This window comes from Arthrobacter sp. NPDC055138 (assembly GCF_053607305.1).
The window spans coordinates 439,480-492,837 of sequence record NZ_JBSGTH010000001.1 but is presented as its reverse complement, the minus strand read 5'-3'; the positions used below and the strand labels follow the sequence as shown (position 1 = coordinate 492,837).

58 protein-coding genes and 2 tRNA genes (1 of these 60 only partly in view) are annotated in these 53,358 nt (G+C 65.7%); 16 read left to right on the top strand and 44 right to left on the bottom strand.

What is annotated here, in order from left to right:
* The coding region (locus ACWF5H_RS02375; RefSeq protein WP_452034587.1) for a hypothetical protein at positions 1–279 on the top strand (279 nt) is incomplete at its 5' end.
* A 72-nt stretch (positions 280–351) separates the two neighbouring features.
* On the opposite strand, the gene ACWF5H_RS02370 is transcribed toward ACWF5H_RS02375, so the two are convergent.
* The 3 genes from ACWF5H_RS02370 to ACWF5H_RS02360 all read right to left on the bottom strand — a co-directional run bounded on the left by ACWF5H_RS02370 (position 352) and on the right by ACWF5H_RS02360 (position 3,445).
* On the bottom strand, positions 352–1,326 hold the full coding sequence (locus ACWF5H_RS02370; protein WP_452034586.1) for a GmrSD restriction endonuclease domain-containing protein: 975 nt from the start codon (positions 1,324–1,326) through the stop codon (positions 352–354).
* A 240-nt stretch (positions 1,327–1,566) separates the two neighbouring features.
* Positions 1,567–1,764, bottom strand: a complete 198-nt coding sequence (locus ACWF5H_RS02365; RefSeq protein WP_452034585.1) for a hypothetical protein — start codon at positions 1,762–1,764, stop codon at positions 1,567–1,569.
* Between the two features lie 130 nt (positions 1,765–1,894).
* Positions 1,895–3,445 (bottom strand): hypothetical protein, encoded by a 1,551-nt coding sequence (locus ACWF5H_RS02360; RefSeq protein WP_452034583.1) that lies wholly within the window; start codon positions 3,443–3,445, stop codon positions 1,895–1,897.
* 205 nt (positions 3,446–3,650) lie between these two features.
* Here ACWF5H_RS02360 and ACWF5H_RS02355 point away from each other — a divergent pair, with 205 nt between their 5' ends.
* Positions 3,651–4,124 carry a VOC family protein gene (locus tag ACWF5H_RS02355; protein ID WP_364649380.1) on the top strand — a complete coding sequence of 158 codons (474 nt, stop codon included), beginning with the start codon at positions 3,651–3,653 and terminating at the stop codon, positions 4,122–4,124.
* A 419-nt stretch (positions 4,125–4,543) separates the two neighbouring features.
* The gene (locus tag ACWF5H_RS02350) at positions 4,544–4,960 is read left to right on the top strand and encodes a hypothetical protein (protein ID WP_452034582.1); all 417 of its coding nucleotides are present in this window, start codon (positions 4,544–4,546) and stop codon (positions 4,958–4,960) included.
* 336 nt (positions 4,961–5,296) lie between these two features.
* On the opposite strand, the gene ACWF5H_RS02345 is transcribed toward ACWF5H_RS02350, so the two are convergent.
* A tRNA-Ala gene (locus ACWF5H_RS02345) sits at positions 5,297–5,369 on the bottom strand.
* Positions 5,370–5,565: 196 nt separating this feature from the next.
* On the opposite strand from ACWF5H_RS02345, the gene ACWF5H_RS02340 reads away from it, so the two are divergent.
* The gene (locus tag ACWF5H_RS02340; protein ID WP_452034581.1) at positions 5,566–6,096 is read left to right on the top strand and encodes a hypothetical protein; all 531 of its coding nucleotides are present in this window, start codon (positions 5,566–5,568) and stop codon (positions 6,094–6,096) included.
* Positions 6,097–6,383: 287 nt separating this feature from the next.
* Positions 6,384–6,854: an Lrp/AsnC family transcriptional regulator gene (locus ACWF5H_RS02335; protein WP_452035326.1), complete on the top strand. Its 471-nt coding sequence runs from the start codon at positions 6,384–6,386 to the stop codon at positions 6,852–6,854.
* Positions 6,855–6,857: 3 nt separating this feature from the next.
* Here ACWF5H_RS02335 and ACWF5H_RS02330 read toward each other — a convergent pair whose 3' ends face one another.
* Entirely contained in the window at positions 6,858–7,352 is a 495-nt protein-coding gene (locus tag ACWF5H_RS02330) for a DUF456 domain-containing protein (protein WP_452034579.1), read from the bottom strand.
* A gap of 232 nt (positions 7,353–7,584) precedes the next feature.
* Here ACWF5H_RS02330 and ACWF5H_RS02325 point away from each other — a divergent pair, with 232 nt between their 5' ends.
* Complete coding sequence (locus ACWF5H_RS02325; protein ID WP_452034577.1) at positions 7,585–8,097, top strand: SHOCT domain-containing protein; 513 nt, start codon at positions 7,585–7,587, stop codon at positions 8,095–8,097.
* A 23-nt stretch (positions 8,098–8,120) separates the two neighbouring features.
* Here ACWF5H_RS02325 and ACWF5H_RS02320 read toward each other — a convergent pair whose 3' ends face one another.
* The 16 genes from ACWF5H_RS02320 to gluQRS form a co-directional block, all read right to left on the bottom strand.
* Positions 8,121–8,762, bottom strand: a complete 642-nt coding sequence (locus ACWF5H_RS02320; protein WP_452034576.1) for a potassium channel family protein — start codon at positions 8,760–8,762, stop codon at positions 8,121–8,123.
* Between the two features lie 151 nt (positions 8,763–8,913).
* Positions 8,914–9,519: a DedA family protein gene (locus ACWF5H_RS02315; RefSeq protein ID WP_452034574.1), complete on the bottom strand. Its 606-nt coding sequence runs from the start codon at positions 9,517–9,519 to the stop codon at positions 8,914–8,916.
* Between the two features lie 232 nt (positions 9,520–9,751).
* Positions 9,752–10,504 (bottom strand): SDR family oxidoreductase, encoded by a 753-nt coding sequence (locus ACWF5H_RS02310; protein WP_452034573.1) that lies wholly within the window; start codon positions 10,502–10,504, stop codon positions 9,752–9,754.
* Positions 10,505–10,524: 20 nt separating this feature from the next.
* Positions 10,525–11,304 (bottom strand): SDR family NAD(P)-dependent oxidoreductase, encoded by a 780-nt coding sequence (locus ACWF5H_RS02305; RefSeq protein WP_364649344.1) that lies wholly within the window; start codon positions 11,302–11,304, stop codon positions 10,525–10,527.
* Positions 11,305–11,350: 46 nt separating this feature from the next.
* Positions 11,351–12,688 (bottom strand): MFS transporter, encoded by a 1,338-nt coding sequence (locus ACWF5H_RS02300; RefSeq protein WP_452034572.1) that lies wholly within the window; start codon positions 12,686–12,688, stop codon positions 11,351–11,353.
* 27 nt (positions 12,689–12,715) lie between these two features.
* Entirely contained in the window at positions 12,716–13,603 is an 888-nt protein-coding gene (locus ACWF5H_RS02295) for a polysaccharide deacetylase family protein (protein WP_364649338.1), read from the bottom strand.
* Between the two features lie 29 nt (positions 13,604–13,632).
* Positions 13,633–14,601, bottom strand: a complete 969-nt coding sequence (locus tag ACWF5H_RS02290) for an asparaginase (RefSeq protein ID WP_452034571.1) — start codon at positions 14,599–14,601, stop codon at positions 13,633–13,635.
* A gap of 260 nt (positions 14,602–14,861) precedes the next feature.
* Positions 14,862–15,047, bottom strand: coding sequence for a hypothetical protein (locus ACWF5H_RS02285; RefSeq protein WP_452034570.1), 186 nt, complete (start codon positions 15,045–15,047; stop codon positions 14,862–14,864).
* 96 nt (positions 15,048–15,143) lie between these two features.
* Positions 15,144–16,319: a zinc-dependent alcohol dehydrogenase gene (locus ACWF5H_RS02280; RefSeq protein ID WP_452034568.1), complete on the bottom strand. Its 1,176-nt coding sequence runs from the start codon at positions 16,317–16,319 to the stop codon at positions 15,144–15,146.
* 398 nt (positions 16,320–16,717) lie between these two features.
* Positions 16,718–17,332, bottom strand: coding sequence for a TetR/AcrR family transcriptional regulator (locus tag ACWF5H_RS02275; protein ID WP_452034566.1), 615 nt, complete (start codon positions 17,330–17,332; stop codon positions 16,718–16,720).
* Positions 17,333–17,418: 86 nt separating this feature from the next.
* Positions 17,419–18,603 carry an NAD(P)/FAD-dependent oxidoreductase gene (locus ACWF5H_RS02270; RefSeq protein ID WP_452034564.1) on the bottom strand — a complete coding sequence of 395 codons (1,185 nt, stop codon included), beginning with the start codon at positions 18,601–18,603 and terminating at the stop codon, positions 17,419–17,421.
* Positions 18,600–18,794: a ferredoxin gene (locus ACWF5H_RS02265; protein WP_452034563.1), complete on the bottom strand. Its 195-nt coding sequence runs from the start codon at positions 18,792–18,794 to the stop codon at positions 18,600–18,602. The genes ACWF5H_RS02270 and ACWF5H_RS02265 overlap by 4 nt, the downstream gene beginning before the upstream one ends.
* Complete coding sequence (locus ACWF5H_RS02260; RefSeq protein ID WP_452034561.1) at positions 18,791–19,963, bottom strand: cytochrome P450; 1,173 nt, start codon at positions 19,961–19,963, stop codon at positions 18,791–18,793. Before ACWF5H_RS02260 ends, ACWF5H_RS02265 begins: the two co-directional genes overlap by 4 nt.
* A 410-nt stretch (positions 19,964–20,373) precedes the next feature.
* The gene (locus tag ACWF5H_RS02255) at positions 20,374–21,645 is read right to left on the bottom strand and encodes an MFS transporter (protein WP_452034560.1); all 1,272 of its coding nucleotides are present in this window, start codon (positions 21,643–21,645) and stop codon (positions 20,374–20,376) included.
* Positions 21,646–21,798: 153 nt separating this feature from the next.
* The gene (locus ACWF5H_RS02250; protein ID WP_452034559.1) at positions 21,799–22,605 is read right to left on the bottom strand and encodes an SGNH/GDSL hydrolase family protein; all 807 of its coding nucleotides are present in this window, start codon (positions 22,603–22,605) and stop codon (positions 21,799–21,801) included.
* 67 nt (positions 22,606–22,672) lie between these two features.
* A complete protein-coding gene (gene gluQRS, locus ACWF5H_RS02245; protein ID WP_452034557.1) occupies positions 22,673–23,605 on the bottom strand; it encodes a tRNA glutamyl-Q(34) synthetase GluQRS in 933 nt (310 codons plus the stop codon).
* 136 nt (positions 23,606–23,741) lie between these two features.
* Here gluQRS and ACWF5H_RS02240 point away from each other — a divergent pair, with 136 nt between their 5' ends.
* Positions 23,742–24,602, top strand: coding sequence for an SDR family oxidoreductase (locus ACWF5H_RS02240; RefSeq protein ID WP_452034555.1), 861 nt, complete (start codon positions 23,742–23,744; stop codon positions 24,600–24,602).
* Between the two features lie 94 nt (positions 24,603–24,696).
* Here the strand turns inward: ACWF5H_RS02240 and ACWF5H_RS02235 are convergent, their stop codons facing one another.
* A complete protein-coding gene (locus ACWF5H_RS02235) occupies positions 24,697–25,542 on the bottom strand; it encodes an HpcH/HpaI aldolase/citrate lyase family protein (RefSeq protein WP_364649302.1) in 846 nt (281 codons plus the stop codon).
* 97 nt (positions 25,543–25,639) lie between these two features.
* Positions 25,640–26,239, bottom strand: coding sequence for a DedA family protein (locus ACWF5H_RS02230; protein WP_452034553.1), 600 nt, complete (start codon positions 26,237–26,239; stop codon positions 25,640–25,642).
* A 189-nt stretch (positions 26,240–26,428) separates the two neighbouring features.
* On the opposite strand from ACWF5H_RS02230, the gene ACWF5H_RS02225 reads away from it, so the two are divergent.
* Positions 26,429–26,863, top strand: a complete 435-nt coding sequence (locus ACWF5H_RS02225; protein ID WP_452034552.1) for a helix-turn-helix domain-containing protein — start codon at positions 26,429–26,431, stop codon at positions 26,861–26,863.
* Between the two features lie 131 nt (positions 26,864–26,994).
* A complete protein-coding gene (locus ACWF5H_RS02220; RefSeq protein WP_452034551.1) occupies positions 26,995–27,828 on the top strand; it encodes an aldo/keto reductase in 834 nt (277 codons plus the stop codon).
* A 112-nt stretch (positions 27,829–27,940) separates the two neighbouring features.
* Here the strand turns inward: ACWF5H_RS02220 and ACWF5H_RS02215 are convergent, their stop codons facing one another.
* Positions 27,941–29,317 carry an MFS transporter gene (locus ACWF5H_RS02215; RefSeq protein WP_452034550.1) on the bottom strand — a complete coding sequence of 459 codons (1,377 nt, stop codon included), beginning with the start codon at positions 29,315–29,317 and terminating at the stop codon, positions 27,941–27,943.
* Between the two features lie 192 nt (positions 29,318–29,509).
* On the opposite strand from ACWF5H_RS02215, the gene ACWF5H_RS02210 reads away from it, so the two are divergent.
* Positions 29,510–29,995 carry a MarR family winged helix-turn-helix transcriptional regulator gene (locus tag ACWF5H_RS02210; RefSeq protein WP_452034549.1) on the top strand — a complete coding sequence of 162 codons (486 nt, stop codon included), beginning with the start codon at positions 29,510–29,512 and terminating at the stop codon, positions 29,993–29,995.
* A complete protein-coding gene (locus ACWF5H_RS02205) occupies positions 29,988–30,479 on the top strand; it encodes a hypothetical protein (protein WP_452034548.1) in 492 nt (163 codons plus the stop codon). Before ACWF5H_RS02210 ends, ACWF5H_RS02205 begins: the two co-directional genes overlap by 8 nt.
* A 110-nt stretch (positions 30,480–30,589) precedes the next feature.
* On the opposite strand, the gene ACWF5H_RS02200 is transcribed toward ACWF5H_RS02205, so the two are convergent.
* Complete coding sequence (locus ACWF5H_RS02200; protein ID WP_364649278.1) at positions 30,590–30,778, bottom strand: hypothetical protein; 189 nt, start codon at positions 30,776–30,778, stop codon at positions 30,590–30,592.
* Positions 30,775–31,746, bottom strand: coding sequence for a lantibiotic dehydratase C-terminal domain-containing protein (locus tag ACWF5H_RS02195; RefSeq protein ID WP_364649275.1), 972 nt, complete (start codon positions 31,744–31,746; stop codon positions 30,775–30,777). Before ACWF5H_RS02195 ends, ACWF5H_RS02200 begins: the two co-directional genes overlap by 4 nt.
* A gap of 655 nt (positions 31,747–32,401) precedes the next feature.
* On the opposite strand from ACWF5H_RS02195, the gene ACWF5H_RS02190 reads away from it, so the two are divergent.
* Positions 32,402–33,376 carry a LuxR C-terminal-related transcriptional regulator gene (locus tag ACWF5H_RS02190; protein WP_452034547.1) on the top strand — a complete coding sequence of 325 codons (975 nt, stop codon included), beginning with the start codon at positions 32,402–32,404 and terminating at the stop codon, positions 33,374–33,376.
* A gap of 66 nt (positions 33,377–33,442) precedes the next feature.
* Positions 33,443–34,732, top strand: coding sequence for an aminotransferase-like domain-containing protein (locus tag ACWF5H_RS02185; protein WP_452034545.1), 1,290 nt, complete (start codon positions 33,443–33,445; stop codon positions 34,730–34,732).
* Here the strand turns inward: ACWF5H_RS02185 and ACWF5H_RS02180 are convergent.
* The 7 genes from ACWF5H_RS02180 to ACWF5H_RS02150 all read right to left on the bottom strand — a co-directional run bounded on the left by ACWF5H_RS02180 (position 34,710) and on the right by ACWF5H_RS02150 (position 41,657).
* Complete coding sequence (locus ACWF5H_RS02180) at positions 34,710–34,937, bottom strand: hypothetical protein (RefSeq protein WP_452034544.1); 228 nt, start codon at positions 34,935–34,937, stop codon at positions 34,710–34,712. The two genes, ACWF5H_RS02185 and ACWF5H_RS02180, sit on opposite strands and share 23 nt — an antisense overlap.
* A 44-nt stretch (positions 34,938–34,981) precedes the next feature.
* On the bottom strand, positions 34,982–36,022 hold the full coding sequence (locus ACWF5H_RS02175) for a serine hydrolase domain-containing protein (RefSeq protein WP_452034542.1): 1,041 nt from the start codon (positions 36,020–36,022) through the stop codon (positions 34,982–34,984).
* A gap of 20 nt (positions 36,023–36,042) precedes the next feature.
* Positions 36,043–36,558, bottom strand: a complete 516-nt coding sequence (rraA, locus tag ACWF5H_RS02170) for a ribonuclease E activity regulator RraA (RefSeq protein ID WP_452034541.1) — start codon at positions 36,556–36,558, stop codon at positions 36,043–36,045.
* 100 nt (positions 36,559–36,658) lie between these two features.
* Positions 36,659–38,188, bottom strand: coding sequence for a 2-oxo acid dehydrogenase subunit E2 (locus tag ACWF5H_RS02165; RefSeq protein WP_452034539.1), 1,530 nt, complete (start codon positions 38,186–38,188; stop codon positions 36,659–36,661).
* 13 nt (positions 38,189–38,201) lie between these two features.
* Positions 38,202–39,176 carry an alpha-ketoacid dehydrogenase subunit beta gene (locus ACWF5H_RS02160; RefSeq protein WP_452034537.1) on the bottom strand — a complete coding sequence of 325 codons (975 nt, stop codon included), beginning with the start codon at positions 39,174–39,176 and terminating at the stop codon, positions 38,202–38,204.
* Complete coding sequence (gene pdhA, locus ACWF5H_RS02155) at positions 39,176–40,357, bottom strand: pyruvate dehydrogenase (acetyl-transferring) E1 component subunit alpha (RefSeq protein ID WP_364649248.1); 1,182 nt, start codon at positions 40,355–40,357, stop codon at positions 39,176–39,178. The genes ACWF5H_RS02160 and pdhA overlap by 1 nt, the downstream gene beginning before the upstream one ends.
* Positions 40,358–40,505: 148 nt before the next feature.
* Positions 40,506–41,657, bottom strand: coding sequence for a histidinol-phosphate transaminase (locus ACWF5H_RS02150; protein ID WP_452034534.1), 1,152 nt, complete (start codon positions 41,655–41,657; stop codon positions 40,506–40,508).
* A gap of 73 nt (positions 41,658–41,730) precedes the next feature.
* Here ACWF5H_RS02150 and ACWF5H_RS02145 point away from each other — a divergent pair, with 73 nt between their 5' ends.
* Positions 41,731–42,132: a phage holin family protein gene (locus tag ACWF5H_RS02145; RefSeq protein ID WP_364649242.1), complete on the top strand. Its 402-nt coding sequence runs from the start codon at positions 41,731–41,733 to the stop codon at positions 42,130–42,132.
* 1 nt (position 42,133) lies between these two features.
* Here ACWF5H_RS02145 and ACWF5H_RS02140 read toward each other — a convergent pair whose 3' ends face one another.
* Together ACWF5H_RS02140 and ACWF5H_RS02135 are read right to left on the bottom strand one after the other, a co-directional pair.
* The gene (locus ACWF5H_RS02140; protein WP_452034533.1) at positions 42,134–43,651 is read right to left on the bottom strand and encodes a hypothetical protein; all 1,518 of its coding nucleotides are present in this window, start codon (positions 43,649–43,651) and stop codon (positions 42,134–42,136) included.
* 33 nt (positions 43,652–43,684) lie between these two features.
* Positions 43,685–43,987 carry a hypothetical protein gene (locus tag ACWF5H_RS02135; RefSeq protein ID WP_452034532.1) on the bottom strand — a complete coding sequence of 101 codons (303 nt, stop codon included), beginning with the start codon at positions 43,985–43,987 and terminating at the stop codon, positions 43,685–43,687.
* A 156-nt stretch (positions 43,988–44,143) separates the two neighbouring features.
* Between ACWF5H_RS02135 and purB the strand changes: the two genes are divergently transcribed.
* Positions 44,144–45,556, top strand: coding sequence for an adenylosuccinate lyase (purB, locus tag ACWF5H_RS02130; RefSeq protein ID WP_452034531.1), 1,413 nt, complete (start codon positions 44,144–44,146; stop codon positions 45,554–45,556).
* Positions 45,557–45,714: 158 nt separating this feature from the next.
* Positions 45,715–45,788: transfer RNA gene (locus ACWF5H_RS02125), tRNA-Met, on the top strand.
* Positions 45,789–46,140: 352 nt separating this feature from the next.
* Here ACWF5H_RS02125 and ACWF5H_RS02120 read toward each other — a convergent pair.
* The 9 genes in view from ACWF5H_RS02120 to ACWF5H_RS02080 are tightly spaced (at most 42 nt apart) and all read right to left on the bottom strand, a layout consistent with a single transcriptional unit that may run on beyond the window.
* The gene (locus ACWF5H_RS02120) at positions 46,141–46,503 is read right to left on the bottom strand and encodes a RidA family protein (RefSeq protein WP_452034529.1); all 363 of its coding nucleotides are present in this window, start codon (positions 46,501–46,503) and stop codon (positions 46,141–46,143) included.
* Positions 46,504–46,526: 23 nt separating this feature from the next.
* Positions 46,527–47,429 carry a hypothetical protein gene (locus ACWF5H_RS02115; protein ID WP_452034528.1) on the bottom strand — a complete coding sequence of 301 codons (903 nt, stop codon included), beginning with the start codon at positions 47,427–47,429 and terminating at the stop codon, positions 46,527–46,529.
* Positions 47,426–48,211: an amino acid ABC transporter ATP-binding protein gene (locus tag ACWF5H_RS02110; RefSeq protein WP_452034526.1), complete on the bottom strand. Its 786-nt coding sequence runs from the start codon at positions 48,209–48,211 to the stop codon at positions 47,426–47,428. The genes ACWF5H_RS02115 and ACWF5H_RS02110 overlap by 4 nt, the downstream gene beginning before the upstream one ends.
* On the bottom strand, positions 48,211–49,182 hold the full coding sequence (locus ACWF5H_RS02105; protein ID WP_452034525.1) for an amino acid ABC transporter permease: 972 nt from the start codon (positions 49,180–49,182) through the stop codon (positions 48,211–48,213). The genes ACWF5H_RS02110 and ACWF5H_RS02105 overlap by 1 nt, the downstream gene beginning before the upstream one ends.
* 42 nt (positions 49,183–49,224) lie before the next feature.
* Entirely contained in the window at positions 49,225–50,136 is a 912-nt protein-coding gene (locus ACWF5H_RS02100; protein ID WP_452034523.1) for an ABC transporter substrate-binding protein, read from the bottom strand.
* On the bottom strand, positions 50,133–50,834 hold the full coding sequence (locus ACWF5H_RS02095; RefSeq protein ID WP_452034521.1) for a cysteine hydrolase family protein: 702 nt from the start codon (positions 50,832–50,834) through the stop codon (positions 50,133–50,135). The genes ACWF5H_RS02100 and ACWF5H_RS02095 overlap by 4 nt, the downstream gene beginning before the upstream one ends.
* A gap of 11 nt (positions 50,835–50,845) precedes the next feature.
* The gene (locus tag ACWF5H_RS02090) at positions 50,846–52,327 is read right to left on the bottom strand and encodes an aldehyde dehydrogenase family protein (protein WP_452034519.1); all 1,482 of its coding nucleotides are present in this window, start codon (positions 52,325–52,327) and stop codon (positions 50,846–50,848) included.
* Positions 52,328–52,346: 19 nt separating this feature from the next.
* Positions 52,347–52,784, bottom strand: a complete 438-nt coding sequence (locus tag ACWF5H_RS02085) for a carboxymuconolactone decarboxylase family protein (RefSeq protein WP_452034517.1) — start codon at positions 52,782–52,784, stop codon at positions 52,347–52,349.
* A protein-coding gene (locus tag ACWF5H_RS02080) for an alpha/beta fold hydrolase (protein ID WP_452034515.1) crosses the window boundary here: on the bottom strand, positions 52,781–53,358 show its 3' portion. 223 nt of this gene lie beyond the right edge of the window; only the last 578 of its 801 coding nucleotides appear in the window; its start codon lies off the right edge, out of view — the gene reads right to left on this strand; its stop codon occupies positions 52,781–52,783. The genes ACWF5H_RS02085 and ACWF5H_RS02080 overlap by 4 nt, the downstream gene beginning before the upstream one ends.

Below are 53,358 nucleotides of genomic sequence, written 5' to 3'. Positions count from 1 at the left end.
TCGGCTGAAGAGGCACCCGCCGACGAAGCACCGGCTGAAGAGGCACCCGCCGACGAAGCACCGGCTGAAGAGGCACCCGCCGACGAAGCACCGGCTGAAGAGGCACCCGCCGACGAAGCACCGGCTCTTGGCTGGAAGGCTGTCAAGGCTCAGGCGGATGCTGATTGGAAGGCCGCCAAGGCCCAGGGACAGGCTGATTGGAAGGAAATCAAGGCCGAAGGCAAGGCCGATTGGAAGGCTGCTAAGGCCTCCGAGAAGGCTGCCCTGCAGGGCAACTAACCTCGGTCATACCGCCAGGGGCGGCCTCCCATCCAGGGAGGCCGCCCCTTTCGTCATGAGTTACCCACCTCGTCAGGACTCACAGCCGACCCCGTCGCCGTCGCGGTCAAACTTGGTGTCCCAGCCCGGATCACCGGCCTTGATAGGTGCCGCGCCGGCCTGCTTTACGGCGGTGCAGTTTTGGTAGAAGACGTTGCCGCCGGCCGGGGCCTTTGCAGGAGCCTCCTTGACCGTGGCGGGCTTTGGAGCCGGGGCTGGAGCTACTGCGGCCGGCACGGCCGCTCCCCCGCCGGCCGGGACCGGCTGGTCCGGACACGAAGTGCTGAGGATGCTCATGATCGCGTCCCGCTCCGCCTTGGTCATCCACAATCCGTACTTGGCTTTCACCGCAGTCTGCAGTGCCACGTACTCGCAGCGGAACGCCTTGTTCGGCGGCAGCCAGGTGGCCGCGTCGCTGTCAGACTTGGCCCCGTTGGTAGGCCCGTCGACGGCCAACAGGTTCAGCGGGTCGTTGGCGAACGCTTCACGCTGGTTCGGGGCCAACTGCTGCGCACCCTTCTGCCATCCGTCCGACAGTGCCACGATGTGGTCGATCTGAACAGCGCTGCTGGTGGTGTTGCCGCGGACGAACTCGATGGTCGCCGCGGTGAACGGATCGGCCAGCAATCCGGAGGTCACCACGCAGCCGCCTGCCTTGAGCACAGCGTGGTCCAGATCGCGTTGAAGGACGTCGTTACGCGCGTCGCAGCCGTTGCGGTCAGGATCCTTCCAGCCCTTGCCGAACTGTTCCCGGGAGTACCCGGTCTTCGGCGCCCGGCCCTTAACCTCAATGGTGGCCAACTGCTCCAGTGCCGTCCCGGCCGCGGGTCCCTGTTCAGCTTTGGGCTCGGGCGCCTCCGACTTCGCTTGGGCACTGGTCTCCGGCGCCGCCGACGACGCGGTGGCAGAGGGCGATTCGGTGACAACGGGTGCTTCAAGGACCGGGGCGCTGCAGGCAGTCAGTCCGGCTAGCAGCACAGCGGCGGGGGCAAGGCGGATGCGTTTCATATCCCTTCATGTCTACGGCAAGTCCCGGGCCCGTTGATGGCGGACACACCGTCGTGCCGCCCACATACCAGCGGCGCTGGCCCTCCCTGCCCTGCAGCTCAACGCGGCGGCTGTGGGCCCTATTTGCTGCCGAGATCGTTTCCGCAACGAGATCGGAGCTAGTGCGCTCCTCGCCTTGCCCGCACCGTCCACGCTTTGGGCTGTCGAGCTCTGAGTGTGCGCGGCCAAGGCGCGTCAGGGTTATCTAGCTGTGGGGGACTCATCGCTATCGACTGTGGGTGAAGGCCGATGCCAGAGGAACAGCAGCACACCGACAACGAGGAGGACGACTGCGCCCACGTTTTGCCAAACGAACCCTTCGATGCGCACGTTGCGGCTGAGCTGCAGGACGAGACCGAGCGCCAGAAAGAACCAGCCGCCTTGGATGAACCTGCGCATGTCGAGCCCTCCTTGCTAACTGCCGGAACACGTTGGTTGGTCAACGCCCGGACCCCAGCGCCAACGCTTCCATCAGAGATTACTTCTGTCGATTGAGCTACTTCGCTCCGGCGTCTCAGGCCCGCGGGGGCTATGAGCCGAGTTTCAGACCGTTCCAACCGCCTATCCCCACGGTGACGCGCTTCTGAATCTTCTTTGAGGAGACCGGGTAGAAGTGCAGGTTGCCCTTCTTGTCGCGGGCCAGAATGCCGGGCTGGCCGGCTACCAGATGCCCTTCGGCCGCGGATAGGTGCGTCATGCCGTTCCAGTTTGAACCGCTGACCATCTTGCGGGTCTCTTTGATGAGCCGGCCCTTGCCGTTGGAGCGATATAGCTTCAACTGCCCGGCAGCATTGCGGGCGACCAGATCCATCTTGGTGTCGCCGTCGAAGTCCATGGCCATTACTTGCTGGCCTTTCCACTTGCCGGAGCTGAGCAGCTTCCGCGGCCCTGGCTTGGCGCCATCATTGTTGACGTACGAGTACAGCTTGCCGTCGCGGTTCTTGGCGATGATGCTTGGGAACTTGTCCGCGGTCTTCCACTGGGCGACGAGAATGGTGTTGCGCTGCCAGCCGCTCGTGCCCAGCGTGGAGCGTTTGAAGCCACCGTTCTTTAGCCCGTAGTCGACGGTAAGCCGGCCATCCTTCCAGTTGGCGATCAGGTCTTGGATGCCGTCTGCATTCCAGTCGGCGATCTCCACGTTCAGGGATGTTCCCCAGCCAGCGGAAACGTAGCGGCGCTTGTTCAGGTCCCTCCCCCTGGCTGACGGGTAGACATAAAGCTTGCCGGCAGAGTCCACGGCGACGACATCCCCTAGTTTGGCCTTGGGCGGGGCCAAGGCGGCCGGCATGGCTTTCAGGTCGTTGGCCAGCAGTTTCGGCATGTTGTAGGTGTAATGCGTGACATCCGGCAGGACAGTCATCTTCGTGCTGGTGAACCCGAGGGCCTTGTATTTTTTCTCTGCCCGCTTGGCGGTGTCCAGAGCAGACCAGGTCTTCAGACTGGTGCCGCCCTTGCCGTCGAGGCTGCCGCTGATCCAGTGCAGCCTCGTTTTCTTCACGGCAGCGGTGGGTGCTGTCTGCATACCGTCGTATCCGCCGCCGCCAACGATGGTGGCCCCGCCGCCCTTGATCCATTGCTGGCGGTCTGCGAGGAGTTCATAGGTGATGAACTCCGCGCCGCCTGAGTAGCCGTGGAGCCAGATGCGGCGGGAATCGAGTTTGTATTGAGCGATCAAGGTCGTCGCCAAAGAGCGGAACCAGTCCCCGTTACGGTCGGCGTTCTCCCACCAAGTGATGCCGCCCTTCTTATCGGGGGTGATGACGGGAACCATGATCATGTTCTTCTTGGCGGCCTCTGCCGCCATCTTCTTCATAACGGAGCCCTTGGGGTGGTGGACATAGGACTGGTCCGGGCGGGAGTAGTCTCCGTGGAAGACGAACAGGACCCCGATGGTCTTCTTCGTATCGATGCCGTCGGCGTAGATGTGGTACTGGCTGCTGACGCCGTTGGGGGCGGTGTAGCTCTGGTAGGTCGCACTGAGCGGTGCCGCGGCCTGGGCCGGGGTGCTGACAACGAGTGCTGACGCGAGCAGGGACGATCCGAGGGCTGCTCCGAGGAGTGCGCGGATGAGGGACTTCATCAAACTGGATCCGTTCGTTGTGCTCCCGGCTGCGGGAATGCGGCCACAGGTGCTAACGGTTGCAATCGGACGGAAGGGGCGCCTGCGTAAGGCAATCTCCGGAAAACGTCGCAAGTCTGGGTAGCTGGACTGCTTTAGCAGGACGTCATGGGCGGCGTGCAACTACCAGGGAACGAGGCCTGTGCGTGGTACTAACATCGAGGTCATGACAAGCGCACCCTTCGGCGCCCGGTTTGGCCACATCAACGTCATTGCCACCGATTGGCGACGACTTGCCGATTTTTATGGGCGCGTCTTTGGCTGCGAACTCGTACCACCCGAACGCGATTACGCCGGTTCCGATCTGGAACGCGGCACGGCTGTACCCGGGGCAAACCTGCGCGGCGTCCACATGCGATTACCCGGCCACGGTGATGCCGGGCCAACCCTCGAGATCTACACCTACGGCGAGAATATGGCGGGCGGTACACCCGCGGCCAATCGCACCGGATGGGGCCACATCGCCTTCGTGGTTGACGACGTCGTTGCTGCCCGGGAAGCTGTCCGTGAAAACGGCGGGGCGGACGTCGGCGAAATCGTCACGCTCCAGACAGCCGACGGACGACAGGTCACGTGGTGCTACGTGAGCGATCCTGAGGGCAACTTTATCGAGCTGCAAAGCTGGTCCGACCCCAGCTAGCCTCCGAGCTTTCTCCGCGAGGGCGGCAGGCCACCAGGTCGGTGCACGCGGTCATCGAATCTGGAAACAATACGATGCAACAGGCACAAGCCACTACAGACCAGCAAGAATGACTGGTGCGTAGTGTGTTTGGGACATCCCTATAAAACCCGCAGCCACTATCGAAGGCTCGTTGCAGGGGCGTGACAGAGCAGCCCGAATGATGAAGTTGTCTTGGCCAATGCAGTCCCCGTCCTGAAGAGATAAAACTCTATTTCAATTGGGCGCAAGCCTAGTTCCAAGCCGTGGCCGGGGATCTCGCCCAGCAGGCGGCGCAGGCATGTGCAGGAAGTGCTGTATGGCGCACTCTGCCGTAGTCTGACGATGATAATCGTCGCCGCCGCTCTCACATCGGCGGGTCCTGATGTTGGGGGTTCAGCTTGAAGAGACCATCGGTCGGACTGACCACTGTTTTACTGTTGACGGCAGGAATGGTTGTGGGCGCGGGCTCGCTTTTCAGCGGGTCCTTCTCCTCCGACTCGATCAGTCCAGCGGCTTCCACCGCCTCGTTGCCAGCCACGGAGCCGGCAGCAGCGGCCGGCACTGCCCCGGGCGCGGAAGCAAGGTTCGCTGCGTGCTCCCCTGACTATGCCACCGGTCCTGGTGCCGACCTGGATAAGCGGAACATGATCGGCGCGGAGAACAGTATCGTGGTCTCCCCGGCAGAAATGCGCGCGATGGGCATGCCCGAAAGCGCGATCAGGACGCAGACCGAAGTCTGGAACAAGCTCTCCCCTGAGGAACGGCAGGAGCAGCTTTGCCGGGCAGCGCAACAGGGCACCGCCATCGGTCAGTAACCTGGTTCCCGGCTGCCCAGCCTACCGGCCCAATTCCGCCGGCCCTCCAGCACCTACCCTCCCCAGAACTCCGGGCGGCGACCCTGATTGCACTGTGAACCGGCAGCTGTCGTCACTCGTCGTCCACGCCCACTCCTCAATTGAATCCCCTACATCCCCAGTGCTGGTAAGGCTTAACCGAGTTCCAGAGGTGACGAAAAGTGACGATGATGTGGAGAGGCGGCGGGAAGATAGGGGAATCGTCAAGACAGAGACGATGTCAAGGATGAGATTCCAAGACATGCGAAAGGCCCCTGCTTCCCTTTGTTTAAAAGGAAGTAGGGGCCATTCGGGTAGTGGAGCTTAGGGGAATCGAACCCCTGACCTTTTCATTGCGAACGAAACGCTCTACCAACTGAGCTAAAGCCCCGTGCCACTGCCGTTCGATCATAAGTCCGCGGCGCGCCGATCGCCAAGCTGAAAGGATGCAGTGTTGCGAGCCAGACATGCCTCACTGGCATCCGGCACAACCAAAGGCCTATAGGGTTTACCCATTCTGATAACGAATGTGCAGCGTTCGCTGGCGCCGACACCGGCAGTACAAGACCGCGCCATAGACTCACGCCATGGACAACAAAGTTCTCAAGGCCGTCTACACGGTCTTCTTGGGGGTCATCATCGCGCTCTTCGTCGGGCTGGGCATCCGCACGTTTTATGCACCGCCGGAGATGCCGCAGTTCCCGCAGGAGCAGGTCTTCCAGAAGTCAGACCCAACGGCCGAAGAGCTGGCGCAGCAGCAGGAACTGCAGCAGCAGTACGACGCCGCCTACCGCGCATACGAGGATGCGTCCGAAATCTACAACCGCAACGTCACCACGGTGGCGCTGATTGGATCCGTCGCCCTGCTGGGCCTGAGTCTTCTCGTCGAGAAGCGCAACCGGGTGTTGGCCAACGGTGTCATGCTCGGCAGCCTGTTCACACTGATCTACAGCATCACACGCAGCTTCATGTCCGGGAACACCACGCTCTCGTTCATTGTGGTGACCGTGGGTCTGGCCATCGTCCTGTTCCTGGGCTCCAAACGCTTCTTCCAGCCAAAGGAGAAACGGAACACTCTCCCGCCCAACCAGGGCAGCACTCCGGCGGACGCCGCCTAGCCTGCATTGAAAAGCCTGCGCAGCAGACCCCTTAACCAGCGAGACCCCTGGCGGTCCGGAATCCGGACTGGCAGGGGTCTTCGGCTGTGTGAACAACAAGGTCCGGGCTTCGCGGGCCCGCAAACACTGCCTCGGCGTCGTGAGCTGGGACTGTGCACCTCAGCGGGCTGCGGCTTGTGGCTTCGCCCGATCTGATGACTATTCCAGCAGCACGGCTACAATCCGTGCAAGAGGCTGCTCTATACTTGATCAGACTGTTCAAGAACTCGGCCAGCAATCGACAGGAAGTGGTCACATTGCAGCAACTGGACGCCACCGACCGGCGGATCCTGCTGGCGCTGGACGAGGACCCTCGGGTCCCGGTGATGATGCTGGCGCAGCGGCTCGGCCTGGCGCGCGGCACCGTTCACTCCCGACTGGAACGCCTCGCAGCCTCGGGCTCTCTGCGCACCCACTCGGCCCGGGTGCTTCCGCAGGCGCTGGACCGCGGGGTGATGGCGTTGGTGAGCGCCGAACTGGACCAGAGCAAGCTCAATGATGCAGTGGAAGCCCTGCGGAAGATCCCCGAAGTGCTTGAATGCCATGCCCCGGCCGGCGATACCGACCTGCTGATCCGGGTGGTGGCACACAGCCCGGACGACCTGTACCGGGTGAGCGAGGAGATCCGGTTCTGCCCCGGCATCACTCGCACGTCCACGCAGATGTTCCTGCGCGAGGTCATCCCCTACCGGACCACAGGACTGCTCAAGCAGGACTGATTTCTAGACGAACTGCACCAGCACGCCGACAACCCAGACGGCCCCGGCGGCGAACGCGCAGCCTAGCTCCACCAGCATGCCGAGGCCCACGGCCTTGAGCGCCGCCCAACTGGCTTCGACCGCCTGGCCGAAGTGCCGCCGTCGGGCATATTCGCTGAGCAGCAGGCCGGCCGCAAAGCCGATGAACAGCCCCACCACGGGAATCACGAACATCCCCACCACGCCCGTCAGCACAGCGACCATGATGGACCAATTGGGCACCTGCCGCTGCTTCAACCGCCGGCCGGTCAGCACCAGGCTGGCCAGCATGCCGGCGGCCACGAAGACCATGCCGACGGCGAAGACCACCCAGCCCACCGTGTTCTGCAGGGCAATGGCCCAGACCAGCAGGCTGATGCCGATGGTGATGGTGCCGGGCAAAACGGGCACGACGATGCCGGCGATGCCGACGGCGATGAGCAGACCGGAGACGACTGTCGCAAGAATCTGTGGTTCCACCCACCCCACACTAATCGGGATCGCCCCGGTTTTCCGCGGTCGGGTGGTGGCTTGGCACCGCAGGGACCGGACGCAGACGGGCCGGACGCACGGGGCTCCGGCGGCTAAAACCTGCGTCCCGCACGCCGGGGTCTTGACGGTCCTGCCCGGCGAGGTTGTAGACTGCGCCCACGTTCTGGAAGGGCTCTAGGCTATCCGGTGCGGCGGTGCCGGGAAATCGGAGGTAGGTGCCATGAACTTTGGGGAATCGTTTTGGGACACAATCTGGTGGTTCTTTTGGGCGTTCGCTTTCATCGCCTACCTCTTCGTACTGTTCGGAATCATCACCGACCTGTTCCGTGACAAATCGCTGAACGGGTGGCTGAAGGCAGTGTGGCTGATCTTCCTGCTTTTCCTGCCCTTCCTGACCTCGCTGATCTATCTGATCGCGCGCGGCAGGGGCATGGCCGAGCGCAGCCACGAAGCATCGCAGGCGATGCGCACGGATACCGAGTCGTACATCCGCGGTGTGGCTGGCGCTAGCCCCACTGCGGAGATAGCAAAAGCCAAGGAACTGCTAGACTCCGGCGCGATCAACCAGCAAGAGTTCGAACACGTCAAGGCGCGGGCCCTCAGGTTTGAGCAGCCGAGTTCGTCTGGCGCAGCAACGGGCGCGATGCCTGGCGCAACCCCAGGCGCGACGCCGGGGACAACCCCGGGCGCAACCCCGGGCACAGCGCCAACGAATCCCGGTGCTGACTGGTAGCTCTGGCCTGTCCAGCCTGTCGTCTACCGGCCGGCGGGGCCGCTGTCAGCGGTTCCGCCGTTGCCGGATTCAGGCTTGTCAGCCTGGGTGTGCTCGCCGTCCTCCTGGTCTGGGGCTGGCCCGTCGGGCTCCGTTTTGCCGGCAGGTTTGGCCTGGGCGTTCCTGAGGCCGACTTCCACGGCGCCCAAAAACATCTTGATCACCAGACCCAGAAGCACCAAGCCGGTGACCATTTGCACCGTGACAACAACTCGGGCGGTCTCCGACACCGGGACGATATCGCCAAATCCCACCGTAGCCAACGTGGTGATGGTGAAGTACAAGGCGTCGGTTCGGTCCAGCGACTCCGAGAAGGCATCCGGGTCCCAAGAGGACATGGTCGCGTGGGAGATGGCAAACAAGACAATGTAAAGCGGGATCGATGTCGCCAACGACTCTGCGGCGCGCAGCCGCGGTGACGGCGATGTGGTCACCGCCCGTATTTGCCAGGCGACCAGCGCGGTCAGCGCGCCGAGGCCGATCAAAAGCACAGGGATGGAGCCTTGCCGATTAAGCGGCATGGTGAAATAAACCACCACCAGGGCGATGCCGGTCAATGCCGGACGCAGCAGCGCCCACATGCGCTGCCCACGCCGCGGAGCGGAAGGATGGTGCACCGTGCTCATCGCGCACCATTATCCTCCGCGCACACCGTCGGGCCATCGCCCGCAGCGGATGACACTTGCGGCGGGATCCACCGGCTCGGCGTGTGCAGCGGGCGGAGTCGCAATGTTCGCGCCCGCGGGGCGAGGACGTTGCGGTGACCCCAGCACGCGGTCACCGTCGGCGGGCGGGGCCCCTTTCGCGCGCCGGAGCGTGAGGGTCTCTCGGTCGATCGAGAAGACGGTCGGCGACGGCCTGCAACCGCTCCACGGGATGTTCCCGCCCAACCAGAGCACCGCCGTCGTCCGCCCCCTGATGGCGCTGGGCGCGCTGCCTCCGCCTCACCAACAACAGTACGACGACGGCGATGGCCACCGCTGCGCCTGCCGCAGCCCACGGGGACGCGAGGATGAGGGCGAACCAGGCCGCGATCGCGGCCAACCCGACCGTGGCGTAGACGACGGCCCAGAGCAGGCTGCCGGCGATGACTGCGGGCAGGAAGCGGCGCAGCGGCATGCGCGCGATGCCGGAGCTGCCGATCACGGCGGTCTGCAGACCGACGGTCAGGAAGCACAGCGTCACGGCGAACGGGCCAAACTTGGCCATCATCGCCTCCGCCCGGCGCATCAGCGGACCGTCCAGATGCTTCTCCAGCCGGGTGTGGCGGCAGCCAGCGGCAACACCGCGGCCCAGCCAGTACGTGGCGTTGGACCGGATCATCGCACCGCCGAAGAGCGCGGCAATCGCCCAGCCCAGCGGCAGCCCGAGGAAGAAGTCCATGACCGTCCTTTCTCTGGCGAGCGGACCGGACACATCAATTCTACGCTCCGTAGAAACCTTGGAGGTTGTGCCGAAGCATCTCTTGTCTCCGCATAACCACCGCCGAGTCCGGGATCATCCCGCGCCGACACTAGGAATTGGCCGCCGCAGTTGCGACCGATGTGTTGGCGAGAAAGACCCCGTTGATGTCTTTACGCAGGGCACGCTCGCCGCCCCACGACCTTGGACTCGGTTACGGCATCACGTCCCCGCTGTTCGGGCCCAGCGTCTGCCCGGTATAGAGGTCTCCACCGGGCGAGGAAGCCAGCAGCAAGGCCGTGGGCGCTACCTCGTGGACGTGTCCGAAGCGGCCGATCGGAAGCTCCGCCTGCTTGGCGGCCTTCCACTCCTCGGAGAGTCCTTCGATCAACGGAGTGAAGATGGGGCCCGGGGCGATCGCATTGACGAGGATGTTGTGCCCGGCCAACTCCAGTGCCATGGCTTTGGTCATGCCGATCACCCCTGCCTTGGCGGCCACGTAGTGGGTCAAGCCGACGCCGCCTTTGAGCCCGAGCTGCGAAGCTATGTTGATGATCCGGCCGCCGCCGCGTTCCACCATGTGGGGGGCGGCCCAACGCGCGGCTAAGAACACGCCTTTGAGGTCCACGGCGAGCGTCTTGTCGAAGGTCGCTTCGCTCATTTCCAGCAGCGGTGTCTCGTCGAGAATGCCGGCGGCGCTGACCAGGATATCGATGCCGCCGAACGTTGCTGCGACGTCATCCATCACCCGCCGCATGGCGTCGCCGTTGGTGACGTCCACCGCTAGGGCCGCGCTGCGGCCGCCGAAGCTGCCGGCTTCGGCGGCTACGGCCGCGGCGCTTTGTTCGTCCCGGTCCAGCAGCGCCACATCGGCGCCCTCCTGGGCAAAGAGCAGGGCGATGGCCGCACCGATCCCGCTGCCTCCGCCGGATATGACGGCTACCTTGTCGGCCAGCTGTTTTTCCATCTGAACTCACTCTCCAGCGCTCAACTCGGCCAGCGGACGGTCAGCCCGCCGTCGACAATGAGCTGTTGTCCCGTGATGTAGGCCGAGTCGTCGCTGGTGAGGAACCGGATTGCGCGGGCGGCCTCGTCGACGTTGCCTACCCGGCCCCACGGGATGATGGAGCCGGCGGCGTCGAGGCCTTCCCGTCCCAGCGAGTTCACCGGGTCCAGCGACTGCGGGCTCTCGATGAGCCCCGGGATAATGGCGTTGACCCGGATCCGGCGCGGGGCCAACTCCACTGCCAAAGACCGGCACAGTCCAAGCAGGCCGGACTTTGCTGCGGCGTAATGGCTGTGCTCTTCCCAACCGTAAACGCCGCCCGCTATCGAGGACGTGGCAACCATCGCCCCGCCGCGGTCCATCCGTGTGCTGCAGGAGCGAAAGACCCGCAGGACGCCGGAAAGGTCAACGGCCATCATGTCGTCCCATGCCTGGTCGGTCATGTCCGCCAATGGCGCCCGTCGCAGAATGCCGGCCGCGGCCACCGCGATGTCCAGCCGGCCGAACTCGTCCAGCGCGGCTTGGGCCAGCTTCTCCGTGTCGTCGAAACGGCGCACATCCATCGCGACGGCGGCGCAGCGGCCGGCGGCAGCTTCGACGGCACGGACCGTGTCCGTCGCGTCGTGGGGATCGGACGGGAGGTAGCCGATCACGCTGTGGGCGCCGGCCCGGGCGTAGGCGACGGCGAGCGCCCGGCCGATCCCGCTGCCACCGCCGGAGATAACGGCCACCTTGCCCTCGAGTCCGTCGTCGCGGTTCACGCCGCCACCGTCCTTCTGTTGTTCTTGCGGTCGGTGTCGTTGGTGGTCATGCGATCACCGTCGTCTTCTGATGGGCATCGCGGATGGTGCGCGTGCCGGCCATGCACAGGGCCGAAATGAACAGCCCACCGGTGCCGGTGATGATCGCCGCCCAGCCGGTATCCACTCCGGCGGCGAGCAGGATGGATAGCAGACCGGAGCCGGCGATGCCGCCGACCGGCGCCATCACGTGTGCCACGTTGGTGCCCATGCCCCGCACATGGGCGGGGAAGGACTCGCCCATGTAGAACAGCAGCGCCGCGTAGGGGCCGGTGAGGAAGAAGAGGGTCAGCGCGTACAGCGGGATGATGATTCCCGGGATGCCCGGGCCCAGCAGCATGATCAGGCTGACGATGCCGCCCGCCAGCCAGCCGAGGACGACGGTGCGCTTCCGGGTGATTTTGTCGCCGAGCCAGCCGTGGAAGACGTAGCCGACGAAGCCCACCGCGTTGGCCAGGACCAGAATGACCAGGGCGTTGTCGAAGGAGACCCCCTTGGCATCGACCAGGATCGTGGTGCCGAGGACCGAGAAGATCATGATGGAGACCCAGTTGAAGAACCACGACAGGGACAGAAGGATGGTGTGCCAGCGCAACTCGGGGGTAAAGACATCCTTTACACCGGTGGCATGGTGGGCTGCCTCCTCGAGGTCGTGTTCATCCGCCAGCCGGTGGGCGCCGTCGACGTCGCCGCTGGCACGGCGGCGCTTGACCTCCTGCATGGCGGCGAAGGTGGGCGATTCGGGCAACCGCAAGGCCATGGCCACCACGACCAGGGACAGGACGGCGGCCACCACGAAGGTCCAGCGCCAGCCGATGATCGGCAGCAGCAGCGCCGAGAGGCCCGCAGAAATGAGGGCTCCGACCGGCCAGCCGCCCTGGACCAACGAGTACATCAGGCCACGGCTTTTGGCCTCCTTGTAGATCTCGTTCAGGTAGACCGCGTTGACGACCTCCTCGGACATGGAGAACCCGGTGAAGGAGCGGATGATGATCAGGCTGACGGCGCCGGCCGCGAGGCCTGTCAGGCCGGAAGCCACCGCCCCGCCGAGCATGAGGATGATGAGGGCTCGTTTGCGGCCCATCCGGTCGAGGATGGTGCCGACGAGCAGGGAGACGATGAAAACGCCGATCGTTGCGAAGGTGTTGATGGCAGTCGATTGAGCGGTTGACCAGCCGAACTCCTCCGCGATGACCGGCAGCAGGGTGCCGAACAGGGTGTAGTCATAGACCGAGGCGACCCAGGCAATAAAGCAGACGACTGAGACCTGCGTGATGGTCTTCTTGGTGATGGGGACATTCCACGGCTCGACGGAGCGGCCGCCGGGGGAACGAAGCGATGACATGGCAGTTGCTTTCCGTGACGCAAGGACTCAGGAGTCCTTTCGGGGGTGGCGGGCGGCGAAGTCCCGCGCGAGGTCTTCCATGAAGGCGAACTCGACGCCGTCATGCTGTTGGATGTGGTCGAACAGCCGCTCCAGCATGAGCAGGTTCTGCGGCTTGCCCGAGACATCGGGGTGGATGGTGATGGGGAAGACGGCGTAATCCATCTCGCGGTACACCCAGTCAAACTGGTCTTGCCAGAGCTGCTCGATGTCCCGGGGATTGACGAAGCCGTGGCTATTGGGGCTGGACTTGATGAACATCATCGGCGGCAGGTCATCGAGATACCACGACGCCGCCACTTCAATGAGATCGGTCTCCCGGCCGCGCACCAGCGGCTTCATCCATTCCCGGGCCGACTCGGCTTCGTAGTCGATTTTGGTCCAGCTGTCCCCAACCCGCACGTAGTACGGGGTGAAGTCGTTGTGCATCAACGAGTGGTCATAGAGGAACCCGCGCTCGAGCAGGATCTCATTGGTGACCGGAGAGAACTCCCACCAGGGCGCCACGTAGCCCACTGGCCTGCGCCCTGAACGCTGCTCGATGAGGTCGGTGCAGTAGTCAAGGACCTCGGTCTCCTGCTTTCGGGTCATGGCGATGGGGTTTTCATGGCTATAGCCGTGCACCCCGATCTCGTGCCCGGCAGCAACGACGGCGTCGAACTGCTCCGGAAATGTCTCGACGGAGTGCCCCGGCCAAAACCAGGTCACGGGCATCTCACGACGCTGGGCGAGCTGAAGCAGCCGCGGCACACCGACCTCGCCGGCGAACAGCCCGCGGGAGATGTCGCCCGGGGAGTCCTCTCCCCCGTAGGAACCCAACCAGCCGCCGACGGCGTCGACGTCGATACCGACCGAGACGTAGATTTTCTTGGACATAATGTCTCCTCTGGTGGCGGTGATTGTTCTTAGAGGTAGGTTCCGAACACTGCCGGGAATTCATCTCGCGGTTTGCCGTAGGAAAGCAGGACGGCGGTGAGGATGCGCGCCTGGAAGGGGTTGAGGTCCATCGAGGGGATGGCCCCGGCTTCGACCAAATCGATACCGCCGCCATCTCCATAGGTCGGGACTACGGGTCCCCACGGAGCGCGAGTGCTGAGCACGACGATGCAGCCATCCCCCGTCGCCCGCTTGACGGCCTCGGCGAACCCCGGCCCGGCGTTGCCGACCCCCGTACCGGCCAGCACGACGGCGCGGCTCCCAAGCTGCACGGCGTAGTCCAACAGGTCCGGCGTCGCGCCGGGGTAGGCGGTGATGATCTCCACCCGGGTGTCATCGAACCCGGTCGAAGGCATCGGCAACGGAGGGTAGCGGCGGGGCGTGGCTGTCACTACCAGTTGGCCGCCTGCCATGTGCGCCACTTCCGTGCCGCCGCCGAATGCGCTGCCGGCCGTGGTGTGTACCTTGCGGGCACCCCGTGCGGAGCGGACTGTTCCGTTAAAGCAGACGAGCGCTCCGGCCCCGCGCAAATGCTCGTCGGCTGCTGCACGGACCGCCTCGGCGACGTTGCGTGGTCCATCGGCGTCTGGACTATCCGCAGTCCGTTGGGCACCGGTGACCACCACCGGCTTGGGCGAAGCATGCACGAGGTCGAGCAGGAACGCCGTTTCCTCCAGTGTGTCCGTTCCATGGGTGACGACCACGCCGTCGGTATCTGGATCCGCGAGGGCCTGCCCGACCGCATCGGCGATCCGGCGCAGGTCTGCCAGATCCAGCCGGTAGCTGCCGATGGTTAGTACGTCGCTGGCGCGGACGGAGTTGTCGCCGTACTGCGTATCGGCCAGCGCGGACGAGGCGTCGCTAGCGACAGCTCCACGCGCGCCTTGGCTGCGCGAGGCGATAGTACCGCCGGTGCCCAGCAATTGGATATGAGCCACCGCGCGCCTCCTTCTTGAGCGAGGGGCCGGCTCCGAAGGGTCGGGCTATCTTTCAAAAGCAAGCTGCAACGGCTCCAGAATATGACTCCCATGACACCAAGAAAAGACAAAGGGGCATTCAAAGCGGCGGATCCGGGTTCACCACCGGTCTGCTACAGCATCGGAACCCTGCTCTTCGGGCGGTCACAGCGTCAACCTCGGACACGATTGAAGCCCCGCAGGGTGACCGCGGGGCTTCAATCGTTAATCAAGGTACTCGGCTACAACGTCCGGTCGCTGGCCGGTTCGTCGGCTGGGGACTGATCCAGGAAAGCCTTCACTTCGGAGTCATCGGACTTCGTCCAGGTCTCGCCCTTGGCGTCCTGGTCTTCCCGGCGGGTCTCCGGAGCGCGCTCGTTTTCCTTCCTGAAGCGCCAACCGAAATCCCTGTTCGAGGAGTAGCACATCACAAACCTCCTTCACCTCGACCTTTTAATCGTCCTCCGGTCAGTGGCGGAAGCCAAGGGCCCGACGCCGGTCTGTGGCCGTCGCGAGTGCCAGGATTACGGCTTAAGCACCGCCTTGATGCAGCCGTCCTGCTTCTTCTGGAACATCTCGTACATCGCCGGGGCCTCGTTCAGGGGCGCGGTGTGCGTCTTGAGGTCGAGGACGCCGAGCGGGTCTGAAGGGTCATCGACCAGCGGCAGCAGATCGTCGATCCAGGACTTCACGTTGCACTGGCCCATCCGCAGCTGGAGCTGCTTGTCGAACATCGTGAGCATCGGCAGGGGATCCTTCATGCCGCCGTATACCCCGCTGATCGAGATCGTGCCGCCGCGACGTACGGCGTCGATGGCGGTGTACAAAGCGTCAAGCTTGTCCACCCCTGCCGTCTCCATCGCCTTTCGTCCCAGCGGGGAGGGCAGCAGCCCCACCGCTTTGTGTGCCAGGCCCGCCACGTGTGAATCGTGGGCCTCCATTCCGACCGCGTCCACCACGGAGTCAGGGCCGCGGCCGTCCGTGAGGTCCTTCAGCCGCTCGGCCACGTCGCCGGAAGAGTCCACCGTCTCAACGCCGTGTCGCTCGGCCATGGCGCGTCGCTCGGCGACCGGGTCAACCGCGAGCACGCGGTAGCCCAGATGTCGGCCGATCCGGGCGGACATCTGGCCGATCGGGCCCAGGCCCAGCACGGCCAGGGAGCCGCCCTCCGGGGGCGCAGCGTACTGCACGGCCTGCCAAGCGGTGGGCACAACGTCGGACAGGAAGAGGTAGCGCTCGTCCTCACCCGTGTTAGGGACCTTGATAGGACCATAATCCGCATGGGGAACGCGCAGGTACTCGGCCTGCCCGCCGGGCACCGAGCCGTAGAGGCGGGAATAGCCCAGGAAACCCGCACCGCTGTTGTACTCCCGGACCTGGGTGGTCTCACACTGAGATTGCAGTCCCTGCTTACACATGAAGCAATGGCCGCAAGAGACGTTGAAAGGGATGACAACGCGGTCGCCGGCCTTGATATGCGTGACGGCGGAACCGACTTCCTCGACGATCCCCATAGGCTCGTGACCAATGATGTCGCCCTTGTCCATGAACGGGCCGAGCACCTCATACAGGTGCAGGTCGGAACCGCAGATGGCGGTCGAAGTGATGCGGACGATCGCGTCCGTGGGTTCTTGGATCCGGGGATCCGGAACCTCCTCGACGCTCACCGAGCGCTTTCCCTGCCATGTCAGTGCCTTCATCTGTCCTCCTTTTCAGGGCCGCCGGCAGGGCGCCGTTATCGGCCCTCGGCCGCGGTCGACGCCCGGCCGGACTGTGCCCCGTCCCCGCAACTGCGCCGCGGCAGTCATTGTGTCTGGATGAGCTGATGAGGAAAGGTTCCCCCCCTCCTCGTCAGTTGCTTCAGCGCCGGTCAGCCGTTGCTTTCCTTTCATTTCGCCTTCAGCCTCACCATAAGCACAGACGAAAATAGTAAGCAAGCTGTCTATGCCGATATGCGGAGCGGCTGCCCTGCCCGCGCCCCGCTACCCCTCACCCTTGGCAGAAAGCTGGCGCCTCAACTAAATAGACGACTGTAGATGCGTATGCGTAAGACCGCGAAGTCGCGTCGGTTTCGTGCCCGAAGCGACGCCGAGCGGGCTCAGCCTTCGTCGCAGAGCAGGTGGTACCAGCTTTCGGCGAGCACCCCGAGTGCTTGATCGCGGTTCGGATCGAACCTGCGACTGGTCCACAGCGTGGAGATGTAGTTGAGCTGCGTGAAGGCGAGCATTCCCCGGACGTGGTGCGTCTCCTCCGAGAATCGCCCGGCCAGCTGCATCCCGCGGATCAGGTCGGAGATGACTTCCTCGCGCCAGTCCTTGAGCAGTGCCCACACCTCCCGGTCGACGGCGGCAGCCTCCTCGAGCACGTCAAGATAAGGGCGGAAGTCCGGCCAAAGCGCAGCGCGCGACTCGAGCCAGTCGAGAATGCCCGAGAGCCTGCCTACACGCACCACGTCCACAAGTTCGGGTGCCGTGGAAGCGAGGTCAGGCCCGTTCTCGCGGTCTAGCACGGCGTTGATGCGTGCCATGAAGTCCCGCATCAGGTCGCTGCGCGAGGAGTAGTACGCGTAGAACGTCACCCGGGTTGTACCCGCTGCGGCTGCGATCTCGTCGATCGTCGTCGCGGCGTAGCCCTTTTCGGTGAAGAGTTTGAGCGCCCGTTCCACGATCCTGTCGCGGGTCAGCTGTTTTTGAGCTTCTCGCAGCGACGGCATGAGGCAATCCTATAGGTGATAAAAGGGCCCCTGGACAGGAAGATCATTGCATCTGCGGCAGCCGTGCTGAAAGTTGCGGCACCGGCTCACAGCTTGGCCGGCGCTGCCGGCCGCAGAGCCGCCGGCCCAGTGTTGGCGAGCCGCCGCAGTTTCGGGATGGGGATGCGGTAGTTGATCGCCGCGGCGGTGCCGGATCCGTCCCCGTTCTCCCAGTGCAGCAGCATCGAGTCCATCTCGTCGCCTGACTCCTGGTAGTCGGGCATCCCAGCGACCGGTGTGAAACCGACCGACTTCAGCGACAGTCCGAATCCCTCGGTCCAGAAGTACGGCTGGAAGTCGAGCTCGGGCGCTGCGTCGCCCCTGAGCAGGCCGGCGGCCGCGGCCTTGGCCTGGTCGATCGCGCTCGTCCACAACGGCACCCGCGCCAGCCCGTGGCGGGTGGGGAAAAACGCCACGTCACCGGCGGCGACAATGTCCGGCCGGAGCCGGCCGCGTGAATCGACGCGCAAAGCCCCGTCAACGAGGAGATCCGAGCCCGTCAGCCAGTCGATGTTCGGCACGTCACCGACGGCCGTGACGACGAGATCTGCTTCCCATTGGGTGCCGTCGGCCAGCGCGACCCGCGTCCCGCCGTCGGAGCCGATAAGGCGGGCTCTTCCGCCGTTGACTACCCGCAGCCCGCGCCGGGCGGCGGCAGAAGCGAAGACGCCGGATAGGAAGTCGCCGAGTTGACGCGAGAGAGGGTCCGCGTCTGTGACGAGGGTGACCTGGCAACCGACGTGCAGCAAGCCCGAGGCGACCTCCATGCCCAGCGGCCCGCCGCCAGCCACGACAACCGAGGGACGACCCACGACCTGCTGCTTGAGGATCATCGCGTCCTCGATGGTGCGCAGCGTGAGTTCCCGGCGGATGCCGTCAGGCCGCGGTTCCGCAGGGAGACGCCTGGGACGGGAGCCGGAGGCAATGACCAAGCCGTCATACGGCAGCTCATCGCCTCCGTCGAGCCGAATGAGCTTCGCGTCCGGGTCGAGGCCTGCGGCACTCGTGCCGAGCAGCTCGATCGCCTCGTGGGTCGGCGCGGGCAACTCGTGGGCTTGCAGCCCGTCGTCGCCGTGCAGCAGCGCCTTCGACAGAGCCGGGCGGCTGTACGGTTGGTGGGGCTCGCTACCGACGACGGTCAGTTCACCGTCGAAGCCATTCGAACGCAAGGAGTCGCAAGCGGTGAGTCCGGCTATGCCATTGCCAACGACGACGATCCGGCGCATCTTCATTTACCTGCCAACCGAAGCGCGGCAACCGGGCAAACACGGACCGCCGCTTTCGCTGCATCCAGCTCCGCCCCGTCCACCTCGGGGACATCGATCACGAGTTCGCCGTCGTCGTCGAGGTGCATGAGCTTCGGCGCGGCTTCCTCGCAGAGCCCGTGACCCTCGCAGCGGGGCCGGTCGAGCTCGATCCTCATACTGCCACCACCCTAACGACCTCCAGCTTTTCGTGGCTGCGGGTGATGTTGCTCGGAACCCGGACCTCGTCGCCGGTCTCTAGCACCTTCGCCCGGCGGGCGAGGGCTTCGATGATCGCGTGTGCCTCAAGCTTCGCCAAGCCTTGACCGGCGCAGCCGTGCGGCCCGTAGCCGAACGTGAGGTGGTCTACCGGATTGCGGGTCACGTCGAAGACGTCGGGGTTCTCGTAGTGGCGCGGGTCTCGGTTTCCGGCGCCGAACAGGATTCCCAGCTGGGCTCCCGCGGGAACGGTCGCGCCGTCGATCTCGACGTCGCGGGTTGCCGTTCTGCCCCAGATGTGGATCGGGGGCCAGTAGCGCAGCACCTCGGCGAAGGCTGCCGAAACAAGCTCCGGGTTTTCGCGCACGAGTTGAAGCTGTTCGGGATGGCGGCCGAAGAGTGCGACGATATTGCCGATGGAGGCGATGGTGGTGTCGACACCGGCTCCAAGGTACTGGTGGATGATGTGTCCGGCTGACCCTTCGGGAATGTCGCCGCGGCTCTCGGCGTCGAAGATGCCGCGCCCAATCGAGCCCGGCACGAGGTCGTCGGCGGTTACCGAGGCGCACCAGCCGTAGAGCTCGCCGGCGATCGGGAAGTTCTCCTGGGTGCGGTGGTTCATCGGGCCCAAGACCTGCATGGCCGCCTGCCCCCAACGCAGCATGTTGTCCTTCACGTGGCCGCTGAAGCCGACGAGGTCGGCGACGATCTCAAGCGGGAAGGCGCGGGCCAGGGAGTCAACGGCGTCAAAGCTGCCGCTGGCAACGAGCTCTGCAACGAGCTTGTCCGCCTTCTCATCGATGGTGACCTTCAGGCCGCGCAGGGCGCGTGGTGTGAGATTCGCTGACAGCGTCGCGCGCAGCTGGGTGTGCAGTGGCGGATCGGAGGCAAGCGAGGTGCCCTGCAGCGCTTCGTTCACCATCGGGTTGAAACCAAGGCTGGTGGATGAGAACGTCTCCGGATCCCCGAGGGCATCCCGGATGGTGTCATATCGGGTCAGGACATACAGGTCGTTCTTCGGCAGGTGCACGACGCCGGCCTGCTCGCGCAGAGCGGCGTAGGTGGGGTAAGGGTCGACGAGGACGTCGTCGTTCCAAATATCGATGTCTGATTCGAGAGGTGCGGTCACGGTGTTCTCCTCGGGGAATGTCAGGCGGGGTGGCGTGCAGTGGGCGCGGCTCAGATGGCCGCTTCGGCGCTCTCCTACGGCGCCACCGGGTGGGCACCCGGTGCGGGCGGCGGCTCAACGTTGAGACGTCCATGACAGTGTGACCGTAAACTTTACAGCGTGTCAAGCAAATTTATGATCTGGGTCATATATAGACGCTCCGTCATGCCATGTGCGCCCGTAGCTGCCGGCCGGCGTGGCCGTCGGCGAGCACAACCGAGGTCGCCGCGGCCGATGTGCACGGCGTGGGCTCGCCGAGACCATCACGTTCGAGGTCGTTGACTAAACCCAGTCCTCTTCTCCGACCACGGGTAGTGGCGTCACGCAGCCACCCGCCGTCGTTATTCTGTCTGGCCGTGGGGCCGCCCCGATCAGCGCACGCCCTTGATCTTGACCACGAAGACCGCACCCAGCAGCCCGATCACGGCGGACAGGGCGAACAGCGCGGTGTAGCCGCCGAGGTAGAGCACGGTGGGGGCGGCGATCAGCGGGGCAATGACTTGCGGCGAGGAGGCAGCGATGTTGATGACGCCCATGTCCTTGCCGCGGTCGGCAGCGCTGGGCAGGACCTCCGTCAGCAGGGCGAAGTCCACGGCCAGGAACATGCCGAAGCCCGCCCCGAGGACCATCGCAGCCACGATCACCGTCGGCCACGCAGGAGCAACGGCCACAATGACGGAGGCAGTCGCGATGGTCACCGAGGACCCGATCACGAACGGCTTGCGCCGTCCCACCCGGTCGCTCAGCGGTCCGCCGAGCAAGGCCATCAGCACCACCGTGGCGGCGTAAATGCCGGTCAGCAGGAGCACGCCGGCGGCGGGGTTCGGATGTCCCACGGCGTCCTGCAGGAAGAAAAACAGGTAGAGGGTGAAGATGTTGTTGCCCAGGTTGACCAGGAACCGGGTCAGCCACGCCCAGCCGAAATCCGGATGTTTGGCAGGGGAAATCCAAAAGCTCTTGAGGAACCTTGACCAAGCGAAGGATTGGCGGTCTTTCTTATCCAGGGGCGTATCCCGGCCGGCAATCACGAACGGGACGATGCTGGCCAGCAGGAAGACGGCGCAGTAGATGTAACCGGCGGCAAAGCCGCCGGCCAAGTTTGCCAACACGGCGCCCATCACGATGCCCAGCGTCTGCCCGATGGCGGCCAATCCGCCGATCCGGCCGCGCTGCCGCCGGGGCACACGGTCCGGGATGCTGGCGGTGACGGCCGCGTAGGCTCCGTTGCATCCGGCCTGCACCAGGCACCAGCCGATCACCATCACGGCGATGTTGGGCGCGCCGGAAAGCAGCAGCAGTGCCGCGAAGCCCAGGATCCCGCCGGCGAGCGCCCATGGCACCCGCCGTCCGAACCGGGACGTGGTGCGGTCGCTCAGCGCGCCGAAGATCGGATTCGCGACCAGCGAAACGGCAGCGCCGAATCCGGTGGCCAGCGCGAGGACTGCTTCCTTATTCACCGCGTCGAAGGTCTGCGATTGCTGCGCCAGCAGGACCTGCAGCGGGCCGAAGAACGCCGCATTGATGCCGAGATTGGTGAGCACGACGGCGGTCACCCAGCCGGCACGGACCTTGGCGACGGGTTCCTGGAACGCCGCCGGAACAGTGAGCGCCGGCACCGGCTCGCGCGGTTCCTGGACTGTCATGGCGGCAGCCTCCCTACCCGACGATGCGGCATCGCCGCAGGCCTCTTCCGTGGCAACAGCGTACAACCGCTGCCGAATAAGCCGGCACAACCGTTCCGTTTATGTCTGCGTGTTCGGCAAACGGCGGGTCTGAAGCGACAATCGGGCAGTTCTTCAGCCATCCCAGGCGGCAGAACGCTGCCTGGCGAGCTTCTTCAGACCGCGCGAGACGCGCACCGGCTCCGGCCAACGCGGCGGCAGATTGTCTCCCAAGGTGACGCCCTTGAACTTGCGCCCGAACATCGGGATCACCCACTCCTGCAGCCAATCGCGTTCGCGGCGGACCGCCTGCCGCCAACCGGCCGGCACCAGGGTCTCGGGCTGCTTCAGCCGGAGGGTGTGGTCGACGCCGAGGGCCTCGAGCACTCGGGCGGCCATGTATCTGTGCCCCAGCGGGGACATGTGCAGCCTGTCCGTGTCCCACATCCGGCGGTCCTGGTATCGCTCGAACGCCCAGTGGTCCACCAGCACGGCATCGTAGCGGCGGGACATTTCCCGGACTGCCTCGTTGAACGTCCAGTTGCGCCGCCGCATCGGTTCCAGCACCGGCGGCAGCATCACCTCGAACCCGGTGAAAAGGATCAGGCGCGCGCCGGTCTCGGCCAGCCGCCTGATGGCCGATTCGTATTCCGCCAGCAGCTCGGGCATGCTCCGCTTGAACTCCAGGATGTCGTTGCCGCCCGCGTAGAAGGAGACCAACGTGGGCTGCATGGCAATGGCCGGTTCCAACTGGTCGGCAATGATCTGGTGCAGCCGCTTGCTGCGAACCGCAAGGTTGGCGTAGCGGAAGTCCGGGTCCTGCTTGCCCAGTTGCTTGGCCACCCGGTCAGCCCAACCGCGGACCCCGTTCGGGAAGTTCGGGTTGTAGTCCCCGACCCCCTCGGTAAAGCTGTCGCCCAACGCCACGAAGAGTCCGCCCACGCGCTCACGCTAGCGCGGACGGGGAAAGCCCGGGCAAACTCCGCGTGAAGGTCGAGGTGCGGAAAGGTCAGCCGCGGGAGAGTGCCACCTGCGGCGGGTCGAAAATCCACGGCTGAAGCGGGAGCGCCTTTGGCCGGAAGTCGGCGGCCAACCGGTCCAGCGGCACGTCCGGCAGGCCCAGCGACTCCAGCAGCATGCCGCGCACGGCGGCCGTGTTGAAACCGACCATCGCCAGCGCCCCCAGCGTCACCGCACCATCTCGCTTGGCCAGGCGCCGCCGTCGTTCATTGAGAACCAGCGGCACGTGGGCGTATTCCACCGGCGGCAACTCCAGCAGCTGGGCAAGATACGCCTGCCGCGGCGCGGAGGACAGCAGATCGTCGCCGCGCACCACCTGGTCAACGCCCTGGGCCGCATCATCCACCACCACCGCGAGGTTGTAGGCGGGCACACCGTCATTTCGCCGCAGCACAAAGTCGTCCACCAAACCGGTGTAGTCCCCGTGCAGCAGGTCGGCGACCGTGTAGCTGGCGGTGTCCGCGCGCAGCCGCAGCGCGGCGGGTCGGCCCTGGCGGCGCTCCTCGCGTTCGGCGTCGGTCAAGTTGCGGCAGGTCCCCGGGTAGGCGCCTTCCGGGGCGTGCGGAGCGCTGGGCGCTTCCGCAATTTCCCGCCGTGTGCAGAAGCATTCGTAGACCAGACCGGCCCCGGCCAGCTGCTCGAGGGCCCGCTGGTAGATCGGCCCGCGGTCGGTCTGCCGCACCACCTCGCCGTCCCAGTTGAGTCCGATGGCGGCCAGGTCTTCGAGCTGCTGGGCCTCAAAGCCGGAGCGGGCACGGTCCAGGTCCTCTACCCGGATGAGGAAGCGGCGTCCACTGCTGCGCGCGAAGAGCCAGGCCAGCATCGCGGTGCGCAGGTTGCCGATGTGCAGTTCACCGGAGGGGCTGGGTGCGAACCTGCCGGCGGACGCCGGCGGACCGGCGGAACTCTGGACTGCTGGCACGTCCCCACGTTAGCAGGACGGTAGCGGGCCGGAAGCGGCCGGCCGCCGGGCTGGCAAGGCCCGGCCGGTGGCAGGGAACAGCCGCGGTCGGCCACCTCGCCTGCCTGGTGGTGCCGCGGGCTAATATGCTGTACCCATGAGCGCACCCGACTCCCCTGCGGCAACCCCGATTGCCATCACCGGATCCACTGGCCAAGTTGGCGGGATGGTGGCCAGCTTGCTGGCGGAGCAGAACCTGCCGCTACGGCTGATCCTGCGCGATCCCTCCCGAGCGCCGCAACTGCCGGGAACGACGACGGCGCGCGCCGGCTACGCTGACAAGGCCGCCGCGACCGCGGCGCTGGAGGGCATCGAGACCCTGTTCATGGTCTCCGCGGCCGAAGCCGAAGACAGGCTTCAGCAGCACTTCACCTTCATCGACGCCGCCATCGACGCGGGCGTGGAACACATCGTCTACACCTCGTTCATCGGCGCGGCCGAGGACGCCACCTTCACGCTGGCACGCGACCACTTCGCCACCGAGGAGAAACTTCGCGGGTCCGGCCTGAAGCACACGCTGCTGCGCAACAACCTCTACGCAGACATCCTGCCGCTCTTCGCCGACGAGGCCGGCGTGATCCGCGGGCCGGCAGGCGAGGGGAAGGCCGGTTTTGTGGCCCGCGCAGACGTGGCCCGGGCGGCCGCCGCCATCTTGGCCGAACCCATGCCACACGCCGGCTTCACCTACGAGCTGACCGGTCCGGAATCGGTGACCCTGGCCGAAGCGGCAGCGGCCATCGCGGAGGCAACCGGCCGTCCGACGTCGTTCCTCGACGAAACGCTGGAGGAGGCGTACGCCAGCCGCGCGCCCTACGGCGCCCCAGACTGGCAGGTGGATGCCTGGGTCAGCACCTACACGGCGATCGCCGCCGGGGAGCTGGACCGGGTGACCCACGACGTGGACCTGCTGACCGGGCGTCCGGCGCTGAGCCTGCGCGAGCTGTTCGCCAGGGACTGACCCGGGGCAAGCACGCCGGCGGTACTGCCGTCAGACGCCGTCGGAGGCACCGCCGTCGGGGCCCCGAAGCCGGGGCTGGCCCGAGCCTAGCGCTTTACGCGTTCCAGAGGCCGTAGGAATCCGCCAGCGAGGAGATCTTCTCGGCGCGGGCCAGGCGCGGCAGGTAGGATCCGTCGCCCACCACGGCGCCGGCCGCGTGCGCGTCCAGCAGCTCGTGCGCCCACTTGATCTCCGAGTCGCTGGGCGAGAGCCCCTGGTTGATGGTGTCCGCGGCATCGGTGAGCAGGCAGAGCTTGCCGGTCATGCCCATGGACGCGGTCACCTTGCAGGCCTCGAGCAGTTCCTCGCCGAGTGCGCCCACGGTGGGGCCGTCGATCGGGCCGGGCAGCTGGCCCACCCGGGAGGCGACCACCAGCCGGGAGCGGGCGTAGGCCAGCGCCATCGGTGAATCGCTGGCGCCGGTGTCACGGCGGAAGTCGCCCACGCCGAAGGCCAGCCGGAAGGTGCCCGGCGCGCGGGCGATGTCCGTGGCGTTCTCGATGCCGATGGCGGACTCGATCAGCGCGAGGACCGGGGTGCCGGCCTGCAGCCGCATGGCGGTGTGCGTGACCTGCTCGGGCTTCTCCGTCATCGCCAGCATGACGCCGCGCAGGCCCGGCGCCTTGGACAGGGCGGCCAGATCGTCGGCCCAGTATTCGGTTTCGATGCCGTTCACGCGGACCCAGGCAGTCATGCCGGTGGACAGCGCCTCCACCACGCGCTCGCGGGCCTCGGCCTTGCCCGCGGCGGGTACGGCGTCTTCCATGTCGAAAATGACCGAGTCCGCTTCAGAGGCGAGCGCCGGGCCAAAATTCGCTTTGTCCGCAGCGGAGGCCAGCAGCCAGGAGCGGGAAAGTTTGGCGGGGAGGGCAGCGGCACGACGGTTTCTGAAAGCGGGCATACCCCTAGCCTAATGTTTCCGCCGCCGGAGCCACCAACGGCGGGATGATTACCGGCTGAGGCGTCTGCCACGTGGTCGGCGCCGGCGCCCCGGCGCATCAGGCGGAGGCCTGGTCCCGCCGCCGACGACGCCGGGCCAGCACGATTCCCACCGCCACCGCGACGGCCAGCAGCACCACGACGCCGATCCCCGCCGGGGAGCCCGCGGTCGCGGCCAGCCAGGCTTCCAGCGCCGCCAGTCCGACGGTGGCGTAGAGCACCGCCCACAACACCGAGCCGATCACCACGGCCGGCAGATACCGGCGCAGCGGCATGCGGCCCAACCCCGCCGTGGCATTGACCGCCGTCTGGATGCCCACGGTGAGGAAACAGAGCGCGACGGCGGGGGCTCCCCAGCGCGCGATGACCGCCTCCGCGCGGCGCATCGGCGGCGAATCCAGTTGGCGCGCCAAGCGGGTGTGCCGGCCGCCGGCGGCCACGGCCCGACCGGCCCAATACGTGGCGTTGGCGCGCAGCATCACAATGCCAAACAAGATGAGCACCGAAAGCCCGAACGGGAGGCTGGCAATCTGCTCCATCAGGCCGCAGGCTCCACTACGCTCCGCTGCTCCCCCCGGCGCAGCGGCCCCGGCACCTTCCGGCTTGCGGTGCACGGAGGCAGCGGCCGCGGTCCGGCTCAGCGAGCGCGTCTGCCGCACGGTGTCCTCCTGCGGGTGGGGCGGATGGCGGCATGGGGAGGCGGTTCCATGTCGGCGGTGGTGCTAGGAGCACCTAACGTTACCGCCCGAAGGAATGTCAATGTCTCCTGAAGTGCGCGCCAGATTCTGACGACGACGGCGACGCGCACCTTCCGCCGTCGGGCGGGGGAAGTGACCTACGCTTGGTTCATGGCCCAGCTGACGCCCCGCACCGCCGACGCCCTTCCCGCTGCCCAGGCGCAGCGGCTGCAGCGCGCGCTCGACGAAAGCGCCGATGTCACCGTGTTCGTGAACGGCACGGCGATGAAGCTGCCCGCCCAGGCGGCGAACGCCGTCGTCGACATGCTGCGGCGGTTTGCCCACGGCGACGCGGTGATGGTCAGCTCCTCGGTGGAACTGCTGAACACGTCGCAGGCGGCGGAGGTTGCCGGGGTCTCACTGACCTATATGCGGCGCTTGACCGACGCCGGCACCATTCCGGTCCAGTACCGCGGGACGCACCGGCGGATCCGGCTCTCCGATGTGCTGGCCTGGCTGGAGACCCGCACCGCGGCTCCGGACGCGGGTACCCCGGAATCGGCGCCGGAGGCAGCCGGCGGCTCAACCGCGCCCTCCCGCCGGTAAGGCTCGGCTCGCTTCCCGCGTTCCGGCACTGGCAGCCGCCGCCGGGGTGCACAGCGCACGCGATCGCGCTTAGGCTGGGTGCCACTGGCCCGGAGGTCGGGCCGGAAGGACAACCAGAGGAGACTCTCATCGTGGCCGACCTGCTTGCTCCGCTCGTGACCCTGCGCAATGGGGCCAAAATGCCGTTGCTTGGGCTGGGAACCTGGCCTCTGGACAATGCCGACGTTGCCCGGACGGTCGAAACCGCCCTCGGGCTGGGCTACCGGCTGATCGACACGGCGGAGAACTACCAGAACGAAGAGGGCGTGGGCGAAGGCTTGCGGCGCAGCGGACTGGACCGGTCCGACGTCTTCATCACCACCAAGTTCAACAAGGAGTGGCACAGCATCGACGGCGCGCGGGCGGCTTTCGAGGCCAGCGCCCGGCGGCTGGGCGTTGACTACGTGGACTTGCTGCTGATCCACTGGCCGAATCCCGCGCAGGACCGCTACGTGGAGGCGTTCCAGGGACTCACCCGGCTGCTGGCTGACGGGAGCGTGCGGGCTATCGGCACGTCCAACTTCAAGCCCGCGCACCTGCAGCGGTTGTTCGATGCCGGCCTGGTGCCCGAGGTCAACCAGATCCAGTTGGACCCGCGGCACACCCGCAGCGACTTGGTGGAGATCCACCGCGGACACGGCATCGTGACGGAATCATGGAGTCCGCTGGGCAAGGGCGGGGACCTGCTCAGCGAACCGGCAGTGAAGGCCCTGGCCGAAAAGTACGGCAAGAGTCCTGCCCAGGTAGTGCTGCGCTGGCACACCCAGTTGGGGCACCTACCCATCCCCAAGTCCGCGCACCCGGAACGGCTGGCCGAGAACTTCGCCATTTTTGACTTCATGATGGAGGCCGCGGAGTTGGACCAATTGTCCGCGCTGGACCGCGGTACCAAGGACATTGCCGACGCCGACGTCTTCGGGCACTAGGCGGCTGGTCCGGTGCCTAGCCGCCATTCACCTGCCGCTGGAACGGTTCTGTCCGGACGCGCAGCGGGCGCCCCTCCGGTGGGAGGAGCGCCCGCAACGGCAGCGTCGGGTCCTAGCGGCTTTCGACCAGGGCTTCCGACTGGGCGGCTTCTGGCTGGGTGACTTCCGGCTGGGTGGCGGCCGGAGCCAGCAGCGACGCCGGTTTGCGCAGCACCAGCAGGGCAACGGCACCCAGCACCAGCGGCAGCACAAACACAAAGTAGATGTTGCCCGGGATCCAGCCGGCATCCACCAGCGCTCCGGCAAGGATCGGCGAGATGATCCCGCCGCACCGGCCGATGCCGCCGATCAGGCCCACCGCGGTGGCGCGCACCGCGGCGTCATAGTAGACCGGGCCAATGGTGAACATGCCGGCAATGGACGCATTAGTGAGCATGCCCAGCAACACCGCTCCCATCAGCGCCGGATTCAGCGTGTCGGCCAGCAGCGCAAAGACGGCGAAGGATACCGCCGCCAGGACGAAGAAGACGGCCAGCGTGCGCTTGAGCGGGAACCGGGCGCCAGCCCAGGCGAAGACCATTGCACCGATAATCGCGCCGACGCTGAACAGCACGCCAGCGGTGATGCCCTGGTTGGCCGAATATCCGGATTCGGTCAGCAGTCGCGGGGTCCAGGAGTTGGCGAAGTAGAAGCTGCCCATGATCATCATGAAGGCGAAGGCCAGCAGCACTGTTTTCTTGGCCTGACCGTTGGCGAAGACCGCTACTAGGTTGTTCTTCGGCCGTCCGGTGGTGTCCGGAGCGGCAGGAAGCGCGTCGAGCTTGGGCTGCTCCAGCCGGACCAGGACCTTGTTGACCTCCGCCAGGGCGTTCTCGGGGCGCTTGGCATTCAGGTAGTCGATGGACTCGGGCAGCCACTTGATCACGATGGGGAGCATGGCCAGCGTGATCACGCCGCCGAAAATGAACCCAGCGTGCCATTCGAAGTAGGTCAGGAGAGCGGCCACGATGATGCCGCCAAGCACACCGCCGATGGGTTGACCGGCGGCGTAGATGCTCACGGCCGTGGCCCGTCGCCTAGCGTTGGCGTATTCGGCCACCATCACGTTCAGACTGGTCTGCATGGTTCCCACCGCGATGCCGGTGAGGATGCGAAGCACCAACAGGACCTCGTAGCTCGGAGCCATCGCGGAGGCGAACATCCCGAGCGTGATCACAGAGGTGGCCAGGATGATGGTTTTCCGGCGGCCGATCTTGTCCGCGATCTGTGCCACGAAGATCGCGCCGATGGTCATGCCAGCCAGCGCGGAGCTGAGCAGGATGCCCAGATCCGACCCACTCAGCCCCCAGGCTTCGGTGATCGCCGTCGCGCTGAAGGCCATGACCAGGACGTCGTAGCCGTCGATGAAGTTTAGGGCGAGACAGATGGCAACAATGCCAACCTGCGCCTTCGTCATCGGAGACGCTTCGATGCGTGCCTTGATGTCCATACTGCCTACTTCTCTTCTGGATCTGGTGCCAAGAGCGCTTGCTTCGAACTGCGACGGCGGTGTGCGACGACACTGCGCCCCACACCGACCGAACGTTCGGAAACTTCGTCCGCATACGGAGGGTTACACTACTCGGCCTCCGGCACGGATAACAATTTGACCTTCGTCACAGATTAAGCAATTGATGTAGTCGTGAATGTGTCCCCCGCCACCGAGGTGCCTGCCGGCCGTGCGCCGGAATCTGAGCCGGAGCGCTACCGCAGCTTCCAGCTCCGGCGCGCCCTGCAGTTCCACGGCACCCTGTGGCAGCGGGAAGTGTCCACCGAGGTGTCTTCGGTGGCCTACGGAGTGCTGCTGGTGCTGCGGCACGCACCCGGCATCGGGCAACGCGAATTGGGCCAGCTTGCGCAGCTGGACAAGTCCACCCTGGCCGAGCTGCTAAAACGCCTGGAGCTGTTGGGCCTGATCAGCACCTGCCGCGACGAAGCCGACCGGCGGCGCAAGTGCGTGACTCTGGAGGACGCCGGCGCGACCCTGCTCCACGAATTGATGCCCGGCGCCCTGCGCGTCAACGAACTGCTGGCGGAAGGGCTGGATCCGGCGGAAGCGGCACAGCTGGATGCGCTGCTGGACAAGCTGCTGGCCTCACCCGCAGCCGGAACCGACGCCGGTGGCTGACGTGCGCTGCACTTCTTCCGCGTCCCTGGCTTCGGCCATCGTTGCTGTCGCCCTGCTTCTCGTCGGATGCAGCGGACCTGCCGGGCCGCTGCCCGAGCCGGGCAACCATATGTACAGCGGGACGCCGCCGGGTTCAGTCTCCGAGCTACGGGAGCCCGACCCGCTGGCAGATCCCGAATCCACCATCCAGGTGGTTCTCCTCGAGGGCGGCACTGAATTCGCCGTCGTCACGTATGGGTCGTCGTCGTGCCCGGTGGTCAGTACCGGCAGTACGGTTTTGTCGCCGAACCACGTCGCCATCGACGCCGTCGACACCTATGACGATCCACGCTCACCGTCCTGCACGGACGATCTTGCGCCCATGACACACGTTTTCGACATCCCGCCGGACATCGACCACCGAAAGCCGCTGACCATATCCATCCTGGGCCAGGACCGGCGGCTTCCCTGGAACGAGGCCAGTCCCGCAGTCCCACAAAAGTAGGATCACGTAAAAACGGATCAGGCCGGAGCGTTGGGGGGGGGGAGGCTCCGGCCTGATCCTATGGGGGGAGGATGGCTTGGTGGCCGGCGGAACGCCGGCGGGGTTTTCTCTTATTGCCAGGCCTGGTCTGCCCACGCGGCATCACGCAAGTAATTGCTGCCGGTGAGATTCCAGAGATCGTCATCCTGACCGTGCGCACCCAGTACGCCGATCTGGTCCAAATCAGATGATGCTCTTTCGTTCGGGACTTCCGGCACCCTGGATTCGGGTCCGGTCGACGAGAAACCGAACGGGCTCATTTTGTCCTCTTTTCCAACAGTGAGGATTCGACCTCAGGCGACCATGCTCGGGCATAGACACCCAGTGCGGCTTCCTCCCAGGTAGTGAAACCCAGTCGGTTCATCAACAGGTGGGCCTGGCAGAACGTCAGTTGCTGGGCACTGCGGCTCACGCGGGCCCGATCCGCCCGGTAGAGATACGAGTCAAGCGTCCTGATCCAGCGACGGCGCCAGTTCTGTACGCTGCTCTCGTCCGCGGTGGCTGCCATCAACCGGTGCATGGGCGCCGTGCGCGCGACCAAACCGGCGGTGAGGCTGTGCCGGGCCTTCGGTGCCGAGCGGCCCAACTCGGCGGTGGAAACCCTCAGGTGGTTGTCCCAGCAGTACTCCCAGGAAAGCCGGCTGCGGTCCGGCCACTGCTGCGCCTTCGGCCCGTACATCATGGCCCAGGCCGCATCGCAGAGGAGCAGCGAGGCCAACGCCGACCGGCCTTGCGACTTGCTGAAGCGCTGCGTGGCCCACATGGCCAACTCGGAGGAGAGCTCGAACACCTCCTCCGCCAGCTCCAACCCGTCTGCCCCGCCGAAACGGTCTAGGTCGGCTTCCGGAACGGGGACAACTGCGTCGCCCGGGGAAGTCTGGATGGAGTCCTCGCTGCCGGAGGGCAAAACGAAGTTCTCCTGGGTCGTGACATCGGGGAGGATGTCGAGGACCCGGTCCCGGGCCGCCAGCTCAAACCTTTGGAGGCTGTCAAGGATTGGACGGCGGCCCAGGAACCGGACCTTCAGGTGAGGCCCCATCTGGTCGGCACTGTGGCTGAAGTACCAGCGGCCCACGCCTTCGCGGCGAGCGTGGGCGACCAGCGGCGTAACCAGTTCTCCTATGACGGCGTCAACTACGTCCTGCCTACCCGTGTAAATAGACAGAACCCACCAGTACGGTTTGACGTTCACCGAACTTGTCGGGCGGATGGCTGTCAGCTGGCTCATGCGCTTCTCCTGGTTCGATGTTCTGGTGGTTTTGGGGAGGGATAGCCGGCGTCGTCCTGGTTACGGATTCAGCGCAGTGCCGATGAGATGGGGCGGCTTTTTACCAGTCCCAGATAAGGGCGGAAGTAGAAACTGTCTTTGCTGACTGGGGAACCGGACCTAGATCGGCGGCTACTGCCGGGGTGGCCGCGGAGACCGCCCCCAATGCAACCAGCAGCCCTGCCGCGATGCTTGCGATCTTCTTGAACATGTCATTCCCTTCACATGGCTTCGGTTCGTACGGTGGCTAATCCAGCCGAACTGTTCGGCCCGACAACTCCAAGAGTTCCGTGCGAGCGCTCCGCCTGTCCAGCCAATCCACTTGCAACATCCGGACATGCCCTGATCGTGCCTCGGGGCTTGCAGTGACAGGTTCCGGACAGGCCACAGACAGCGCTCTTCTCCGCGTGAAACCGGGGAATTCAGGTGGTTAGACGGTTGGCCAGACAAACACCGCTAGCGGGTGGCATAATGTGGCCATGGCAGCAAGTAGCAGCCTTCGGACAGCGCAGGATTAGCCCAAGAAGTGCCCTAGACTGGCCCAAGAGCCGCCGCACAGCGGCTGAAATAGCAAGCCCTGCGTGATACATAAATGGATCAACCGGAGGAGCGCCCCATGCTGAGCGGGACGGCATTCGAGGTCTACGAATTCGCTGTGGCCCATCCCGGCTGGACCAAGGAAACCGTATCCACGGCCCTTGGCTACACCATCCGCGACCTCAACATTGCCATCGGGGAACTGGTCAGCCGGCAGTTGCTGCAGCAGCCGGCACCGGATGTGGAGTCCTATATTGCCATTTCTCCCGACGTCGCGCTGTCGCAGTTGGTGGACTCCGACGAGCGGCTCCTGATCGACCTGCGCACCAAGATCAGCGGACACCGCGCCGATATGGCCGCCCTGGTCCCCACCTATCTTGCGGCCCGCAAGCGCGTCTCGCTCGATTCCTCCGTCGAGGTCCTCGAGGACCCCGCTGTGATCCGCAAGCTGCTGGTGGACTACGGCCGCGACGTCGCCGAGCAGGTGCTCATCAGCCAGCCCGGCTCGGGCTCCTCTGCCGACGTCCATGAAGAGGGCATCCAGAAGGACCTCGAACTGCTCGAACGAGGCGTAGTCCGCAAGAACATCAGCCACGCCAGCACCTTGGACCACGTGCCGACGCGCAAAGCGGTCGCCGCGATCTCCCCGGCCGGAGGCGAGTACCGCACGCTCCCCTACGTGCCGCTGAAGATCATGATCTTCGACCGGAACCTCGCCCTGATCGGACGCCAACTGCACCCGGAAGACCGCGGCGCCCTGGTGGTTCGCGACTTCAACCTCATCCAGGTCTTCATCAACCTATTCCATGTGGCATGGGAGCTGGCGGATCCCTACGTGCTCGACGGGCAGGACGGCGACGCGTCCGCCCTCAACGGCATCCAGCATTCCATCCTCAACGCCATGGCAGCCGGGTACTCCGACGAGGTCATCGCCCGGAGGCTGGACATCAGCGTCCGCACCTGCAGGCGGCACATCGCCTGGATGCTGGAACAGCTTGGCGCGGACAGCCGTTTCCAGGCCGCGCTGAAGGCCCGGGACGCCGGCTGGCTCTGAGCCGAAGCAGCACTAATAGAAAACTTCTGTTTCCTGTTCCGTAACATGTCGCGTTATCCTGTGTGAGTGACTTCACAGGATGCAGACCTCGCGGCCCTGCCAGCCGAAACGGAAGTGGCGCTGGAACGCGCGACGGCGGCGCACCGGCACCAACATCTCTTCTCGCAGCGGTCGGCCAACATCAAGCAATCGGCCGTCCGCGACGTCTTCGACATCTCGATGCGGCCCGGCCTGGTCTCGCTGGCAGGCGGCAACCCTTACCTGCAGTCCCTGCCGCTGGAGAAGATCGCCGGCATGGCACAGCGTCTGATCGCCGAGCATGGGATGGCCGCCCTCCAATACGGCGGCGGACAGGGCACCGAAGAGCTTCGCCGCGCGATCTGCGGCGTGATGGAGCACGAAGGCATCACCGGCGCAGACCCGGCGAACGTGGTGATCACCGCCGGTTCCCAGTCGGCCCAGGATGTGGCCGCCAAAGTCTTCTGCAATCCTGGTGACGTGGTGCTCTGCGAGAACCCGACCTATGTGGGGGCGCTCAACACTTTCGAGGCCTATGAGGTCCAGGTGGAACCGGTCGCCATGGACGAGCACGGCCTCATCCCGTCAGAACTCCAGCGCCGCATCGAAGAGTTGCAGGGCGAAGGCCGCAGCATCAAGTTCCTGTACACGATTCCCAGCTTTAACAATCCATCCGGCATCACGCTGGCCTCCGAGCGCCGGCAGCACGTCGTGGAGATCTGCCGCGAGGCAGGCATTCTGGTGCTCGAGGACAACCCGTACGGGCTGCTGCGCTTCGACGGCCAACCGCTGAGGCCGCTGCGTGCCGACAACCCCGACGACGTGATCTATTTGGGTTCATTCTCCAAGATTCTGGCGCCGGGCCTGCGGATCGGCTGGGCATTGCTGCCCGACCACCTGCAGCGGAGCTTCTACCTGGCCAATGAGGCGGTCACCCTGTGTCCGCCCACGCTGAACCAGATGCTGATCACCACGTATTTGGCCGAGCATGACTGGCTGGGCCAGATCGATACCTACCGGCAGCTGTACGCCGAGCGATGCTCGGCCATGCTGGGCGCCTTGAAGGAGTTCATGCCGGACGGTGCCAGCTGGACCGAGCCGGAGGGCGGATTCTTTGTCTGGGTGACCCTGCCGGAGGGCGTGGACACCTACCCCCTGCTCTATGACGCGATCGATGCCGGCGTGGTCTTCATCCCCGGGGCCGCATTCAGCCCCTCGGACGAGCCGTCGAACCAGCTCCGGCTGGCCTTCAGCGCCGTGCCCGAGGAGGCCATCCGCGAGGGTGTGCGAAGGCTTGCCCCGGTCCTCAAGAAGGCTATGGCCGGCGCCGGTTCTTGATGTAGCGGTAGTACGCGTAGCGGCCGGCGAAATACAGCCCGATCACGATGATGATGCGCAGGATCGGATGCAGGCCGGGAACCAGCCAGATCATCACATAGCTGAGCAGGAAAACGGCAGCCATGGCCCACAGCGTGCCCTTCCAGTCGATCCTGGGCACCCCTGAGTCATTGCGGCGCTGACCCGAGGGCCTGTTGTTACTCATGCGCCCAGTCTTTCACAGCGCGTGCGGCGGCGCGGCCGGCAGGTTCACTGGACCAGCGCGTGGATCCGGCGCAGCGGACCCCAGACTCCGTCCTCTGCGTTGGAGACCATCGCCAGGGTCAGGTCGTGGACCGGGAAATACTCGACGATGGCGCTGGCTCCGGTATTGATGCCGTCCTTGGACAGAGACCGCAGGCGTCCGCCGACGGACCGGAATTCGAGCCCGAATCCGTATTCCAGAAGCTGGTCGCCGTTCTCGTGGTGCTTTACCTGGGGCGTCAGTAAGGCTTCCGTGGTTGCGGGCGAAAGCAGCCGTCCGGCCCTGACCGCGTCCAGGAAAACCACCAGATCGCGTGCGGTGGCGTAAGCGCCGCCGTCGGGGGATCCGATCGGCGGGTAGCTGTAGATGTTCGACCGCCAGCCGGTCCCGTCAGCGGTGGGCTCCCAGCCCTCGGCCACATCGGGGACCGCCTGGCGCATGTCGAAGAATCCTGCCGTCATCCCGGTGGGGGCAAAGATGTTTTCGACGACGTAGTCCCGGTAACTGCCTCCGGTCGCCTTTTCCAGGGCCAAGCCCGCCAGGATGTAGCCGACGTTGCAGTAACGGCAGCCCTGGCCCGGCGGGAAGTTGGGCGTTTTGTGGACAAACTGCGGCAGGAAATCTCCAGTCTCCGTCACCGAGTAATTGGGCCGCTCGTGCCAGAGCGCCTCATAGGATTCGCCCGCTTCCTCGTCCGCGTCGTCGGCAATGCCCGAGGTGTGGGTCAGCAACTGCTTCAGCGTGACGTCGGCCGGAATCTGCGTGCCAACCAGGTCCACGTGGTCGTGGATCAGCCCGTCCAGGCTCAGCGTCCCGGCGTCGACCTGCTGCAGCACGGCCACGGCAGTGAACAGCTTGGTCACGGACGCGACGTCGAACCGGGTCTCCGTGCTGACCGGCACGTTCCAGCGCCGGGTGGCCACGCCGTAGGCCTCATCCAGCAGGACCTGCCCACCTTGGCGGACGTGGATGGCCCCGGAGAAGTCTTCCGCTGCCGCGCTCTGCATGATCCCGGCGGCAACCTGGGCGTCGAAAGAAGCAGTCATGGGGCGACTGTACCGTGCGGTCAGCCGTCGACGAGGACGCCGTCCAGATCGGCGTGGACCGTGGCGCCGGGCCGGAAGACCACTCCCCCGATCTCGACCGGCACGTCCGATTCGCCGCTGCCCTGTTTGGCGCTTTTGCGGGGGTTGCTGCCGAGGGCCTTCACGCCGAGCGGCAACTGTGCCAGGGCAGCCCGGTCCCGGACCGCTCCGTTGATGATCACGCCGGACCAGCCGTTGGCCACGGCGGCGGCGGCGATCATGTCCCCCATCAGGGCCGTCTCCAGCGATCCTCCGCCATCGACAACCAGCACCGCGCCGTCCCCCGGGGAGTTGAGCACTGACTTCACCAGGCCGTTGTCCTGAAAGCACCTGATGGTCCGGACCGGTCCGCTGAACGCGTCCCGGCCGCCGAAGTTGCCGAACTGGAGCGCCACCGAGGCCAGCTCGTCACCGCGCTCGTCGTACAGGTCGGCGGTGGGCGTCACCGCGGGTTCGACGGCGGTGCTTGCCTTGGCATTGCCTGCTGGGTTGGTCACGTGATGGTGCTCCTCCTCGCCACACGGTGATCCTAGCAAGCGCGGTGCGAGCGGGCATCAAGGGTGCGCGGCGAAACAGCTCACCGCCGCGGCGCCCGTGTCAGTCGAGCAGCAGCGCCGGTTCTTCCATGATGGCGGCGACGTCGGCCATGAACCGGGCGGAGAGGTCCCCGTCCACCACGCGGTGGTCGAACGATCCGCCCAGCGTGGTGATCCAGCGCGGGATGACTTCGCCTGACACCACCCAGGGCTTCTGCCGGATGGTACCGAAGGCGACGATCGCAACTTCGCCCGGGTTGATGATCGGCGTGCCGATATCGATGCCGAGGGCACCGATGTTGGTGATGGACAGCGTGCCGTGCTGCATGTCCGCCGGCTTGGTCTTGCCAGCGCGGGCCGTGGTGGCCAGTTCGTTGAGGGCCACCGCGAGTTCCTTGAGCGAAAGGTTTTGCGCGTCCTTGATGTTCGGCACCAGCAGGCCGCGCGGTGTGGCGGCGGCAATGCCCAGGTTCATGAAGTGCTTGACGTGGATCTCGTCGCCGGACTCCGTCTCCACCCAGCTCGCGTTGACGCTGGGGTTGCGGGCGGCTGCCCAGATGACCGCCTTGGCCAGGATGAGCAGCGGGGACACCTTGACGCCTTCGAAGTCGCGGGACTTCTTCAGCCGCTGGACAAACTCCATGGTCCGCGACGCGTCCACATCCACGAAGATGCTGACGTGCGGGGCGCTGAAGGCGGATTCGACCATGGCCTTCGCGGTGGCCTTGCGCACGCCCTTGACCGGGATGCGTTCGATCCGGTTGTCCAGCAGGCCCTTCCGCGCCGTCCAGAAGGTGGGGGCTGCCGCTTGTTCCGCCTCGCGCTGGGCCTGGTAGCTGAGCAGGTCCTGCTTCGTCACCTCGCCGCCCTTGCCGGTGGGGGTGATGTCCGCCAGGTTGATGCCCAGATCCTTGGCGGCCTTGCGGACCGGGGGTTTGGCCAGCACCCGCGTCAGCAGCCGGGAGACCGCGGCCTGGACCGCTTCGCCCCGGTGCCCGGCAGCGGCCGGGGCCGAACCGGGGACTGCAGCGTCGTCGTCAGTGGGAACCGGGGGCACGTGCTGTGCCTGGCCCTGCGGTTCGGGCAAGTGCACGGTGGCGGCAGGCGGGGTCGCCTTGCCGGGCGGGACCACGGAGCCACTCCCCGCCGTCGTTGTTTCGATGGTTGAAGCGGTGGTTGTAGCGGCGCTGCCGCGCCGCAGCCGGCGCCTGACCGGATCGGCCTTGGGGCCGGAGCCGACCAGCGGGCCAGCCTCGGGGGCGGCATTCGGCACCGGCTGCTCCGGCTCCGGCGTGGCGGCCGGCGCCTGGGCGTCGGGTTGCGGCGATGCGGCCGCGGGTTGAGCGCCCTCGGGGGCCACGGCGATGATCGGCGTGCCGACCTCCACGGTCCGGCCCTCCGGCACCAGCAGTTCAGAGACCACGCCGGCGTACGGGCTGGGCAGCTCGACCAAGGACTTGGCGGTTTCGATCTCGACGATCACGTCGTTGACCGCCACCGTATCTCCGGCCTTGACCTTCCAGGACACGATCTCGGCTTCGACCAGTCCCTCGCCGACGTCGGGGAGGTTGAAAATCTGCGTGTTCGACATGAAATCTCCGATATCAGTAGGCGAGCGAACGGTCGAGGGCCTCGAGCAGGCGGTCGATGTCCGGCAGGTACTGTTCCTCCACCTTGGCCAGCGGGTAGGGCATGTGGAAGCCGCCGACGCGCAGCACCGGGGCCTCCAGGCTCAGGAAGGCGCGTTCGCCCACCCGTGCGGCGATTTCGCCGCCGATGCCGCCGAAGGTCGGGGCCTCGTGCGTGACGATCAATCGGCCGGTCTTCTCGACCGATGCCGTGACGGTGTCGAAATCGATCGGCGAGATGGAGCGCAGGTCGATCACCTCGACGCTGTTGCCGTCCTCTTCGGCCGCCATCGCCGCGGCCAGGGCGACCGGGACCAGCGGGCCGTAGGCCACAATGCTGGCGTCCGTGCCCTCCCGGACCACCTGCGCGCTGAAGGCATCGCGGCCGGCCGACTCGGTGTCCACCTCGCCCTTGAGCCAGTAGCGGCGTTTGGGCTCGAAGATGATCACCGGGTCCTCGCTGGCCACGGCCTGCTGGGTCATCCAGTAGGCGTCGTGCGCGTTGGACGGGGTGATGATGCGCAGTCCGGGGGTATGCGCGAAGAGCGCTTCCGGGGATTCCGAATGGTGCTCGATCGATCCGATGCCGCCGCCGTAGGGAATGCGGATGACGACCGGGGCGGACAGCATGCCGGAACTGCGGGAGCGGATCTTGGCCAGCTGCGTGGTGATCTGGTTGAACGCCGGGAAGACAAACCCGTCGAACTGGATCTCGCAGATGGGCCGGTAGCCGCGGAAGCACAATCCGATCGCGGTGCCGAGGATGCCCGACTCGGCCAGCGGGGTGTCGACCACCCGGTCCGCACCGAATTCGGCCTGCAGTCCTTCGGTGACACGGTAGACGCCGCCGAGCTTGCCGATGTCCTCGCCCATGATGAGCGTCTTCGGGTCGTCGGCCAGGACGGCGCGGAGGCCGCTGGTAATCGCCTTGGCAATGGTCATGGTGGCCATCAGCGTGCCTCCCCTTCAGCCTGTCCGGCGTTGTCCTCGGCGAAGCCGGCCTGGTACTGCCGGTGCCACTCCAGCTCCTCTTGGACTAGTGGGTGCGGATCTCCGTACACGTTGGCGAAGTGGTCCTCGAAGTCCGGGGCCTCCATCGCCAGCACATCGGCGCGGGTGCTGGCCGCGAGCTTGTCTGCCTCCTCGGTGACTTGGTCGAAGAAGTCCTGGCCTGCGGTGTTGGTGCTGCGCAGATACCGTTCCAACCGCAGCAGCGGATCGCGCTCGCGCCACTTCTCTTCTTCCGCGGCCTCGCGGTATTTGGTCGGATCGTCCGCGGTGGTGTGGGCGCTCATCCGGTAGGTAAACGCCTCGATCAGCACCGGGCCCTTGCCCGAACGCGCCCGCTCCAGCGCCCAGCGCGTCACCGCGTGGACGGCCACCACGTCATTGCCGTCCACCCGGATGCCCGGGAAGCCGTAGCCGCTGGCCCGGTTGGACAGCGGGATCCGCGACTGGACCTCCGAGGGGACGGAGATCGCCCAGTGGTTGTTCTGGCAGAAAAAGATCACCGGCGACTGGTTGGAGGCGGCAAACACCATCGACTCGTGGACATCGCCTTCCGAACTGGCCCCGTCGCCGAAGTAGGCGACCGTCACGGCATCCTCGCCGTCGCGCTGGACACCCATGGCGTAGCCGACCGCATGCAGTGATTGGGCGGCCAGCACTAGCGTGTAGAGGTGGAAGTTGTTTTCCCGCGGGTCCCAGCCGCCGTTGCTGACGCCGCGGAAGAGCCGCAGCACCTTGGACAGCTCCAGCCCGCGGGTGAGCGCCACACCGTGCTCGCGGTAGGTCGGGAACACATAGTCCTGGGGCTGCAGCGCGCTGCCGGAGCCGATCTGCGCCGCTTCCTGCCCGAGCAGGGGCGGCCACAGCAGCAGTTGGCCCTGCCGCTGCAGCGCGGTGGCCTCCTGGTCAAACCGGCGGACCAGGGCCATGTCCCGGTACATGGCGCGGAGCGCGTCGCCGTCCAGGTGGGCTGCGAACTGGGCGTACTTGGCATCCTCGCGGACACTGCCGTCGGGCGCCATCAACTGCACCAGCGGCGGCGCGTCAGCGGGGTCGCCGGTCACCAAAGACTGCTCGAGTTCTTCGATATCGAACTCCGAGGCGGGCAAGTGCTCAGCGCCCATATGAACTCCTCGCCGATCCGCCGGGCATCCGGCGATCTTCGCTGTTCATATATGCCGGGTCCGGAATGCATTCCTGACCCGGCATATATCGGTCGTTTGTCTCGTCCTAGCCTAACGGCAGCGGGTGCGGTGACCCGTGCTATTACCGTCAGGAAACGCCGGGACCGTTTGTATAGTTCTCACAGAGCGCCAGGAAACGGGTGTTGGCCTCGACCTCGCCGATAGTGACCCGGACACCGTCGCCGGCGAAGGCCCGGACGGACAGTGCTTGCTGCCCGGCCAGTTCGGCAAACTCCTGCGACCGGTCGCCCAGCGGCAGCCAAACAAAGTTGCCCTGGGTCTGCGGAATCTTCCAGCCCAGCATGCTGAGTCCGGCGACCACACGGTCGCGTTCGTCGACCAGGCTTTGTACCCTTTCTACAACTTCGTCGTAGTGCTGAAGCGACGTGATGGCCGCATGCTCGGCCAGACTGGAGACCGCAAACGGTGTTGCCGCGACGCGTAGGTGCTGGGTGATCTGTGGCTGCGAGATCGAATAGCCCACGCGCAGGCCGGCCAGGCCGTGCGCCTTGGAGAAGGTACGCAGCACCACCACATTCGGGTACTTGCGGTACATCGCCACGCCATCGACTACCTCCGCGTCGCGGACGAACTCGGTGTAGGCCTCGTCGATGACCACGATGATGTCGTCCCGGACCGCGCGGACAAAGTTCTCCACGTCGGCTGCCTTCAGCGCCGGTCCTGTCGGGTTGTTCGGTGTGCACAGCAGGATGACCTTGGTCCGCTCGGTCACGGCGTCCAGCATCGCTTCGAGGTCGTGCGTTCCGTCGGACCGGTTGGGGATCTGGACACTCCGGGCGCCGGAGAGTCCCACCATGATCGGGTAGGCCTCGAACGACCGCCAGGGGTAGACGACTTCATCTTCGCTGCCGTCCTCGTGCTGTCCGGCAAACGTCTGCAGGATCTGCACTAGGGCGCCCAGGCTTCCGGCGCCGGTGACAATATCGTCGGCCGGGACATCCAGGAAGCGGCCCAACTCGGTCCGCAGCGCGGTGCACAGCGGGTCGGGGTAGCGCATGATGTCCGTCTGCGCGTTTACGGCTTCCAGCACCGCAGGCAGCGGCGGCAAGGGGTTTTCGTTGGAGGACAATTTGTAGGACTGCAGTCCCTCGATCGCCGTCGGCGGTTTGCCGGCAGCGTACTTAGGCAGCCTGTCGAGGACCGGGCGGGGGAGTATCCGGGCCGACGTTCCTGCTGCCTGAACCGCAGCTTCCTTGATGGGGTTCTCAGGAGAAATCATGCCTTTAAGGATACGTGGGCCGCGGCACAGTTCATTCGCCCGTGGCGACGGCGGGGTGTGGCAGCATAAGCCCATGGGAAAGTTCATCGTGCGGGTCATCATCAACGCCCTGGCGCTCTGGGTGGCCAACTGGATTTTGCCCGGCATGGACATCCACGGATCCGCCGCGGCCGACGCGGTCGGCAATGAAACGCTCGGCACGGTCCTGGGTTATCTGTTCATCGGGCTGATCTTTGGCCTGGTCAACGCGATCGTCCGTCCGGTCGTTTCCTTCCTCTCGATTCCCGTGACGATCCTGACGTTGGGACTGTTCACCATTGTGATCAACGCGCTGATGCTGGTGCTGACCGCCTGGCTGTCCAGCTTCACCCCGGTGGAATTCGTGGTCGATTCGTTCTTCTGGACGGCGATCCTCGGCTCGCTGATCATCAGCGTGGTGTCGCTGGTGGCCGGCACGTTGACCCGGAGCCGCTGAGTCAAGGCTGCCTTTTCCGGAGCCCACCGGCAGCGGCCCGAGGCTGAGCCGTGCGGCCGGCCGGTGAACCCGTCCGGGGCGGCCGTCCGCCATCCTGCTGGGAGCGGCGCAGCGTAAACAGATGCTGCCGGGCCGTACCACCGGCGAGCGCGGCACCCAGGTACGCTGCCGCATCCTGCACCGAAGGATCCGGACTCGCCTCCATCTCTCGGGCACCCTGCACGTAGTTCTGCAGATCGTGGCCCGGACCCAGACCGACGCCTGCGCCCGCGGGAGTGGCCACGGGATCGGTCAGCGTCACGGTCACTTGTTCGCGCCGGTCCGGATTGGGACTGGCATCCGTCCCGGGAACCCAGTCCTGGACATGCTCCACGTGGACGCTGCGCACGCCGGGGCCGGCCGCAATACCGGCTACCGGCGACCCGGCCGTCAGCACGAATCCGACGTTGTGCTCGGCCAGGAAAGCCGGATCCGCGGCGAGGTTCATCGCGTGGATGCCGCCCTGGCTGTAGCCGGTCAGCACCACCAGATCGCCGGCGTCGGCGCCCGCCTCGCGCAGGGCGCGCGACACGGCGTCCGCAACATAAGGGCTGCCGCCGGCGACCGCTTCGGCAATACCGGACTCGTCGAAGGGATTGGCCGTCGGCTGGGCCGTTCCGGCGGCCTGCGTACCGGGAAGCGCGACCACCCAGCGCTTCTGCCCGCCGGACTGGATCTCAAGGATCTCCACGGTGCCGTCACCGGCTTCAGCGGCGACGACAGTCCGTTCCAGCAGTCCCGCCAGTGAGGCCGGTGCCGGTTCGCTTTCCTCGGTCGACGCGTCCACGCGCACGATTTCGATGCGGGAACCGTGGAGCAGGCCGGCGCTCCGGGCCGCTGCCCCTAGCAAAACAGCCAGGTGCCGGCTCACGGATTCTTCCCAAGGGCCCCCGTGCCGTGCGTCCCGCAGCAGCATGCCCGCCGCCGGTCCACCCAGCGCCCCGGCGAGCGCGGCCGGTCCCTGGTTCAGCAACCGCTCCCCTCCGGCCAGCGTGGGCCGGCCCTCGTTGGCGGCCATGCCGACGGGAACTGTGAACCACCAGGTCGCCGCATCGACGGCCTGCGTTCCGCTGGAGGCAGCCTGCTCCGCGGCCCGGTAGGTGCCGTGAGCCAGCCGCACCTTTGCCGCCAATGAACCGCAGCCGTCGGCGATCCCGGCCAGCGATCCGACAGCGGCCTGCACGGCTGCTTCGGCCGCCATTCGCTCCGGCAGCAGGGCCCAGCGCGGATCGGCCAACAGCAGTTGCACTCCCAGCACCTGCTGCCACAGGTGAGCAATGGTTGCAGCAGCAGCTTCGAGTCCGGTCGCCGCCGACGCCAGCTCCTGCCATTCAAACGCAGTGCCGCCAATGCCGCCGGCCACCCGGTAGCCGTCATAGCTGCGGTACCCGGCCCCGCCTTCCCGCCACCGGGCTCCCCCGGGCAGCCAGCCGGCCGCGGCCACCGTGGGCACCCCGATGAGCCATTCCGCCTCAGCCACCGTCGGGCGTCCGGTGGGTGAAGAGTGTTCCGATCATTGCGGGAGACGGCCGTAGAGGCCAGCGGTCTGCGCAGCCACGTCCGCTGCATCGACGGCACGCGCGGCGTCGCGCAACAGTTCCGCTGCCTCGGCCAGCCGATAGCGGTGCTCGTACAGCCGCTCCCTGAAGGCCTTGCCGGCCGGCGAGACCCACGCCTGAGCGGCGGCCGCCAGATCCGCGCGCACGCCTAACAGTTCCTGCTCGCAGGAAAGGAGCCGCCCGGGAGCCGACCCCCATTCCGGGCCCGGCGGCCCGCCCCACCCGACCTCCGCCGTCGTTGTTCGCCAAAACATCACCCAGACCTCCTTTGCGCCTCCACCATCGACGCTAGGCCCGGCGCCATCCCCTGCCGCCGAGGCAATCCGGCGTTGTGCACGGCGTCGGCCGGAGCACCGCTGTGGAGGCGAAGTCACGCAGGAATCGGCGGCATTGAACATGGGAGAATAGGGGCCATGGCTGAAACTCACCGCGTCCCCTTGGCAGAAGTCACCCCCGCTATCGCGCTCGGTCCACTGGACGGGCGGTACCACCACGCGGTCGCACCGCTGGTGGACTACCTCTCCGAAGCGGCACTGAACCGCGACCGCGTCCACGTTGAGGTGGAATGGCTGATCCACCTGACCAGTCAGTCCGTCCTGCCCGGCGCGGGCCCGCTGAGCGAGGACCAGCAGGCTGCACTGCGCAAGATCGTCACCGACTTCGACGGCAACGCCGTCCGTGAACTGGCCGAGATCGAAGCCGTCACAGTCCACGACGTGAAGGCCGTGGAGTACTTCATCGGCCGCCGGCTCGGCGGGATCGGCATCGAGAACCTCACCGCCATGGTGCACTTCGGCTGCACTTCCGAGGACATCAACAACCTCTCCTACGCGGTGGGCGTCAAGGGAGCCGTGGAGCAGGTCTGGCTGCCCGCTGCCCGCGCCCTGGTGGAGCAGTTCACGGCGATGGCCCGCGAGCACCGCGATGTGCCGATGCTCTCCCGTACCCACGGGCAACCCGCCACCCCGACCACCCTGGGCAAGGAAATGGCGGTCATTGCGCACCGCCTGAACCGCCAGCTGGACCGGGTCGCCAAGACCGAGTACCTGGGCAAGATCAACGGCGCCACCGGCACCTACGCGGCACACTACGCGTCGGTTCCGTCGGCCGACTGGCAGGCCGTGTCCCGGTCCTTCATCGAGGGCCTCGGGCTGACCTGGAACCCGCTCACCACGCAAATCGAATCGCACGACTGGCAGGCCGAGCTGTACGCGGACATGGCCCGCTTCAACCGGATCCTGCACAACGCCTGCACCGACATCTGGAGCTACATCTCCATCGGCTACTTCGCGCAGATCCCCGTGGAGGGCGCCACCGGCTCGTCCACCATGCCTCACAAGGTGAACCCGATCCGCTTCGAAAACGCCGAAGCCAACTTGGAGATCTCCAACGGGCTGCTGGACACGCTGGCCGCCACCCTGGTCACCTCCCGCTGGCAGCGCGACCTGACGGACTCGTCGTCGCAGCGCAACATCGGCGTGGCCTTCGGGCACTCGCTGCTGGCCATCTCCAACGTGGCCAAGGGCCTGGACCGGCTCAGCGTGCCGGCCGACGTGCTGGCCGCCGACCTGGACCAGAACTGGGAGGTGCTCGGCGAGGCCATCCAGATGGTCATGCGCGCCGAGGCCATCGCGGGCGTAGAAGGCATGGAGAACCCGTACGAGCGGCTCAAGGAGCTCACCCGCGGCCACCGGGTGGACGCCGAGCGCATGAAGGAGTTCGTCTCCGGTCTGGGACTCTCCCCCGACGCCGAAGCCCGCCTGCTGGCGCTGACTCCGGGCAACTACAACGGCATTGCCGGCAAGCTGGTGGACCACCTCAGCTAGTCCTCGACAGGTTCTGCCGACGACGGCGGTCGCGCACCTTCCGCGGGAAGGCGCCCGGCCGCCGTCGTGCTTTGGGACAGAGGTTTTGGACGCTCCCGGTGACGCACCTCACCAAATTCGTCGTTTGGCCACTTGGGGGTCTACAGTCATTAATACGCCGCGGGGTGGAGCAGTTCGGTAGCTCGCCGGGCTCATAACCCGGAGGTCGTAGGTTCAAATCCTACCCCCGCAACGAATAAAGGCCCTCTGACTAGGGATTATCCCGGTCAGAGGGCCTTTCTTTTTGGGCTGAATACTCTCCGGCTCCGTTCTAGACTCCGGTCTAGGTTTGAGTGACTCAGCAAGCTCTATTGTCCGTGCAGCAGGCCGTAGGTCTCCCCTGAGCTGGCGCACCGGAACGTGGACTTCCGGCTGAACGAGTTCCTCATGGGCAGTGCCGGTTACGGACCCCGACGGAACTCCCACGTTAAATGTCGCTGCCGATCGGGCTTGTCATCACCGGAAGAACGATAAGCCGTCCCCCTCGATGAGCCGACATCTCAGTTTTCGCGCGCTGGCGCTTCGGCCAGCACGGGCCCGCCGTGTTACGCGGACTCAGGCATCGCTGCGGTGATTTCAATTTCGACCAGCAGGTTGTCACCCATGTCGCCGACCGTAATGGTGGCACGGGCGGGCTTCTGATCTTGCTCAAGCCACTCGTTCCAGGCGCGGTTCATTTCGCCCTTCAATGAGTAGTCAGAGATGTAAATGGTGGCGCGAAGCAGGTGGTTCTTGTCGGTACCGGCTTCAGCCAAAAAGTCGTCGATGCGCTTGAATATCTGCTTCGATTGGTCGTACATGTCGTTGTCGTCGCCGCGCTCGGGCGCTCCGAGGCCGCCCAGGCAGAGCACTCCGTTGTGAATGACGACGCGGTTTGACGTGGGGGTGGGGACGCTTCTGCTGATCATGAATGTTCCTTTTCTGTTGGGAGCTAGTGTGTTATGTGCTGTGGTGTTGAGTGTCCGCGCTCTGCGGGCAGGGTGACGGTTCGCAATACCAGGTCACCGACGTCGACGCGGCCACGACGTTGCACCGCGAACACGGTGCCAGCAGCCGACAAGAACTCTTCGACCTGGTCGGGCTCGAACGCCCAGGTGGCCGCGATCGCGGTGCCCGCTTCGACTTCATCGCCGAGCTTCGCACGCATGTGCAGAAAGCCGGCCTCGTTCACACGAATGTCGTGCACCTGCGCTCGCTCGCTCGCCACATCCGAAGAGGCGGCGCCCGAATCGGCGGCACCGTTCGCGTCGCCCGCGGACGCCTGCGCAGCAGCGAGCACGCTGCGCAGGCGTTCCATGAGGTCGTCGCGATGGGCGCGGCTCGCGTGGCCCTGCGCTCCCCCAACGATGCGCACATACGCGGCACCGTCGGGAACGGGTTCTGCGGGCGCTGATCCTTCGATCACGAAGGACTCCACGGCCCGCGCCAGGCGTTCGCTGCGCGCCCGTTGGCTTGCGTCAGCGAACCATGCGTCGGGCGGGAGCTCGGCATAGGGGGAGACCTCAGAGCCGTCAGAGGGTGAGTCGAGGCGGATGACAACATCAGCCTCGACGACATCTCGATCCGCCGCGACGTGCGCTGGCGACGCCGCCCGATCCGTGACGTCGGGCAGCAGCGGCCAGCTCGTCACATTCACCGAGGGCACATCGGTCTCGCCCGCCTTGTACAGCGCGCGCAGCACCTCCGGGCCCAACACGTCGCTGTCCTGGGTGCCACTGATCACGACCGCTCGCAGCACCGAGGCCGCGCCGTCAATGGTGAAGCGCAGCACCCGGCGCTGGTCGCCGAGCACCCCCGATCCGAAGGTCACCCATTCGAGGGCTCGCGTGCTCATAAGCCCTTCCTTTGAAAGAACTGTTTCACGCGCGGGTTCTCAGAGAGGTCAATAACCTCTTCGGGGGTGCCCGATTCGATGACCACGCCGCCGTCCATGAGGTACATGCGGTCTGACACCTCGCGGGCGAACTCGATCTCGTGCGTGACGATGATCAAGGTCATCCCGGTGGCAGCAAGGTCACGAATCACCTTGAGCACCTCACCGACGAGTTCGGGGTCGAGCGCTGACGTCGGCTCGTCAAACAGCATGGCCTTGGGAAAATTGGTGAGAGCCCGAGCAATCGCCACTCGCTGCTGCTGACCGCCCGAGAGCTGCCGCGGGTACGCCTGCGTCTTCTCGGCAAGCCCGACCTTGCGCAGGTAGTCGAGGGCGATCGGTTCGACCTCGCGCCGTTTCTTGCCCTGCGTTTCGATCGGGCCGATCATGACATTCTCGAGTACGGTCATGTGCGGAAAGAGGTTGAACGACTGAAACACCATGCCGACGTTCGAGCGCTGGCGGGCGAGCGTGCTCGCCGACACGTGCTGCAGGTGGTGCTCCTTCTTCACAAACCCCACGAGTTCGCCATCAATATAGATGTCGCCGTCGTCGGGCTCTTCGAGAAAGTTGATGCAGCGCAGCAGGGTGCTCTTGCCCGAGCCCGAGGGCCCGAGAACGCTCACGACCTCGCCCGGTTCGACGTGGATCGATACGCCTCGGAGCACCTCAAGGTCGCCATATGACTTTCGCAGACCATCGATGTAGATCATCGGCGTGGTCTCTTGAGTGTCGCCAGTCATCACTGGCCTCCTTCCGTTGCCTGCCCGCGAGCAGCCTTTGGTACGCGCATGCGAGAGGTCACCGCTTTCACGCTCTGCGTGATGGCCGACACCTGCGGCATGCGATCACCGCGGGCGTAGCGCCGCTCGATACGCGACTGGATCATCGACAGCACCGTCGTCATCACGAGGTACCAGATCGACGCCACAATGAGCAGCGGAATGATCTGGAATGTGCGGTTGTAGATGTCTTGCGCGGCGCTCAAGAGCTCCCCGAGCGCCACCACACTCGCGAGTGATGTGTATTTCAGCATGCCGATCACCTGGTTGCCCGTGGGCGGAATGATGGCGCGCATCGCCTGCGGCAGCACCACACGCATGAACGTGCGACGTGGTTTCATACCGAGGGCGAGGGCCGCTTCACGCTGACCGGGGTCAACGCTCAAGATGCCGCCGCGCACGATCTCGGCCATGTAGGCCGCCTCATTCAGGCCGAGGCCGAGCAGGGCCGCGGTGAACGAGGTGATGACCACGTTCGTGTCGAACTCCACGAACTTCGGGCCGCCGAACGGGATCCCGAGTGCGAACTCAGGAAACAGGCTGGCGAGGTTGAACCAGAAAATCAGCTGCACCAGCGCAGGCGTGCTTCGAAAGAACCACACAAAGCCGGTCGACGTGATCTCGAGCACCGGGTTTCGTGACAGTCGCATGATCGCCAAGATGATGCCGAGCACCGTGCCGAAGACCATCGTCAAGACGGTCAAGAGGATCGTGATCCAGGCGCCATGCAAGATGGTCGGGCTGAAGATGTACTGCGCAACGACGTCCCACTCGAACCCCTGGTTCGTGCCGAGTTGAAACACCAGCCATGCACCGAAGAGTGCGATGACGACTGCTCCGATCGTCGTGAACAGGTTCAACCGTGGCACACGCCGCAAACCGACGAAGCTTTCACCGCGTGTAAACCGCAGTGTTTGGTTTCCTGAATTCATAGAACTTCCTTGTTCGCTGTGTCCCGTTCGGGGCGGAATCCGCTAGTCCTTGCCGATGGTGATTTTTTCGAGTGCGCCCTGTCCGACGCCGAACTCGGCGAGGTAGTCGCCGTACCAGCCGTCGTCAACGAGCACCTGCAGCGCCGCCTGCAGCGCTGACGCCAGCTCATCGTTGTCGAGCGACACGACAAGACCGGTGAGTGCTGAGGTGTCGGGCACTTCAGCCTCTGATACCTGCAGGTCAGACGCCTCGGTCTGCTGCAGGTAGACGCCACTGGCGCGGCCCATCAGCATCGCCTCGGTGCGCTTGTTCTGCACGGCGAGAATGGTTGCAGCGCTCTCGGCAAACACCTGAATATCGATCGCGGGTTCACCGCTGTCAACGCACTCCTTGCTGATGCGGTCAAGCGTGCCCTGCTGGCTACTGCCCTGCGTGACCGCGATGACATGGCCGCACAGGCCCATCGGGTCGATCTCGACGCCGTCACGGGTGAGCACCGCGAGGGAGTCTTCGTAGTAGTGCACAAACTGCGCCTGCTTGCGGCGTTCAGCGGTGTCTTCGAGCTGATTCATGACGACGTCGAACCGGCCGTTTGAGACGCTCGGCACGAGTGACTGCCAGTCGATGTCGGTGACCTCGGCCTCGAGGCCGAGCACGTCGCCGACCGCGTCAATGAGGCCAATCTCAATACCGGCGGGCTCGCCGTTCTCGTCCTTGTAGTCGAACGGCGCCCACGTGAGCGAGGTCGCCACCTTCAGCGTGCCCCTGTCGCGAATCGACTCGGGCAGCAGGTCACGTGCCTCTTCGTTAACTGAGAGCGCACCCGCCGCGGGCTCGTCGGTTTTGTTCGCTGCGGCGTCGCCCGAGCTCGAGCAACCGGCGAGCAACGCGACGGCAGCACCTGCTGTTGCCACGCGCAGCATCCAGGGCATCTTCTTGTGTGAACTGATCATGATGCTTCCTTTGCACTTCGTTGTGATGGATGGGTGATGGTCGATGTGGACCCCGCCATGAGCGTGGCGAGGCTTCGAACATCGGTGAGCCGCAGCTGCGGCGACCGAGTGTCGAGAATGGTGGTGGTGGCACGGCCGAGCGGTTCGCTGCCCGCACCCACAGCGTCGGTGACGACGTGCACGCGGCACCCGTCATCGATCGCCGCGAGCGCGGTCGCGAGCACGCAACACTCGTACGCGACACCGGTTAACACGATGTGACGGGCACTGAGCAGCGCTTCGGGCAGCTGCTCAGGCACCCACTTTGAGAACGTCGTCGCTGACACCACGTGCTTTGGCGCCTCACCGAGGGCCCCCATGTCGAGAGCCCACGGTGACGGATCGGCCGAGGCCGTTGCCTGCTCGGTGAACTCAGGCCAACGCTTGTAGTAGTCGATCCAGCGGCCCGAGGGCTGTGCTGGCGGCACGAACCGGGTCCAGACGATCCGCTCCCCAAAGAGGGACGCGAGTGCCTCAATACCCAATCGAGCCGCGCCATACGTGCTCATGCCCCACCGGCTGTCGGGCAGGCTGAAGGCGTGCTGCATGTCGACGACCATGAGCCAGGCATTACTGAAATCTGTGGCGCCGAGCGCAGTGACGTCGGGATCCTCGGCGCTCGGCGCCAACGCGTTGGTGGGTTCGGCGTGGTGTCGCATGGTCGTCTCAGCTAGGCGATCTTCGTGAACACTGAGCTGGTCTCCAGGTATTCCTGAATCCCGTCGGGCCCGAGCTCTTTACCCCAGCCAGACTCCTTAAACCCGCCTGTGGGCATCGTGGTGTCTGGTGAAGCGTGCACGTTGAGGCCGATCCGGCCGACCCGAAGCGCGCCAGCAACCCGGTGTGCTCGACGAATGTCGTTCGTCCACACCGACGCGGCGAGCCCGTACCGGCTGTCGTTTGCGAGGGCCACGGCCTCGGCTTCGTCGCGAAAACGCATCGCGACGACGACCGGCCCAAAAATCTCTTCGCGCACGACCTCCATGTCGGGTTTAACCTCGGTGATAACGGTGGGCGAAATGAAGAATCCGCGATCCGACTGCTCGAGCTGGGTGTTGAGCGATGCGCCCGCGTCGAGCGCCGAACCGATGAACCCTGTGACCGTCTGATACTGGCGGTCAGAAACAACCGGCCCCATCTCAGAGCGCCCGTCGAAGGCGTAGCCGACCTTAAGGTTCTGCGCCCGCTCCGTGAGCCCGGCAACGACCTCGTCGTACACTTCATCAGCGATGAGCAGCCGCGAACCCGCCGTGCAGACCTGCCCGGCATTCGAGAAAATCGCGCCCGCGGCGCCGGCAATCGCCTCGTCGAGGTTGGCGTCGGCGAAGACGAGCACGGGTGACTTTCCGCCGAGCTCGAGGGTGACCTTCTTCATGTTCGTGAGGGCCCCCATCGCGATCTCACGGCCCGTTGCCGTTGACCCCGTGAACGAGATCTTGTCGAGGCCCGGGTGCTCGACCATGGCTCGGCCAACTCTCGCACCCTCGCCGACGACGACGTTGAGCACGCCCCCGGGGAGTCCCGCCTCGAGCGCGATTTCACCCATGAGAATCGATGTGAGCGGCGTCACTTCAGAAGGCTTCAGCACCGCGCTGCACCCTGCGGCGAGCGCTGGCGCCACCTTCCATGACCCCATACCGAACGGCGAGTTCCACGAGGTGATGAGCCCCACCGCACCCGCGGGCTTGCGCTGCGTGTATGCGTGATATTCGGCGCCGGGTCGGCGCAGATCCATCGCTACACCGGTGATCTTGTCGATCCACCCCGCGTAGTACCGAAATACTCGCGCCGCCTCGGGAATGCGACGCTGCCGCAGCTCGTGGTAGGGGGCGCCGAGGTTGTAGGCCTCGACGAGGGCGATCTCGTCGGCGCGCTGATCGATAATGTCGGCGATGCGCCACAGCACCTGTGCACGCTCGTCGCCCGGCATGCTCGCCCACACCCCACTGTCGAAGGTCCGACGTGCCGCCTGGACCGCCTGATCGATGTGCGACTCGTCGGCGACCGCGACCTCGGCGATCGTCTCGCCGGTGCCCGGGTCGACGATGCGGCGGGTGTGCGTGCCAGCGACGGGTGTGCCGTCGATGAACATTTGCCAGTCGCGCCGCGGCATCTGCGGGGCGTCAGCGGGATAGTGCGAGAGCAGTGGCATTGCTTGTCTCCAGTCTGTGTTAGCTCACGTGTTCTGATGGGGCTGCTGCCGCATCGTCAAGCTCTTGGGCGCTGCGCTCGCGGTGCTCTGCGACCACCTCGCGCATGACCTTTGATCCTGTGACCCCGGCGGGCACGCCCGCGTACACCGCGATCTGTTTGATGATCGCGAGCAGTTCGGCCTCGGTCACCCCGTTGTTGATGGCTCCCTGGGTGTGAATGCGAAATTCGCTCATGCGACCGAGCGCGCCGGTCACGGCGAGCACGATGATGCTGCGTTCACGAAGCGAGAGGGTGTCGTCGTTCCAGATCTCGTCCCAGCAGAAGTTCGTGACGAGCGGCTGAAAGCCCTTCGTGATGAGGTCGTCGTGCTGTGTCGCGCCGTTCACGTACGCATCGCCGAGCACCTGTCGTCGCGTCGCAAGGCCCGCCTCGCTCAGCTGCGCCGGCTCTTTCATTCGGCAGGCTCCTCGTCAAAGTGCTCGGTGATGGTGCGAGCCACGAGGTCGGGTTCTTCGTTCAGCAGGCTGTGCTTCGCGCCCTTCACGATGATGGAGCGGCCGTTCTGCACCGTGTTGCCGATGAGTTCGCTCATGCGGGCGGTTGATCCGACATCACCCTCGCCGGTCATCGCCACGGTCGGAACCTTGATCTCAGAGAGGCGGTCGATGTGGTCGGTGGTGGCGAGCACCCGGTATGCGGCGGCGTAGTGGTCGCGGTTCAGCTTCCCCAGCTGGTTCAGCACCTTGTCGCGAACCCAGGGGTTTTCCTCAATGTACTCGGGGGTGTACCAGCGTTCGACGCTCTCTTGCGCGATCTCGTCGATGGTGTTGTTCTCAATACGGCTCAGGCGGCCGAGTGAGCGTTCCTTTTCGGCGTCTGTGCGGCCGGCGACCGAGCTGACCAGCACGAGGCGACGCACACGCTCGGGGTAGTCGAGGGCGACCGCCTGCGCGATGATGCCGCCCAGCGAGCAGCCGACGAGGTCGTGCTCTTCGATAGCAAGCGCGTCGAGCAGCGCGATGTGGTCGG

Excerpts from the sequence above, each read along its gene's own strand:
- ACWF5H_RS02370 (WP_452034586.1), bottom strand. The coding sequence starts at position 1,326 with ATGAAACGCATCCGCCTTGCCCCCGCCGCTGTGCTGCTAGCCGGACTG.
- ACWF5H_RS02365 (WP_452034585.1), bottom strand. The coding sequence starts at position 1,764 with ATGCGCAGGTTCATCCAAGGCGGCTGGTTCTTTCTGGCGCTCGGTCTC.
- ACWF5H_RS02360 (WP_452034583.1), bottom strand. The coding sequence starts at position 3,445 with ATGAAGTCCCTCATCCGCGCACTCCTCGGAGCAGCCCTCGGATCGTCC.
- ACWF5H_RS02355 (WP_364649380.1), top strand. The coding sequence starts at position 3,651 with ATGACAAGCGCACCCTTCGGCGCCCGGTTTGGCCACATCAACGTCATT.
- ACWF5H_RS02340 (WP_452034581.1), top strand. The coding sequence starts at position 5,566 with ATGGACAACAAAGTTCTCAAGGCCGTCTACACGGTCTTCTTGGGGGTC.
- ACWF5H_RS02325 (WP_452034577.1), top strand. The coding sequence starts at position 7,585 with ATGAACTTTGGGGAATCGTTTTGGGACACAATCTGGTGGTTCTTTTGG.
- ACWF5H_RS02320 (WP_452034576.1), bottom strand. The coding sequence starts at position 8,762 with ATGAGCACGGTGCACCATCCTTCCGCTCCGCGGCGTGGGCAGCGCATG.
- ACWF5H_RS02315 (WP_452034574.1), bottom strand. The coding sequence starts at position 9,519 with ATGGACTTCTTCCTCGGGCTGCCGCTGGGCTGGGCGATTGCCGCGCTC.
- ACWF5H_RS02310 (WP_452034573.1), bottom strand. The coding sequence starts at position 10,504 with ATGGAAAAACAGCTGGCCGACAAGGTAGCCGTCATATCCGGCGGAGGC.
- ACWF5H_RS02300 (WP_452034572.1), bottom strand. The coding sequence starts at position 12,688 with ATGTCATCGCTTCGTTCCCCCGGCGGCCGCTCCGTCGAGCCGTGGAAT.
- ACWF5H_RS02295 (WP_364649338.1), bottom strand. The coding sequence starts at position 13,603 with ATGTCCAAGAAAATCTACGTCTCGGTCGGTATCGACGTCGACGCCGTC.
- ACWF5H_RS02285 (WP_452034570.1), bottom strand. The coding sequence starts at position 15,047 with ATGTGCTACTCCTCGAACAGGGATTTCGGTTGGCGCTTCAGGAAGGAA.
- ACWF5H_RS02280 (WP_452034568.1), bottom strand. The coding sequence starts at position 16,319 with ATGAAGGCACTGACATGGCAGGGAAAGCGCTCGGTGAGCGTCGAGGAG.
- ACWF5H_RS02275 (WP_452034566.1), bottom strand. The coding sequence starts at position 17,332 with ATGCCGTCGCTGCGAGAAGCTCAAAAACAGCTGACCCGCGACAGGATC.
- ACWF5H_RS02270 (WP_452034564.1), bottom strand. The coding sequence starts at position 18,603 with ATGAAGATGCGCCGGATCGTCGTCGTTGGCAATGGCATAGCCGGACTC.
- ACWF5H_RS02265 (WP_452034563.1), bottom strand. The coding sequence starts at position 18,794 with ATGAGGATCGAGCTCGACCGGCCCCGCTGCGAGGGTCACGGGCTCTGC.
- ACWF5H_RS02255 (WP_452034560.1), bottom strand. The coding sequence starts at position 21,645 with ATGACAGTCCAGGAACCGCGCGAGCCGGTGCCGGCGCTCACTGTTCCG.
- ACWF5H_RS02240 (WP_452034555.1), top strand. The coding sequence starts at position 23,742 with ATGAGCGCACCCGACTCCCCTGCGGCAACCCCGATTGCCATCACCGGA.
- ACWF5H_RS02235 (WP_364649302.1), bottom strand. The coding sequence starts at position 25,542 with ATGCCCGCTTTCAGAAACCGTCGTGCCGCTGCCCTCCCCGCCAAACTT.
- ACWF5H_RS02225 (WP_452034552.1), top strand. The coding sequence starts at position 26,429 with ATGGCCCAGCTGACGCCCCGCACCGCCGACGCCCTTCCCGCTGCCCAG.
- ACWF5H_RS02215 (WP_452034550.1), bottom strand. The coding sequence starts at position 29,317 with ATGGACATCAAGGCACGCATCGAAGCGTCTCCGATGACGAAGGCGCAG.
- ACWF5H_RS02200 (WP_364649278.1), bottom strand. The coding sequence starts at position 30,778 with ATGAGCCCGTTCGGTTTCTCGTCGACCGGACCCGAATCCAGGGTGCCG.
- ACWF5H_RS02195 (WP_364649275.1), bottom strand. The coding sequence starts at position 31,746 with ATGAGCCAGCTGACAGCCATCCGCCCGACAAGTTCGGTGAACGTCAAA.
- ACWF5H_RS02190 (WP_452034547.1), top strand. The coding sequence starts at position 32,402 with ATGCTGAGCGGGACGGCATTCGAGGTCTACGAATTCGCTGTGGCCCAT.
- ACWF5H_RS02180 (WP_452034544.1), bottom strand. The coding sequence starts at position 34,937 with ATGAGTAACAACAGGCCCTCGGGTCAGCGCCGCAATGACTCAGGGGTG.
- ACWF5H_RS02175 (WP_452034542.1), bottom strand. The coding sequence starts at position 36,022 with ATGACTGCTTCTTTCGACGCCCAGGTTGCCGCCGGGATCATGCAGAGC.
- ACWF5H_RS02165 (WP_452034539.1), bottom strand. The coding sequence starts at position 38,188 with ATGTCGAACACGCAGATTTTCAACCTCCCCGACGTCGGCGAGGGACTG.
- ACWF5H_RS02160 (WP_452034537.1), bottom strand. The coding sequence starts at position 39,176 with ATGGCCACCATGACCATTGCCAAGGCGATTACCAGCGGCCTCCGCGCC.
- pdhA (WP_364649248.1), bottom strand. The coding sequence starts at position 40,357 with ATGGGCGCTGAGCACTTGCCCGCCTCGGAGTTCGATATCGAAGAACTC.
- ACWF5H_RS02150 (WP_452034534.1), bottom strand. The coding sequence starts at position 41,657 with ATGATTTCTCCTGAGAACCCCATCAAGGAAGCTGCGGTTCAGGCAGCA.
- ACWF5H_RS02145 (WP_364649242.1), top strand. The coding sequence starts at position 41,731 with ATGGGAAAGTTCATCGTGCGGGTCATCATCAACGCCCTGGCGCTCTGG.
- purB (WP_452034531.1), top strand. The coding sequence starts at position 44,144 with ATGGCTGAAACTCACCGCGTCCCCTTGGCAGAAGTCACCCCCGCTATC.
- ACWF5H_RS02120 (WP_452034529.1), bottom strand. The coding sequence starts at position 46,503 with ATGATCAGCAGAAGCGTCCCCACCCCCACGTCAAACCGCGTCGTCATT.
- ACWF5H_RS02115 (WP_452034528.1), bottom strand. The coding sequence starts at position 47,429 with ATGAGCACGCGAGCCCTCGAATGGGTGACCTTCGGATCGGGGGTGCTC.
- ACWF5H_RS02110 (WP_452034526.1), bottom strand. The coding sequence starts at position 48,211 with ATGACTGGCGACACTCAAGAGACCACGCCGATGATCTACATCGATGGT.
- ACWF5H_RS02105 (WP_452034525.1), bottom strand. The coding sequence starts at position 49,182 with ATGAATTCAGGAAACCAAACACTGCGGTTTACACGCGGTGAAAGCTTC.
- ACWF5H_RS02100 (WP_452034523.1), bottom strand. The coding sequence starts at position 50,136 with ATGATCAGTTCACACAAGAAGATGCCCTGGATGCTGCGCGTGGCAACA.
- ACWF5H_RS02095 (WP_452034521.1), bottom strand. The coding sequence starts at position 50,834 with ATGCGACACCACGCCGAACCCACCAACGCGTTGGCGCCGAGCGCCGAG.
- ACWF5H_RS02090 (WP_452034519.1), bottom strand. The coding sequence starts at position 52,327 with ATGCCACTGCTCTCGCACTATCCCGCTGACGCCCCGCAGATGCCGCGG.
- ACWF5H_RS02085 (WP_452034517.1), bottom strand. The coding sequence starts at position 52,784 with ATGAAAGAGCCGGCGCAGCTGAGCGAGGCGGGCCTTGCGACGCGACGA.